We start from the raw sequence: 56,978 nt of genomic DNA on the forward strand, positions 1-56,978 counted from the left end.
AATGATGGCAGCCAGCGCTGGGCAACCCAGCTGAGTGGCGAGGTTGTTGCTACCCCCGCAGTGGGATCCGGCATGGTGGTGGTTCAGACCGTTGACGGGAAACTGCTGGGCCTGGATGCCAGCACTGGCGAACAGCGCTGGCGCCACAATACGGTACTGCCGGTACTGACTCTGCGCGGTACCGCCAGCCCGGTGATTTCTGCGGGTGTGGTTTTTGCGGGCCTGGATAACGGCAAGCTGATTGCCCTCAGTGCCGCCGACGGTATTACCCGCTGGGAGCAGCGTGTAGCGATTCCCCAGGGCTCTGCGGAACTGGACCGGGTAGTGGATATCGACGGCACGCCGCTGGTGCGTGGTGATCTGGTCTTCGCCGCCAGCTATCAGGGGCGCGCGGTGGCACTGTCGCGGGAAGATGGCCGCGGTCTCTGGGCGCGCGACGCCTCAACCAACCACGGAGTAGCCGTGGGTGCGGGCCAGGTTTTCCTGAGCGGCGCCGATGGCAGTGTCCACGCCTACAATGTGGGTAATGGGCAAATTCAGTGGACTAACAGCGAGCTGCTGCGTCGACAGCTGAGCGGCCCGGCGTATTTTGGTGACGTAGTGGTCGTGGGCGACCTCGACGGTTACCTGCATGCCCTGGATCCCTCCAGCGGTCGCTTCGTGGGTCGTACCCGTATCGACCGCGATCCGGTGCGCATCCCGCTGCTGGCCGATGCTGACCTGCTGTTTGCGCTGTCCGATGACGGCGAGCTGGTTGCACTGCGCCTGCAGCGCTGATCCACCGATATCTGGCGGGCCTTCGGGCCCGCTTTAGGCGCCTGCCTGGCAGGCGAACCTGAACCGCCCGCACTCCTGCGGGCGTTCGTATTTCTGGCAAAACTGTTTTGCCCTGAGTAGATCCGATTATGTTGCCTGTAATTGCCCTGGTAGGGCGCCCCAATGTGGGTAAATCCACCCTGTTCAACCGGCTTACCAAAAGCCGTGATGCCCTCGTGGCCAACTACGCCGGCCTCACCCGCGACCGCAAATACGGTGAAGCGGAGTTCGAGGGCCACAAGATGATCCTGGTGGATACCGGTGGTATCAGCGGTGACGAAGAAGGCATCGATGCCGCCATGGCCCAGCAATCCATGCAGGCCATCGAAGAGGCGGATTTCGTGCTGTTTCTGGTGGATTGTCGCGCCGGCCTGACCCCGGCGGACGACATGATCGCCGAGCGCCTGCGCACCCGCTCCAAACCCACACTGCTGGTGGCCAACAAGGTAGACGGGGTAAACCCGGATATCGCCCTGGCGCCGTTTTACGAACTCGGTATCGGCGAGCTGTTTCCCACCACCGCTACCCACGGCCGCGGTGTGCGCACACTGATGGAGCGCCTCGTGCAGGGGCTGCCCGAGCCGGAAGCGGAAGAAGAGCAGGAAGAAGCGACCGGTATCAAGATCGGTATCGTCGGCCGCCCCAACGTGGGCAAGTCCACCCTGGTCAACCGCCTGCTGGGGGAAGACCGCGTGGTAGTGTTCGACCAACCGGGAACCACCCGCGACAGCGTGTATATCAACTACACCCGCGACGAAAAGCCGTACACCATTATCGATACTGCGGGCATCCGTCGACGCAAGAACGTCAAGGAATCGGTGGAGAAGTTCTCCATCGTCAAAACCCTGCAGGCTGTGGAAGATGCCAACGTCGTCGTGCTGGTGATCGACGCCAGTGAAGGCCTTGTGGACCAGGACATGCACCTGATGGGCAGTGTCATCCAGGCCGGCCGCGCGCTGGTAGTGGCGCTGAACAAATGGGATGGCCTCGACCCGGACCACCGCGACTTCGTAAAAACCGAACTGGAGCGCCGCCTGCGCTTTGTGGACTTTGCAGATATTCACTTTATCTCCGCACTGCACGGCACCGGCGTCGGTAACCTGTACAAGTCCATCGAGGACGCCTACCAGTCCGCTACCGACAAGCTCTCCACCAACCACCTCACGCGCATCCTGCAGTGGGCGGTAAGTGAGCACCAGCCGCCGCTGGTCAACGGTCACCGCATTAAACTGCGCTACGCCCACGCCGGCGGCCAGAATCCGCCGGTAATCGTGATCCACGGTAACCAGACGGCACAGGTGCCGAATCACTACGTGCGCTACCTGGAAAAGACCTACCGCAAGGCGCTGGACCTGCACGGTACGCCGGTGAAGATCGAATTCCGTACTGGCGATAACCCCTATGCGGGCAAGAAGAACAAGCTCAGCGATCGCCAGAAAGCCAAGAAACGCCGCCTGATGAAGTTTGTGAAGAAGAAAAAGTAAAAGCGCGGTTAAACCTCTGGTTGAAATAGGCACGGGGCGCCGCAATACCCTTTAGGTAAAGGCGATAAATTCGGCGCAAAGCTAAACTTGCCGGTTAACTGAACTTCGAATTGAAGGCGCAGCTGGCTGGGGCAACCTTGCCCCAGCCAGCTGCGCTGCCACGGAGCTCGCCGGCAACTAAAAGGCAAGGACCCAAATAATGCTTAACCTTAAAAATCCCGACCTGCTGCGCAAACAGTCCTATATCAATGGCCAGTGGTCTGATGCGGATTCCGGCAATACCCTGGACGTTATTAATCCCGCAAATGGCGAAGTGGTCGCCACCATTGCCAGCTGCGGCGCCGACGAAACCCGTCGTGCAATCGAAGCCGCCAACGCCGCCTGGCCTGCCTGGCGAGATCTCACCGTCAAAGAGCGCGCCAAGATCCTGCGTGACTGGTACAACCTGATTATCGACAACGTCGACGACCTGGCCGCAATCCTCACTGCCGAGCAGGGCAAGCCGCTCTCCGAAGCGCGCACCGAAATCACCTACGGCGCCAACTACCTCGAATGGTTCAGCGAAGAAGCCAAGCGCGTATACGGCGATGTCATTGCGCCTCCGAGCAAAGACAAGCGCATTGTCGTCGTCAAACAGCCGGTGGGCGTCACCGCCTCCATCACTCCCTGGAATTTTCCCAGCGCCATGATCGCGCGCAAAGTGGCCCCCGCGCTGGCCACCGGCTGTACCTTTGTGTCCAAGCCCGCATCGGAAACCCCGCTGTCCGCCCTGGCCCTGGCTGTGCTGGCGGAGCAGGCCGGCGTGCCCAAAGGCGTATTCAACGTGGTGGTTGGCAAAAGCTCTCGGGAAATCGGTGCCGAGATGACCGGCAACCCGCTGGTGCGCAAATTCACCTTTACCGGCTCCACCGCCGTAGGTAAAAAATTGCAGGCCCAGTGCGCCGAAACCATTAAGAAAACCTCCATGGAGCTCGGCGGCAATGCGCCGTTTATCGTATTTGATGACGCCGATCTGGATGAAGCGGTGAAAGGCGCGATCATCTGCAAATACCGCAATGCCGGGCAGACCTGCGTGTGCGCCAACCGCATATTTGTCCAGGAAGGTGTCTACGATGCCTTCGCGAAAAAATTCACCGACGCGGTCAATGCGCTGCAAATGGGCAACGGCGCGGAAGAGGGCGTGGAAGTCGGCCCCATGATCAATGCCGGTGCCGTGGAAGACGTCAATGCGCTGGTGGAAGATGCAGTCAGCAAGGGGGCAAAGAACCTGAATGACGGTGGCCCCAGTGACATGGGTGAGTGCTTCTATACCCCCACCGTGCTGACCGGTGTGGACGACACCATGAAGCTCTTCAAGGAAGAGATATTCGGCCCGGTCGCCCCGCTGTACAAATTCTCCAGCGAGGAAGAAGTGATCCGCATGGCCAACGATACCGAGTTTGGCCTGGCATCATACTTTTACTCGCGCGATATCGGCCGTATCTGGCGGGTGTCGGAAGGCCTGGAATACGGCATGGTCGGCATCAATGAGGGGATCATCTCCAACGAAATGGCCCCCTTCGGCGGCATCAAGGAGTCCGGTACCGGCCGTGAAGGTTCCATGTACGGCATCGACGATTATCTCGAAATAAAATACCTGTGCATGGGTGGGATTTGAACGCACCGGCGAATACCGAAGTGGACGCGCAGTTGAATATTGTTCCGATTGCGACCACTCACTCCTGCTTTTCGGAAAAATTTGGCATCCCCCGGCAGCCGTTGCTGGCGGATGCCAGCCGGGCTGCCATCGAATTACTGGCACCGTTCAACGATCCCGATGCCGTAGCCGGCCTGGATCAGCACACCCACCTATGGCTTACCTGGCAGTTTCACCAGGTCGCTGGCCAGTGGTCCCCCAAGGTGCGTCCGCCGCGGTTGGGGGGCAATAAAAAGCTCGGTGTGTTCGCCACCCGCTCTCCTTTCAGGCCCAACAATATCGGCCTTTCCGTGGTGCGCCTGATCGAAGTGCGTACGCACCCGAAGGTTGAGCTCATCGTTGCCGGGGCAGACCTGCTGGACGGCACCCCGATCCTGGATATCAAACCCTATATCCCTTACGCAGACAGCGTCCCCTCAGCCAGCAGCCAGCTTGCAGAGCAGCCTCCGCAACAGGCAACCGTGCATATTCCCGAAACCATTTTGGAGCGCGCACAGGCATATCGGGATAACCTTGGTACGGATCTTGTGGTGCTTATCCGGCAAGTACTGGCACAGGACCCCAAGCCGGCCTATCAGCAGCCGGATCCCGAGCGTATTTACGGGATGGAACTGTGTGGTTTCAATCTGCAGTGGCGCTATGTGCGAGGGGAGATAGAAGTAGTGGCGCTGGAAAAGCTCGAATATGAGCGCACACGATGAATAGGCAAAGCGCGCACTCGATTAACCTGTGGGGGAAGCTGCGAAGCGCGGCTTGGTCGCTGACGAAGTTTTTGTTGCTCGCTGTCCTGGTCGTTAGTGCGGTCTCCTGGTATCACAGTCGCAATATGCCCAAGGGGCAGGCCCCGCAACTGTTGCAGCAGACGATCGATGGCCAGTCCATCGATTTGCAGGCCATGACGGAAGAGGGGCCGGTACTGATCTACTTCTGGGCAACCTGGTGTGGTTTCTGCCGGATGGTGTCGCCTGCGGTCTCGGATCTATCGGACGGGTACCAGGTGATCTCCGTTGCCCTGCAGTCGGGCAGTCCGGAGGAAGTGGCCGCTTACCAGCAAAAGCATGGACTCAATTTCCCCACAATCAACGATCCCAGCGGTGCGCTCAGCAATCACTGGGGCCTGCGGGTTACCCCGACCATTGCTATCGTCAATCGGCAGGGTGAGGTCAGTACCGTGACATCGGGCATGACGTCTCGCTGGGGGTTGACCGCGAGAATGTGGCTCGCGGACTAGCGTAGGGCCGGTACTGGATTAGTGTCGCGTCTTGGTGGGATCCAGGTCGTCACTCAGCACATCGTCATACACTGGCTGACCCGGGATCTTGTGGCCCTCGCTGGCCCACTCACCAAGATCAATCAGTTTGCAGCGCTCACAACAGAACGGCCGATGTGGATTCTCGGGGCTCCACTCGATGGGCTTCTTGCAGGTGGGGCAGGCAACGGATGGACGGTCAGACATGATAAATACAACTTTCAGGCTTGTGCGGCGAGCTTGATATACATCTGGTGCAGGGTGTCCACCTGCGCCTCCAGCTCCGCCAGGGAGCCACTATTATCCAGAATATCGTCCGCCTTTGCACACCGCTCCGCCCGGGGCAGCTGTGCGGCCATAATCTTGCGGATCTGATCGGGACTGTTGCCGTCCCGCGCACTGGCTCGCTCCAGCTGGAGTAGCTCCGGGAGGTCGACCACACAGACCCGCTGTACCAGGGCCGACTGGCCGGATTCCACCAGCAGGGGAGATTCCAGGATCGCATAGGGGGCTGCGTGGGTGTCGGGGCTCGCCGCCAGCGAGGAGATAATCTCCTCCCGGATTAGCGGGTGGGTCAGCTGCTCCAGCCAGCGCCGCTCCGCCGGATTGTCGAACACCAGTCTGCGCAAAGCCGCCCGGTCCAGAATCCCGTCTGCCTGTATCACACCATCGCCAAAATGCCGTGCGATCTCGGCGAGGGCAGGGCGCCCGGGCTCCACAACCACCCGCGCAGCGAGGTCTGCGTCCACCACATTGACCCCGTGAAACCGAAAGCGCGCCGCAGCGGCGGACTTGCCGCTGCCGATACCACCAGTGAGACCGACCGTAAACATGGCGTTAGCTGCTCATCCCGGAAACACGGAAATACCAGCCCATAATCTGCTCACCCCACAGCATGGCGATCCAGGCCGCGCCGGCCAGGTAGGGGCCAAAAGCGATCGGCAGGTTCTTGTCGCGCCCGGAAACCAGCGTCCACAGAATGCCCGCCAGTGCGCCGACCGCGGCTGACAGAAGTATCACCAGCGGCAGCACCTGCCAGCCAAACCAGGCCCCGATGGCCGCCAGAATCTTGAAATCACCGGCCCCCATTCCCTCCTTGCCGGTCACCAGCTTGAAAATATGGAACACACTCCACAGCGCTAAGTACCCGGCAATAGCGCCGATCACCGCATCCTGCAGCGGCGCAAACACACCCCAGATATTGATCAGTAGCCCCGCCCACAACAGCGGCAGGGTGATATTGTCCGGCAGCAGCTGCTTGTCGAAATCAATCCCGGTCAGTGCCACCAGCGCCCAGGTAAAAAACACCCCCGCCAGCGCCTGCCAGGTAAAGCCCAGCTGCCAAACCACCACCGCAGTAAGAATGCCCGTGGCCAGCTCTACCAACGGGTAGCGCTTGGAAATGGCAGTACCGCAATTACCACATTTACCGCGCAGCAGCAGGTAGCTGATTACCGGAATATTTTGCCAGGGCTTGATCTCCGTCTCGCACTTGGGGCAGTGGGAGTGGGGCAATACCAGGTTGTAGGTCTGCGCCAGTTGCTTCTGTTCTTCTTCTGAAGGTGTTTTTTCGAAGTAACTGTAGAAGTCCCGCTGGTATTCCCGCTCCATCATGATCGGGAGGCGGTGGATGACGACATTGAGGAAGCTGCCGATTAGCAGGCCTAAAATAAAAGCGCTGCTTATTAGCAGCGCCTGGTGGGTTGTAAAATAATCGAGCATTTTAATTCTTAAATCACGTTACCCAGGTTGAAGATCGGCAGGTACATGGCAACCAGCAGACCACCGACGAGTACCCCGAGGACGGAAATGATCAGTGGCTCCATCATAGTCGTCAAATTTTCGACCAGGTTGTCCACAGCCTCCTCGTAGAAATCGGCGGCTTTACCCAACATTTCGTCCAGCGCACCGGACTCCTCGCCAATGGCTGTCATCTGGACAAGCATATTAGGGTAAACGTGTGAATGTGCCATGGCGGTGTTTAGCTGAATACCGGTGGCCACAGAGTCCCGGATTTTCAATGTGGCTTCTTCATACACAACATTGCCGGTAGCTCCCGCCACCGATTTCAGGGCGTCAATAAGCGGCACACCTGCTGCGAAAGTGGTAGCGAGGGTGCGTGCAAATCGCGCGGCGATCGAGTTGTATGTAATGGTGCCAAGGACCGGTAGTTTCAGGGCGATTTTGTCGAGAGCCTCGCGTACTTTTTTGTTACGCTTTTTGATCTCCAGTGAACCGCCGATACCAACTGTCAGGCCAATAAATAGCATCAGCCAGTACTCTTGCATCCATTCCGAAATCCCGAGGACAAACAATGTAAATGCCGGGAGGTCGGCGCCGAAACCCGCAAAAGTAGCGGCAAACTGCGGCACTACCTTGATGAGCAATACCGCGGTCACAAGTACCGCAACCAGGATAACCATGATTGGATAGGTCATGGCTTTTTTAATTTTTTTCTTTAGAGATTCTGTCTTTTCTTTGTAAGTGGCAATCCGGTCCAGCATCGTTTCAAGTGCACCGGACTGTTCACCAGAAGAAACCAGGTTGCAAAACAACTCATCGAAATAGAGTGGATGCTTACGTAAAGAATCGGCAAAGGATGTGCCGGAAGCGACTTCATCTCTGATTTTTAGAATCAGCTCTTTAACTCCGGGGTTATCTGAGCCGTCGGCAACAATTTCAAAGCTTTGAACCAGTGGTACACCGGCTTTCATCATGGTCGCTAACTGGCGCGTGAATAGGGCGATATCACCGGGTTTGATCTTTTTCTTGCCGCCGAAGAGTGGCTTCGGTTTCTTTTGCACCCGGTTGGCGATAATACCCTGGCGGCGTAACTGAGCTTTGATCAGAGCCGGGTTAGTGCCGGTGATCTCCCCATCAACCTTGTTGCCTTTGGTATCCACACCTTTATAAATATAAGCGACAGCGGTGGCAGCTTTGGCCATGGCATTTTTCCCGTTGGTCTTAAAGCGAAGCCAAGCTGGCCTCGCATGTACTTTCGTTTATGCGTTTCTGTTTTTTCGGGCTGGGCCTTGAGTAGAGATTGCCAACTTCAACGCCGAAATACGTTCACGCTCAGGAGGAGTGCTCCGGAGTTAGTCTTTGGTAACCCTGTTGGCTTCTTCCAAGCTGGTAACCCCCATTACCACCTTACGAAGTGCAGAAGTACGAAGATTATTGAAGCCTTCTTTTCTCGCTTGATCGGCAATCTGAATAGAATTTCCGCCTTCCATTATAATGCGTGAAATTCCATCAGTGATGCGAACCACTTCATACACACCTACGCGCCCCTTGTAGCCCTTGGAGCAGTGCTCGCAGCCCACCGGCTGGAAAATTTGCCACTCGCTCTTGGGCACGGTAACCGTATCAAACCCTTCTTCTTTCAAGACTTCGTCCGGTAATTGTGCCGGTTTTTTGCACTCGCCGCACAATCGTCGCGCCAGGCGCTGGGCGATGATCACGCTCACAGAGGTTGCGATGTTGAATGTGGGAACCCCCATATTCATCAATCGAGTAAGTGTCTCCGGGGCCGAATTGGTATGCAGGGTTGAGAGCACCAAGTGACCGGTCTGGGCCGCTTTGATCGCAATTTCCGCAGTTTCCAGGTCCCGGATCTCCCCGACCATCACGATGTCCGGGTCCTGACGAAGGAAGGAGCGCAGGGCCTCGGCGAAGTTCAGGCCCACCTTGTTGGAGACGTTTACCTGATTGATGCCCTCCAGGTTAATCTCCACCGGGTCTTCTGCGGTAGAGATATTGCGTTCCGGTGTATTCAGGATATTCAAGCCGGTATATAGAGAAACTGTTTTACCGGAGCCTGTTGGGCCGGTGACCAGAATCATCCCCTGGGGCTGGGCCAGCGCGTCCATGTAGATTTTTTTCTGGTCTTCCTCGTAACCCAGTGCGTCGATACCCAGCTGCGCGGAAGATGGGTCCAGAATCCGCAGTACGATTTTCTCGCCCCACAGGGTGGGCAGGCTGTTTACCCGGAAGTCGATGGCCTTGGTTTTGGACAGCTTCATCTTGATACGGCCGTCCTGAGGAACCCGGCGCTCGGAGATGTCCATTTTCGACATTACCTTCAGACGGGCGGAGATGCGGGTGGCCAGCTGGATCGGCGGCCGGGCTACCTCGTGCAATACGCCATCAGTTCGCAAACGTACACGGTAGCTCTTCTCGTAGGGTTCAAAATGAATATCCGAAGCCCCGGTGCGGATTGCGTCCAGCAGCACCTTGTTTACAAATCGCACCACTGGCGCTTCATCGCCGCCGGGTTCGTCGTCGTCTTGTTTCGAGTCACCGTTTTCAACGTCCAGGCCGTCCAGGTCTTCGTCATCGAGGCCAGCAAGGCCGCCACCGATATCGTTGTTGGACAGGAAACTCTCGATAGCTTTGCCAAGCTTGTCGGCTTCTACGAGTACCGCGTCGGTACTAAGGCCTGTATTGAAGTTGATCTCATCCAGACCGGCGAGATTGGTCGGGTCTGCCACTGCCACGAACAGACGATTGCCTCGCTTATATAAAGGAAGGGCGAAGTGCTTGCTGATCAGTTTTTCGTCAACAATATCCTTGGGGAGCAGGTCGAAGTTGTAGCTGGACAGGTCAAACAGTGGGCTGCCAAAAGCCGTTGAGGCAATTTTAGCCATCTCCCGGCTTTTGATCAGTTTAGCTTCCACTGCGTGCTGTGCGAAGGTCTGCCCCTCACGCTTGGCCGCCTTGATGGCAGACTGGGCTGTCGCCTCATCGATGGCATTGTCAGAAACCAGCCGCTTGGCCAGACCGCTAAGTGGAGTGCTGCTCATTGGGGACCGATAAATTTGCGTGCGTTGAAGGTTTATACTTGTTTAAATTTTGTTCTTAAGTGCCCGCCAGTAAAGGGAATTCCTTTGCGCGCACGTCTCAATATAGCGAATAACCCCCCGCCAGCCAATGATCCCGACGAGCCATTCCTGCAAGCTGTGAACTGGATAGCTTCCCTGCGATCACGTCAGAACCCGAATTCTGGTTCGGTTTTTGAGGAGAAGCCCGTGACATCAATCTGGCAACCTATGGAGTTTCGGGAAAGTATCCCATTGAGCGCTTTCCTTTATCTCCGGGCCACCTGACAATTTTCGTCACCAAATACCATCAGCTGTACAAAACTTGAAAAAGCTGGCTAATTAATGCGCGGCACCAACATGACTTTCCTCTCAAACTGGTTTGCGAGGGCAATTTACACGCTTGCGCCTTTTGCCACATTACGGGTATCGTAACTGTCGATTTCCTCACGGGATTTCACTCAAAGAACAACAGTCTGTATGGAGACGGTTACAATGAAGAAGCAACAGGGCTTTACTCTGATTGAATTGATGATCGTGGTTGCGATCATCGGTATTCTGGCCGCGGTAGCAATTCCGCAGTACCAGAACTACGTAATTAAAACCCAGGTTAACCGCGTAATGAGCGAAGTGGGCTCCCTGCGTACCGCTATCGAAGCTTGCATGCTGGAAGGCCTGGACGAGTCTTTCGTTAACGCAGAATCTGCGACCGGCGATCCCGGTGAGTGCAACACTGGTTGGACCGGCAGTAACCTGCTGGGCGACGACCTGCAGGGCACCGCGCTGACCCTGACCATGGGTGATGCCGGCGACGTGCAGATCCTGGCCACCTTTGGTGGTAACGCGGCTACCGCGATCGATACCCAGCAGCTGGCTTGGGACCGCAGTGTAGATGGCGTATGGGGCTGCTCTACCGATGTAGAAGCCAAGTTCCGTCCGCAGGGCTGCTCCGCAGACCTGGGTGACGCGCCGACTGTTGAAGAGCAGACGCCGGCCTAAATTACAAACGGATTCGATCCTTTTGTAAATTTGAAAAGAGAGGGCGCAGCCCTCTCTTTTTCGTTTCCCCGTCTATTTAAAGTCGCTCAAGACTTTACTTACGCACTGAATAGAATGATAAAGCGTTTAGTTCTTTACCCAACCATTCTGGTTAGCCTGGTACTTTTCGTTCATTTCTGGCTTACACAGCCACTTTTCTGGAAATCCATCCCCTATCGCCTGCAAGCCTATAAGCTCGCCTTCACGCAAGTTGAATGTGATCCGGGAGCCCCCGACGGGCTGGCGGATTTGCTGAAGTATCAGGCACTCCCGAATTTTTCCCTGACCGGGCAGGTTGTCTATATCAATCGGAGTGGCAAGCGCTTTAGTTGTTCGGTGGTGGCGGAAGAAAATGGTGCGGTGGGGCGGTATCGCCTGGCGAGTATGACAAAGGCCATTACCGCGCACGCGATTCTCAGCCTTGCGAATACGGAGCAGTTAGACCTCGATAGCCAACTGCTCAGTTACTTTCCCGAAGTAGACCCCGGTAAGCTGCGTGATCCAAAGTTGAAAGCGGTTACCCTGGCGGAACTTCTCAATCACTCTTCCGGATTTGGTGGCCCCTACGGCTCCGACAACATGGTCAAGCAGGGTGAAACGCCCTGGTGTCCGCATGATTTTAGTCGCCTTGAATCCATACGCTTGGCGGGCGTTCCCGGTACCAATCACGTGTACAGTAATGTTGCGTATTGTCTTTTGGGGGAAGTCCTCGCCAGGGTCACCGGTGTACCCTATCGCGATTATATTCGCAGCCACTATCTAGACGGCACTTCGTTAGAGTTTGTTGATGGCGGCTATCTTCCCGATGAGCCTACTTACGATTTCAGAAACGAGCGCCGGTTTGAGGCGAGCTATGTAGACTGGTTGGACTTTCAGGCGCTTTCACCTGCTGCGGGCTTAATCGGCAGGCCTAGCGAGTTCGCAGATATGGTTTGGGAGCACTTACATGGCGATGCGGCGGAGATGTTGAGTGCGCCCCTGGTTCCCGGGTGCGGAAAAGATTTGATTGAGCGCTGCTATTCAATGAATTTTGAACTGGTCCGAGATGAAAGCAGTAAAGTCGCAACTGGAATTCAGCAGGGGTACCTACCCGGGGCGAGCTCATTACTTGCCATTACCGAGAAAGGTGAGGTATTGGTTTGGGTTTCTGCCGGAGCCCCTTTGCTTTTCGACTACAAACGTCAGCTAAATTTTGCAGTGCGAAGCTTTTTAGCTAGTTCTTCAAGCTAGCTCGTAATTTGGGCATATAGATTACCTTAAAAAAATTTTTAGTTTCTGCAACATTTTAAGGACTCCTCCAAATTGTTTGGTTTGGTTTGGGATGCTGCGCAGTATTGATCAATGCAATTGTGAGTGGTTCGGGATTCCTGTGTGAAAATCGGAGAAAAAATAAGTGAAAAAGCAGTCTGGTTTTACCTTGATCGAACTGATGATCGTGGTGGCGATTATTGGGGTTTTAGCAGCAACAGCGGTGCCACAGTATCAGGAGTATGTGGTAAAAACCCAGGTTGCTCGCGTGATGGGGGAGGTCTCAGTGCTACAAAGCTCCGTGGAACTTTGCATGCTCGAGGGTAGGGGGAACACCGATTGCTTCTTCGACTGGGGTAGCAGCAACCTGCTCGGTGCAGAAAGTATTGAGCTGCAGGATGGGCTCACAGTGAATATTGATCTGGCCAATAGCACGGCAGAGATCAACGCGGCTTTCGGAGCTAATGCCGCGACGGCAATTGCGGAGTCTGTATTGATTTGGCAGCGAAGCGAAAATGGTGTCTGGAGTTGTGCTACCGATGTTCGTGATCATTACAGGCCGGCAGGCTGTAACGGAGTGGTGTCTGAGGAAGGGTAGGCTGTAGCAGGTTAGGCGGCATCCTGCTCAGAAGTATAGCTGTCACCAGTTATTCGGCTCGTATTGCCATTCACGAATGCGAACCAAACTAAATAACTTGTTCGCGGTAATAAGTGCCCGATAGTTCTCTGCTGCTACCCTCCCGAAGACGGGCATATCCCGTGCAGTGGTTTTCAGTTTATATTCCGAAAATGGTACACATTGACCTATCAACCGGCAGGCTGGGTCCGTGCTGGCGCTGACACCACAATATATGTACCAATTTTTCAAGTTCTGATTTGTTCTGTATTCTGCTTTGCACAATGTGATTACGGATAGCAAAGTACGGAAAGGACAATTTCCCCGAAGAGGCGCTCTTCTTCGTTGCTGATGGTCATTACAACACCGATAAAATACTCGCGACTATTTATGGCCATTCGGCGGTTTCTGCCAAGCAACACTTCCTAAGCGTTAACTCTCACCATGTTGGTGGTGCCGTGCGTCCAGGGCAGGTGGTGATTATCACTCCACCAGATAGCGCAGCCTGCCAGAAGTGGGAGGTGGTGATACAGGAGGCTGTCCGGATACATGAATCCGAGCTGCGGGCTTTGAGTGAGCGTGAGAAGAAGGTTCTGGCGAGAAATTACGCGTTTCTCAGCGATGTTGCGGGCTATACATCACCAATGTAAGGGTGGCCGAATGGCTATTTTTCTCAGAAAACCAAGTTTGTCGAGAACTTGCTGGATCAGATGGATCGATTGTACCAGTCCAGCTACAGGACCCATGGTCACCTGAATTCCGCCCATTATTTTGCACGGCGGCGTGCTTTGGTGTGGTCTTTTGGTAGGTGCAGCGGGTAGCTATGCCGGATCCAAGTCGCTCGGCAAAGGTGGTGAGGTGCTGGGGGAATTTGCGTATGAGAGGGCCGCGAAATGACTTTGCTGCACGTGATGCTCGCGATGTTTTTACTCGGCGCTGTCCTTTTCGTGGCGGCGATAGTTAATGCCGTGGTTTTTTATCGTACATTCTACAGAACCCTTTCCGAAAAGATTGACGGAGAATACGTAGATGTTGGCTTTATCCTATCTGCGAGCCGTTTTATGCATTGGGGGCACTTTTGCTTAAGCGAGAAGCGGGCAAAGCGCTTTGGGGTTGAGACCTATTTTGCGGAGTTACCAAAATATGCACGCGCGCAATTAATATTCCATTGGTCAGTATTTATTTTTCTCGGAGTGCTAATGTTGCTGACCTGGGTGTGGCTGGAGTTTCGTGGGGATATATAGGATTTTTTTGTAACCAAGAGATTGCTTGTGACATCTCCAGATCGTAAGGGCAGCTCGTATACCATCAAGGGGCACATATTATGAAGTTTGCTTTATTTGCTGCTGTATTCACTATGTTTAGTTTTTCAGTCAACGCTCAGGACATTCGTCTCCCAGAAAAGCTTCCAGAATTAGCCGAAACCAAAAGTGCTGACCTGGGCAAAGCCGAAGTCGGTCTTAAGGTGGGTGATAACCCAACAGATTTCACTGTGCTCACCCACAAAGGCGAAAAGGTTTCGTTAAGCGAGTTGACCAAATCACACGCTCCTATCCTGGTGGTGTTCTACCGCGGCGGCTGGTGCCCCTACTGCAATGTGCAGATTCGCCAGTTGGCGGAGGCTTGGCCAGAGTTCGAAAAGCGCGGTATTACGCCGGTATTGATCAGTGTGGACAAGCCGGATGCCAGTGCCATGGCCAAGGCGACCTATGAGATTCCCTTCCCGGTACTGTCAGATCCTGAGCTCAAGGCCCATGAAGCGTTTGATGTGGTGGTGGAGATTGATGATGCCACGGCGGAGAAGTACAAAACTTACGGTATCGTGCTGGAGGACTGGTCTGGCAAAGATCATCACAAGATTGCGGCGCCGGGTATTTTCCTACTGGATGCCAGTGACACCGTACAGTGGGCGCATGTATCCAAGGATTACAAGACCCGCCCCAGCGTAACGCAGTTGCTTGAGATGCTGGATACGCGCGAATAAATGTTAATTTTCGGGCGGTGCTGGTCTCAGCCCGCCTCCCCAAATTTACCCACCGGCTCGATCTGCAGGGCCATGACTTCCGCCGTCTTCGCCGAGTTGTAATCCATGATTAACTGCGGCTCATCGGTAAAGACCCCATCTGCATTCATCGCTACCACCAGGCTCAGGTCGTGAGGATGGTTGACGGTGAACACGTAGCTTTTGAATCCCCGCCTGTGGCCGTCCGCGATGATTTCCGGGCAGACGAAATTTAGGCTGTGGTGGATGGAGTAGGCTTCCAGTGGTTCGCCACAGGCGGCAAGATCCAGCGGTACGCCGTCGATGAGCACCCCGCGGCGTACCTGGGGGATCAGTTTCAGGCATTCGTAGACCTGGCGATGATCAAACGAGGAGAGGAGGTACTGTTCGTAGGTGGCGCCGTTGTCGCGGATGTAGGACTCCAGCTCCTTTGCGGCCAGGGCCGCGCAGTTTGGCCCCTTGAGCTCGATATTGAGTTGTACGTTGTTGCCCACCAGCTCCAGCACTTCCCTGAGGGTGGGCACTTGCTCGCCGCCGGGTAGCAGCATCTGGCGCAGGGCGGCGGGGGCCATCTCGGTGAGAAGTTCCTGCCCCGCGAGTAGCCGGCCGAGACGACGGTCATGCTTGACGATCAACTCGCCACCCACATTCCACACGTCTATTTCCACGCCGTCGATATCAAATTCGAGGGCGTGGGTGATGGCCTGCAAGGTGTTCTCCGTGGCCCGCTTGGGATAGCCGCGGTGGGCAAAGCAGAAGAGGGTGTCGGTAGTGTGCATCTCGACGTCCACAGTTGCGGAGGCCTCTCAAGGGTGTCTGAAAAGTATGACTGGGAGGTGACAGCGACACAATTAATCAACGGGAAATCCGTCGAAATTTTTATATTGTTTGAGGCTGTAAGTGGGGATTTTTATAGCGACAGGTTTGTTGCCGGGGCAGAGCCACCTCGATAGTGGCTGACCCCGAGCGCATTACTCGCCGGCCAGGGCGCGGTAGCGGCCGCGATGGAAGACGAGGGGTTCGCCACCGCCGGCGCTGAATTCCAGCACTTCGCCCAGCAGGATGGTGTGGTCGCCACCCTCAATATTTTGTGTGCGGCGACAGTGGAACAGGGCGGCGCAGTCATCGAGCTGGGGAATACCTTCCGCACCGGCATGCCATTTCACCTGGCCGAACTTGTCGGCGCCGCGGCCGGCAAACAGGTTGGAGACGTGCTGCTGGTCGCCTTTCAGCACATGTACTACATAGCGTTCACACTGGGTGAAGGCGGCATAGCTGAGGGAGCTGCGGTCAATGCTCCACAGGATCAGCGCGGGATCGAGGGAGACGGAATTGAAACTGTTGACGGTCATTCCCACCGGTTGGCCATTGGCGTCCAGCGTGGTGACCACGGTGACACCGGTGGCGAATTCGCCCAGAGTATCGCGCAGGGCGCGGCTGCGCTCCTCTTTAGACTGGGTGGAGGCCTCGGCTGACTGTGTAGCGGACTCGACTGGGGCTGCGGGTTTACTGGATGCCGTCATACTTCGATCAAAATCTGTTCAATTTTTGTGCTGGCGGCCATTCTACGGGAAAAATGGCTGATTTGCGTGCTTTTCTTTGGGAAACCCCGGCTATCGCGGCGATAGCCGGGGTAATTGGGCCGTTTCAGTCGCGCATTAACGGCGCGCACTGGCGGCTCAGGGCGTCGCGCTCGGCAATGGCGCTGCCGGTGAGTGCGAAGCCGAGCAGGTTACCCTCCGAGTCCAGGAATTCGCCTTTTACGCCATCTGCACCGGTGGAGACTTTCCATTCACCGTCGCATCCGGGGCGCGGCGGGCAAACGACGGTGGGCCTCAGGGTGGTTTTCACTGCCACCGGCAGGCAGCCATACTGTACCGGCGTCGGGGTTCCGGTGAGGGTCTGGGCCAGGGCGCGGGCACTCTGGGTGAGCGGCGCCACGTAATACAGGCTGTGGCCATCGACTTCGGCACAGTCTCCCAGTGCGTAGATGTTCGCATCGCTGGTCTGCAGCTGCCGATCGGTGATGATGCCGCGGTTCACCGCAACGCCAGCGGTGTCGGCGAGTCCGGTATTGGGTTTCAGGCCGAGAGCGGCGAGGGCGATATCCGCTTCCACGGTGTCGCCGTTGGCAAGGGTTGCGCGAATGCCTGCGGGCGTCCTTTCCAGGCGCGTTACGCCTGCGCCCAGATGGAAGCGGGCTCCCGCCTGCACCAGGGACTGCTGGATATCGCGACCGGCAGCCTCGGGGAGCAAGTTGGCCAGGGGCCAGGGTTGCAGGTCGGTGATGTCTACCTGGTAGCCAGCCTGGATCAGGTCGTTGGCGAATTCGCAGCCAATCAATCCGGCGCCGATCAGCAGTACCCGTTTGCGGTTGGCCAGGGCGGTGCGGAAACGGTGGTAGTCGCCGAGGCTGTTGACCCGGAACAGGCGCGACAGGCCGTCGCCCTCAATAGCCGGCAGTGGTGCGCAATGGGCGCCGGTGGCAAATACCAGGTGGCCGTAGCGCAGTTCCGCCTGAATCCCGCCGCTGTCAGACACCGTGGTCAGCACGCGCGCCGAGCGGTCCACATCGGTGACATGGGTGTGCACCAGAATCTCCGCATTGAGTTCCCGGGCCATGGATTCAGCGCTGGCGGTGGCCAGTTGCTGCGGGGTTTTGCCGTGGGCAAGCGACGCGGACAGCAGCGGCTTGGAATAGAAGGTGCCATCGTCTGCGCTGATCAGTACCAGCGGGGTGCGCTGATCCAGCTTGCGGAATTCTTTGGCCAGATGGTAACCGGCGAGGCCGGTACCGATGATCACCAGCGGGTCGGTGTCGTCGAGTGGAGCGGGCTGCGGCGCAGCTGTGGCGTGCTCAGCTTCTGCCGATGCCGGTGCTTCCTGGACCAGCACCATGTCGAAGTCTTCTTTACCGACACCGCACTCCGGGCAGGTCCAGTCGTCCGGAATATCTTCCCAGCGGGTACCGGCGGGGATACCTTCCTCGGGCGCGCCCCTGGCCTCGTCGTAAACCCAGCCGCAAACCATGCACTCCCAGATTCGGCTGGCGGCAGCTTGCGGAGCGCTGTCAGCGGTGGCTGCTGGCGTGGTCGCAGAGGTTGTGGCGCTGGTTTCGGCCCGCGCAGTCTCTTTGCTGGCAACCGCGGCCAGCATCACAAACTCATCCTTGGTGGCGCCACACTCGGGGCAGGCCCAGTCGTCGGGGATATCCTCCCAGCGGGTACCGGGGGGTATGCCATCATCCGGAGACCCCTTGGCCTCGTCGTAAATCCAGCCACAAATCTGGCATTCCCAAACGCGAAAATCGGACATGAAGACCCCTGAATACTGCAAATTTCTGGTGTGCGGCCGGCCCGGCCCTTTGTTATTGAGGCTGTGGAGTGTAGGGAAAAATGGGGGAAAAGTTAACGGCGCAGATGCTGCGCCGTTCTATTTTATTGCCGCCAGGAGGTGGAGGGTTCAGCCTTCGGTGTGCTGGGCAATACTGGTGAGCGCGCGGTGATAGATCTCGCTGATCTGGTCGGTGTTATCCACAGTGATCTGCAGGTCGTTGACCAGCCCGTTGGACAGGCCGTAGACCCAGCCGTGTACCGACAGCTCCTGACCCTTTTCCCAGGCGTCCCGCACCGGCGTGGTCTGGCACACGTGAATGACCTGCTCCAGCACATTGAGCTCGCACAGCAGGTCCACACGCTGTTCTTGCGGAAAGAGTTCGATCAGTGTGTGGTGCTTGTCGCGTACATCCTTGATGTGGCGCAGCCAGCTCTCGATTAGCCCCAGGCGTGAATCCTCCAGCGCCGCCTTCACCCCACCGCAGCCGTAGTGGCCGACCACCATGATGTGCTTGACCTTGAGTACCTCCACGGCGAACTGGATGACGGACAGGCAGTTGAGGTCAGAGGGAACCACCACATTGGCCACGTTGCGGTGCACAAACAGTTCGCCGGGCAGCAGATCCACAATCTGGTTGGCGGGGACACGGCTGTCGGCGCAGCCGATCCACAGGTATTCCGGGGATTGCTGTTCAGAGAGTTTGAGGAAGAAGTCCGGCTTTTCCCGACGGGTGGATTCGGACCAGGCGCGGTTTTTCTGGATCAGGTCTTCGAGCTTTGACAAGGCATTCAATCCATTGGTGAGCGTTTGTGGTGCAGGATAGCCTGTTTGCCCTCGGGCGCCAATCTGAGCCGGCATCGATACTGCCCGTGGGACGGTGGTTGCCGACTGAAAATGCCACGGGCTTCTGCTAACCTGCGTCGATTCGTCCGCAAACAATTTCACCACACAGGGAATGGCGTTATGGGGCTTCGCAATTCGGTGATCCGGCGTCCACGCCGATTCAACAAGCAATCCGCGACCGCAGCGCGCCGGCGTAAAAAAGTCAGATGGTTATTGGCTCAGCGGGCCCGTGTGCGCAACTACCGGCGCTTTTTTCTCATTCAGAGTGAATTGACCGCGAGGGCCGAAATTGCACGCAGCGGCGAACAGCCGGAAAGCTCCGGGGATTAAGTGAAAAGAGGTTACCGATGATAGAAAAGCCTGAAAGCGCCACACTGACTACCGTTATAGCCGATTACCGGGATCGCAAACACGGCGCGGACCTGCTCGCAATGATGGATCACTACTCCCGCGACCCGTTTGGTGCCGGCGAGCCGCTGGCGGACGTGTGTCATCGCGAACTGCTGGGACGACTGGCGGAGTTTCCCGGGGCCTTCTCGGTGCTGGCGTATCGCGGCGACGAGGTGCTGGGGCTGACCAATTGCTTCATGGGTTTTTCCACCTTCCAGTGCAAGCCGCTGGTGAATATCCACGATGTGGTCGTACATGAAGCGGCGCGTGGCCTGGGTGTCTGTACCGCGATGATGGAGAAAGTGGCTGAAGTTGCCCGCGAGCGCGGCTGCGGCAAGATCACGCTGGAGGTGCTGGAGAAAAATTTGCCGGCGCAGGCGGCTTATCGGAAGTGTGGTTTCAAGCCCTATGCCCTGGATGAGGCATTCGGGCAGGCAGAATTCTGGCAGCGCTATTTATAGAGACGGATAGCGCTGCCAATTATTCGAGTTAGCGGTTCAGCAATCCTTTCACTGCATTGGGGAGATCCGCGGGCAGCAGGATGTTTTTGGCGTTGCTGGAGGTAGAAAGTTCTTCCAGCGCGTGGATATAGCGTTCACCCAGCAGGTACATGACCGGCATCTCTTTGTCGCCGATGGCCTGGGTTACCCGTTCGATCGCCTCGCGACTCGCGTCGGCCAGTACCACCTGGGCCTTGGCGTCGCGTTTGGAGGCTTCCAGGCGGCCGTCGGCCTCGAGAATCGCCGCCTGCTTTTCCCCCTCAGCGCGGGTGACCGTGGCGCGGCGCTGGCGCTCTGCGGCCGCCTGCTCTTCCATCGCTTTCTGCATGGTGGCGGAGGGATTGATGTCCTGGATTTCCACGGTTTTCAGGTTGATGCCCCAGTCCGCGATATCGTCAGAAATCCCTTCCTTGAGTTTCGCCTTGATCAGATCTCTGGAGGACAGGGCCGAGTCCAGCGACATTTCGCCGACAATGGAGCGCAGCGCGGTCTGCACCAGGTTCTGGATCGCTATTTCGTAGTCCTCCACCCCGTACACCGCTTTCTCCGGCGAGACGATGTTGATGTACGCCACAGCGTTGGCAATGATGGTGGCATTGTCCTGGGTGATGACTTCCTGAGACGGAATATCGAGCACGATATCTTTGGTGGTGACCTTGTAAGGGACCTGGTCCACGTAGGGGATGATGACGTTCATGCCCGGGTTCAGGGTGCTGTGGTATTTACCCAGGCGTTGCACTATGTGCTTGGAGCCCTGGGGTACGATGCGCACGCCCATGCCGATGGTGATGATCACCAGCACTACCAGTGCCAGTACTACGGATAATCCTTCCATGTTGTTTATTTCCCCTTGAAATCGAGTGTGAAGGTTGGATTTATTTTTTCTGTAATCAGAGTGGGTTGACCACGAGTGTGTTACCGGAAATGTTGATGACCTTTACCCGCTCGCCAATGGCGATTTCGCTGGTGCTCATGTACTGCCACTCGTCCTCGCCGAGAATGGGGGCGGGGAAGCGCATCCGGCCGCGGGGCTTGCCAATATTGGACTCGATCACCGAGCCCACCTGGCCGGCGAGGGCTTCCATCGCCATGCCGGAAGTGGTGCGGTCTTTCCAGTTGGGCTTGATAAATTTGAGCCACAGAAATACCAGTGCGATGGAGAGGCCCGCCCACAGCAACAGCTGAGCGGTAATGGGCATGCCCACGGCCAAAAGCAGGGCGCCCATAAACAGTGCCGAGACGCCGAACCAGAACAGGATAAAGCCGGAGACAAAAATCTCCGCGGTGATCAGAAGTAACCCCAGTACCAGCCAGTGCCAGTAGGCGATGTGTGTGTTGAGCCATTCGAGCATGCTGGCTTTCTCCCCGTAAAATTCCGTTGTAACAAACCCGTCGATTATGCCCTAAAGCGTGAGTGAACGGGCACTACAGAATTTTTCGCTCGCCGCTGCGCCCGAGCCACTTACCGCAGGGCTTGCCAAAGCGCTGGCGGGGCGCGGTAAGCCCTCATAAAAATTTCCCGCAAGCGTCACAAATCCGCAGCAAATTTGTACGCTTGTGCAATACTTTTTGCAGGCGAACGCGCTTCAGTTGTGCATCAATTTTGTGCGCGCGCACCAACAATTTCCTTCTCAGCATTAAGAGAAATCATGGACGAAGATCTTATGCGATTGACTGCTAACCTGGCCCAGGGGCGCTACCAGTACAGTTGCGATGGCAGAACCATGCCGGTGCAGGACGACTGGCAGCTAGGGCGTGATGAACAGGGCCGACAACTGCTGGTCAGCCGCCGAATGGTGGGCGAGCAGGGGCACGGTATTGAAGTGCGGGCACTGATGGCTGCGGGCCTGGTGACCGAATGCCGGGTAACCTGGAAAGACGAGGTGGATGAGGTTAACGCCCACTACCGCCTGACGTCGGCTTCCGGTCAGGCGCCGCATATGGGAGATGCAATCGAAGCGGAGTGGACCGGTCCCAACGGGCTGCAGCAGAGCGTGATCGAGGGCCACAACCGTCTGCTGTTTCCGCTGATGCGGGTCTTTATGGGGCCGCTACTGCTGCGCCTGTGTGATATGGAGTTCGGTTGTGAGGTAGTGTCCCCGGATATTGTCGATCCCTCCCAGCGCGGCAAGCTGCTGTCGCCCCGGGTCAGTCATCGCCGCGCGGCCATCATGCCGGGAGATGCCAATATCCAGGGCGTCCACGACCTGGGCCCGGATATCACCGCATTTTCCTATCAGGGAGACGAGGCGGAGCGCGACGCGCACTGTTTTGTGGATCCTCGGGGCTTGCTGGTGGGCTATGACTGGCCCAGCAGCACCGGGCGCCTGTGGCAGGTGCGCCTGCGTGATCTGGAGTGGGCGCCGGAGCTGAAGTCCCTTTGTTGAGCCGAGGCCAATACTCTGACCGACCCCACGCTATGAGTCTGTAAACCATGTAAACTGGCGCCCTGTATGTATTCAGGAGCGCCAGTCTTGCTTTTATCCCGTCGCTTTTTTGTTCAATTGTCGTCACCCGCTGTGGTTGTTGCAGCTCTCGCCTGCGTGCTTCCCATTGGGGCAGTTCAGGCGTCTGATGACACCGTAGAGACAGCCAGTGAGGCGCCGCCTACGACTTACGACGAGGTAGAGCTGTTGCAGATGGACGACTCCCTGCAAAGCGAGGAGAAGCGTCAGGAAAACTGCCTGCGGGAGCAGCTGGTAACCGCACCGGCCAATATCACCCTTGAGGAAATGCGGATCCGCTGTCGCTTGTCGGTCATTCGCGATGGCCGACAGATCGAGGAGTCGCCACTTTTTGCCTCGGTGCCGGAAGTGGAATCCCACGGCGAAGGCGAACCGCGTGCCAGCAAGCGCGCGCAGGCAATCCGGGAGGCCGCAGAAAACCCGTTTACCCTCGCTTCCCACAAGACCAATTACCTGCTCCCCGTAATTTATAACCCGTCTCCCAATAAAGCGGGGCTCGAGGGGGTGGAAGTGAATGGTGTCCCTATCGACCTCGACTCGATAGAGATCCAGTTCCAGCTCTCGGTTCAGGTGCCCGTGTGGCGCGGGTTTCTCGGCAGTGCCTCGTTTATGAGCTTTGCCTATACCAACCGGTCCTTCTGGCAAGGGTACAACTCCGACGACTCCGCTCCATTTCGCGAGACCAATCACGAACCGGAATTGATCATGACCTGGTTGAATGACTGGACCCTGTTCGGTTTCCAGAACGTCGCCAACCAGATTGCGTTCAACCATCAGTCCAATGGCCGCAGCGAACCACTATCGCGCAGCTGGAACCGGGTATACGCCAACTTTGTGTTCGAGAAAGACGAATACTTCCTTACATTCAAGCCCTGGTACCGGATTCCCGAGGACCGCGAAGACGATGACAATCCAGACCTGGAGTTCTATCTGGGGCACTTTGAGCTCACCGGCGGGATAGAGCGTGGCCGGCACAATATCTCCATGATGTTGCGCAACAATCTGCGCTCGGATAACAAGGGGGCGGTGGAGTTACGCTGGAGCTTCCCCATGGGGCGACGGGTGCGCGGCTTTGTTAAATATTTCAACGGTTACGGCGAGAGCCTGATCGACTACGATGAAACGGTGCAGACGCTCGGGATCGGTTTCGAGCTGGCTCGGGGCACCGGTAGCTGATTCAAACACAAGGTCCACGGATGGGTTTTGACGATACTTACAAACTGAGTGCACACGCGGTCATTTCCAACGACGATGGCGAGATCCTGCAGCTGCGCGCCACTTACGCGGATAAAACCTGGGGGTTGCCGGGCGGTGCACTGGATCTGGGGGAGACCATTCACGAGGCGCTGCTGCGGGAGTGTCAGGAAGAGCTGGGGCGGGACGTTGTGATCGACTATCTGAGTGGCGTGTATTACCACCGGGTCTATAATTCTCATGTGTTCATCTTCCGCGCCCACTTCAAGGGGAATGGCGACATCACCCTGTCTTCGGAGCATTCGGAATACGATTATTTCCCCGTCAATGAGCTTACCCCGGTGCAGCGTGTGCGGGTGCAGCAGTGTTTGCAGTTCAACGGAGAAGTTCAGAGCGCAAAGTTCTGAAGTGCCGGTATTTCCCGTACATTGATTTCGTATCCCCGTAGTTTTTCCGAAGTTATCGCCAATTTCTCCTGCCTACCCCACATCGTCTCCTGCCTCCTTTAGTATCCGCCTTCTATGCTGAAAGATAAGAAGAAACGTTATGGGTGTAGAACTGACGATGCCTGACCTGGGCAATCTGTGCGAACAGCATCAGCCACTGGAGTGCCGTGTGGCACTGGTCAGTAATGACCGCGATCTCAGCAGTAGCTGGGTCGGTGCCCTGAATGCGACCGCCGCACAGCACGAGAACCCTTTCGGGTTGCGCTTCGAGTCCGTTGCTACCAGTGCGCTGGAGAAGTGCCTGCGGGAAGAGGACCGGCTGCAAGCGCTGATCATCGACGGTGGCTGTAGCCCCGATGAGCTGAAAGACGCCGAACTACTCGCGGATCGTATGCACAACCTGCGTGCCCAGCTGAATGTATTTTTGGTGGCGCAGGATTCATTCCTGAATGACCAGGGCGGCGCTCCTGCGTCCGTGCGCAAGCGCTTCGACGAGCTGTTCGACCGGCGCGAATGCAATTTCAATCATATGTTCCGACTGGTGCAGGCATTTATCGCCCGCCGCGCATCCACTCCCTTTGCCGATACCCTCAAGGAATACGTGTTCTCCGCACGTGACGCGTGGCATACCCCCGGTCACTCCGGTGGCGACAGCCTGCGCAACAGTCCGTGGGTGGGGGATTTTTACCGGTTTATGGGAGAGCACGTTTTCAATACCGATCTCTCGGTATCGGTACAGGTACTGGACAGCCTGCTGGAGCCCCATTCGGTGATTCAGGAGGCCCAGGACCTGGCGGCGCAGGCTTTTGGCGCCCAGCAGACCTTCTTCCTCACCAACGGGACATCCACTGCGAACAAGGTCGTGATCCAGCAAATCCTTGGGGGTGGCGGAAAAATTATCGTGGACCAGGCCTGTCACAAATCGGTACATCACGCCATCGTGATGAACCGTGTGGAGCCGGTGTATCTCAAATCCACCCTGCATCCCCAGTTCGGGATCTACGGCCCGGTGTGTCGCAGCGATATTGAAGTGGCCCTCGACGAGCACCCGGACGCGGGCCTGCTGGTGATTACATCCTGCACGTACGATGGCCTGCGCTACGATCTCAAACCGATCATCGACTACGCCCACGAACGCGGGGTGAAGGTGTTGATTGATGAGGCGTGGTACGCCCATGGCTATTTTCACACCGAGCTGCGGCCCACGGCACTGGAATGTGGCGCCGACTATGTGACCCAGAGTACCCACAAGATGCTGTCGGCCTTTTCCCAGGCCAGCATGATCCATGTACAGGACCCGGACTTTGACGAATTCCGCTTCCGCGAAAATCTGAACATGTACGCCTCCACCAGCCCGCAGTACTCCATGATTGCGAGTCTGGATGTGGCTCGCAAACAGATGGTGATGGAAGGCTATGGTCGCCTGCGGCACTGCGGGCAGATGGTGGCAACCCTGAGAAGAGAGGTGGATGCCACTGGTGTATTCCGCGCGTTGACACTGGAAGACCTGGTGCCCGCGCCACTGGCCAATGACAATATTCGTCTCGATCCCACCAAGGTCACCATTGATGTTACCGCCAGTGGTTACTCCGGCAAGGAAATCCAGGTCAAGCTCTTCGACCAGTTCGGTATCCAGGTGGAAAAAACCACTTACAACACGATTACCGTGCTGGTCACCTTGGGCAGCACTGAGAGCAAATTGCTACGTCTTGTGCATGCCCTTAAACAGTTGGCACGTCACCCGCGCAAACGCAGCCACGTGGGTACTGCCCGTCAGTTGCCGGAGTTTACCCATCTCAACTGCCTGCCCGCAGATGCCTATTTTGCGGATACCGAAGAGCTGCCACTGATGGACAATGGCATCGCGGCGGAGAAAAAGCTGGTGGGCCGCACTTGTGCTGACGAAATTGTGCCTTATCCGCCGGGTATTCCCGTGCTGGTGCCGGGGCAGGAAATTTCCGCGCAGATCGTCCAGTTCCTTCAGCAACTGTTGCAAGGGCAATCATCCACAGAAATTCACGGGCTGATTTTCCGTTCAGATGAGCCCATGTTGCGGGTGATGAAGAAAGTCGAAAAACCTTCGGCGGCGACCAAGGGCGGTAAGTCAAAGCAATAACGGTAAACAAATGTGCAGGCGAGTAGGCAGGGAAGCCAATGCAGCAGGCAGAAAACACACCGCCGGAAGTAATTCTTGTCGCCGGGGCCGGCGGTGGTCTCGGTATAGCCCTGGTCGAGGAGTTATCGCGGCGGTTTCCACAAGCCAAACTGCTTACCATCAGTCGCGCACACAGCGCATCTTCTGGCGGACAACACAGCCACTATTCGGCGGACCTCAGTGATCCCGATACTACGGTCGACGTTGCCGACTGGCTGCGTTCTGAGCCACTGCCGAACTGGGTGATTCACTGCAGTGGTATTCTCCACTGGCCGGATCACCTTCCGGAAAAAAACTTGCAGCAGTGCACGGATGAGGCCCTGTTGCACAGTATTTCCGTCAATGTACTGAGTCATATGCATTTGGCTCAGGTGCTGGCGCCGCTGTTACAGAAACGTTCCCCCCTGACCTGGGCCTCGCTGTCTGCAAAGGTGGGCAGTATCGAAGACAATCACCTGGGTGGCTGGTACAGCTATCGCATGAGCAAGGCCGCATTGAATATGCTGGTGCGCAACCTGTCCATAGAGTGGGGCAGAAAGCTCGACAGTTGTCGAGTGGTTGCGATTCACCCGGGTACCACTGATACCGCACTTTCCAAGCCTTTCCAGCAAAATATTTCCGCGGATAAACTCTACACTCCGGCACTGAGCGCCGATAGAATCGTGTCCGTTCTCGAAAAGCTAAGTGATGCTGATACCGGCAAGCTGCTGTTCTGGGACGGGTCACAAATACCCTGGTAATTGATTGACGGGATGGAGAGACGTGCAGGTGGATTGGGAAACGTATCGCGCAGCAATCTGGCGACCGAAGACAGCGACACTGAAGCCGGTGCGTCGCATGGACCCGGTATCCGCTGACCTGTTAGTGGGAATTGATACCCAAAAGCAGGCGCTGTTTGATAATACGCGCCGCTTTCTACAGGGGAAGCCTGCGAATCACGCATTACTTTGGGGCAGTCGCGGTACCGGAAAGTCCAGCCTGATCAAAGCGCTGCTGAATACCTTTGCCGATGATGGATTGCGTTGTGTCGAGGTGAACTTCCACGACCTCGATGATATCCCCGAAATTATCGATCTACTGGATAGCGAGGAGGCACGTGAATACCGGTTTATCCTGTTCTGCGATGACCTCGCTTTCGAGCGCGGGGATGCGCGCTACAAAGCCCTGAAAAGTATTCTCGAAGGTTCCCTGGAACTGCCGCCGGAAAACGTATTGCTGTACGCAACGTCCAACCGCCGTCATCTGTTACCGGAAGATATGGCGGCAAATCGGGATACCCGAATTGTCGAGGGCGAGTTGCATCACGGAGACCAGGTCGAAGAAACCCTTTCCCTCGCCGACCGCTTCGGCCTGTGGTTGAGCTTTTATCCCGCCGACTGGGATACCTACCTGCGGATGGTCGACCAGCTCTTTACCGACTACGTTGGTGATCGCGCAGAACTGCATACAGCGGCCAAACAGTTTGCCATGCTGCGCGCAAGTCACAGTGGCCGTACCGCACAGCAGTTTCACCAGAGTTTCTCTGTTTAGTTTTTCAGGAGCCAGCGCCGATTAATTTCTGTCTGCGGTCAATATCTCGCGTGGACTAAAGCCGAACATTTTGCGAAATGCCGTGGCAAAGTTGGCGGGGCTGCGAAATCCTGCCAGCGCGCTCGCCTGCTGGACATTCATGCTTCTCGAGCGCAGCGCGTCCAGCGCCCGATTCATGCGCAGTCGACGGGCATATTCCATCACACTCATCCCTTCCAGTTTGCGAAAAAGTCGCTGTAGGCCGGTAGCACTGGTTCCCGCTGCGCGCGCGATTTCTGCAACGCTTAGCGGTTCACTGGCATTCTGCAGGATCATTTCTCTGGCGCGCAGGAAGCACTGTCGCTCCCTTGTGGTCGTCCCCACGACCAGTGATCGTGCTGGATCGGATAACTCTTCGGTGGCCGCTGTACTGGCCAAAAGCGCAATTACCTTAGACTCCAGCAGCAGCGGGTTGGTTTGGGGGACTCTGCTCAGCTGCTGAATGATTTCCCATACAAGCAGTTGTTTCTGCTGCGAAAGACTCTCGCTAAAGAAGCGTGGCGGCACGAATTTATTGTCGCTGACAGAGTATTGGCCGTTGCTAAATCGGCTTTTCAACCAGCGTTCGGAAGCGGCGATAGAAAGATAGCGTACCTGTTGGGGGCCCCTGGAGATGCGGTGCATTGTCTGCGGAGATCCCGAGTACATGGTGAGCAGCTTTTTCACGCCGTTCTCCATGCGGGTTTCGTCAAACCGGTGATGAAAATCCGCAATGCGAATTTCAATGTCTCCGCGTAGAAAAATGACACAACACAGGCCGGCATCCAGTTCGGCAGTGGCTGTATAGGCACATTCTTCACGACTGTCACCAAAGCGTAAGACCAATCCTTCACCAAGAGCTCGTTGATGGAAATGCCCCTGCATCAAAACACTTTGTGGAGAGATGCTGGCATCGGCCAGCTGCAATTCGACACCCGGCCGCCGCCTGAAGTCGTCCACTTTTATCACCTGGTGGGGAAGGGTAGTGCTAGGGGCAGGAGCTCCTTTGAGCTCTTGTTGGGGGATGATTGCCATAGGAGTGACGTCACATGCCGCTGAAAAAGGTGAATAACTGCGCAATTCGTAAAGATTGGGCGCCAGGAAAAGTAATCCGGTTGTCTGGCAAAGGTGTCGCCGTTGCCAGGGGACTGCCACCTCATTAAGATCCGCCACCAATTTAAACGCGAATGATAATGTGTATCAACTGCGTTTTTGGTGTGGGCTGCTTTTCATACAGTTCATCTGTATGACTAGTGGTTCAGGCTAAATTTTAATCAATGGGGGATTTATGAACGTACGCAGATCAGCGCATACCTGCCTGTTGGCAGCGTCTTCACTGTTGGCAATCGCGGTAGCCCAGGCAAATGCGCAAGCTCAGGACAAGACAGGGGCGGACCTTGAGGAAGTCGTTGTGACCGCAACCGGTCTCTCTTCGGCCGCTTCTACTGCCAAAACGGGCATTCCCATTATGGAATCACCGCAGACCATCTCGGTGATCAGTCGCGAAGAGATCGATCTGCGAGCCGCGTCCACCATTGCCGACGCGCTGTCGTATACCGCGGGCGTACAACCCGAACCATCCGGTATCGACAGCCGCACCGACGAAATTTCTGTGCGCGGCTTCGGTGCAGGTGGTTTCTCCTCCAACAACAACTTTGTCGATGGCTTGCGCCTGCCCGCTGGCGGTCAGTGGACCCGTTTTGGGTTCGACACTTTCGGCCTGCAGCAGGTGGAAGTACTGAAAGGCCCGTCGAGCGTGCTCTACGGCCAGGCGGCGCCGGGCGGTATGGTGAATATGGTCACCAAACGTGCCGGTGCGGAGAGTCAACAGGAGTTGCTGGTGCAGGGGCAGGGCTACACCGATCTGGACAACTTTTCCGGCCGTATCGCCGGTGATTTCAGCGCTACCCTGAATGAAGCAGGCACCTTGCACGGACGTCTTGTCACCGTTGCCGAAGACGGCGACACCCAGGTGAATGAGGTTACCAAGAGCCGCTATTACCTATCGCCGAGTGCGACCTGGAGCCCCAGCGAGGATACCACCTGGACCTTCCTCACCCAGTACCAGCGCGATGAGGGCGGCGCTACCTTCCAGTTCCTGCCGTCACTGGGGACCCTCGAAGCATTCAATGGCCAGTACATCGACAACGACGCCAATATCGGAGAGGTTGACTGGAATACCTTTGATCGTGACCAGCTGCTGGTGGGATCTTTCTTCGAGCACAACATTAACGACAACCTCACTCTGCGAAACAACGCGCGCTACACCCACATCGACACCCTGTACCGGGTGACCGTGCTGTCCGGTGATACGGTTACCGATTGTGCCGCTTCCCCTTACGGCGAACAGTGTATCGACGGCCAGACCATCGGCCGTCGCGCGGTGCAGGGCGATGGTGAATCCGACGGCTACGCCATCGACACCCAGCTGGAAGGGCGCTTCGAATCTGGCAGTGTGAGCCACACCCTGCTGGGTGGACTGGACTATTTCCACACCGATTGGGAGCACTACCGCGATCTGGTAAGCCTGCCGGACGCGCCCCGCGGCCAGGTCGATCCCCTTTGGGATATCTTCAACCCTGAATACCGCGGTGCCGAGGATTATGTCGAATACATGGGCCCGCAGATCTACGGCGCTTCTACCAGCAAGCAGACCGGCCTGTACCTGCAGGACCAGATCAGTGCGGGCAAGCTGCGGGTGAATGTCGGTGGCCGTTACGATTGGGCCGATGACGACAGTGAGGACCTGCAGACCGGCGAAACCTTCTCCACTAAAGCGGACGAGTTCACCTGGCGTACCGGTGCGGTTTACCTGTTCGACAGTGGCGTGGCGCCCTATGTCAGTTACTCCGAATCCTTCCTGCCGCAGGTTGTGGACCCTTCGCAGACCCTGGGTGGTGTGCTATTTGAGCCGACCACCGGTGAGCAGGTGGAAGCGGGTATCCGCTACCAGAGCGGCAACAACGTTTACGTGAGCTTCGGTGGCTTTGAAATTACCCAGGAAAATGTTGCCACTTCCGACCCCAATGGTGAGCTGTGTGGTCGCCGGGTGTGCCAGGTACAGGCGGGTGAAGCGCAGGTACGCGGTATTGAACTGGAAGGTCGCGCCTCTCTGGCTGGAGGCACCACACTGATCGCTTCCGCCTCCCGTCTGGATGCGGAGATCACCAAGTCCAATGATCCGATCGTCGGCAATAGCATGTCGCAGGTACCGGATGTGCTGGCCTCTCTGTTTGTCGATCATCGCATTGAGCAGGGCTCTCTGGCGGGACTCGGCTTCGGTGCTGGTATGCGCTACACAGGCGCGAGCTATGGCAACACCACCAACACCATCAAAATCGACGATTACACCCTGTTCGACTTGCTGATGCGCTACGACCTGGGCGTTGCCCGTCCCGCACTGGACGGCGTATCCGTATCCCTCAATGCGCGTAATCTCAATGACGAACGGTACCTGGTGACCTGTACTACCAGCCAGTCCTGCTTCTATGGCCAGGGCCGGGTTGTCACAGCGCGACTGCAGTACCAGTGGTAAGGATCTAATTTTTCCAGCGAAGTATTGAGGCCCGCTTGGCGGGCCTCCTCTTGTCTGGGGTCTGGCGAACAACGGAGAAATTTCTGTGACCGCGCTTTTTCTAATTTCCGCCGCAGCACTGTTGGTGCTCGGTTCCATCCTTTTGTACCTGGCGAGTGCCAATCAGCGGCTGTTCTCAACAGTGCCGTCCGCGCGAACGCTCGTATTTACCGGACTGCTACTGCTGGTGTTTGCTTTGGTCTTGCTCCTGCAATATTCCGGTACTGGCAGTGCTGTATTTATTCTGGTGACCGGAGTGATGTTTATGTGGACGGTACCACCCATGGCGATCGCTTATCTGAGGCATAAAGGGGAGGCGCAGCGGTGACACAACGGCTACCCAAAGCGCAACAACTCTCCAGTACAAACTGGTTTGGCAAGGCCAGCGCCGGTGTGATTGCAGGCTACCTGCTCACTATTGCCATCTGCGGTATTTTTTCCCGTTTTGGTCCGTTGGAAGTGGGGTTTTTCTCCGCGCAGGCACAGATCACCATGTGGTTGGTGGCACCCGTGTGGGCGCTGATTTTGAGTTTCTGTTTTCTTTTCCAAAACGGCCGACGCGCCTGGGCCTGGCTCGGTGGGGCCAGTGTGGTTTTGTGGGGCATTCTTTTGCTTTCCAGATTTTTCGTCGGTTAAGGCTGGGGCTGGGCAACAATTATGAAAATACGTAGTGACATTATTCGCATGTACCGCGATATCCACAGCTGGGTGGGTATTGTTTGCGGTCTTGCACTTTTCATCGCCTTCTATGCCGGTGCCATCACCATGTTCGAGGCACCGCTGAATCGCTGGGCATCCCAACCGGCTGTGTTCAGTGAGCACACCCCGTTGGAGAAAACCCAGGAACTTATTGAAAAAGTACTGGCGGATTACCCGCAAGCCGCGGGCCGCTATGAGGTTACCCTGGATGCCGGATTGCAAGACCGTCCGGCACGAGTGATGTGGAGTACCGGCCCCCGTGGTAGAGGCACCACTTACTACGCAGAGTTGGCGGAAGACGGTTCGCTTCAGGTGCATACACAAGGGCCCTCTGCCGTGGGGCAGCTGGTGGATGACTTGCACCAGCAGGTGGGGATTCTGCTGGACCATGAGTTGGTTATGCCGCTGGTGGGTGCTATTTCCCTGATGTACTTTATCGCGCTGGTATCCGGTGTAATCGTACTTTTGCCGACGCTGGTCAAAGACCTGTTTATTCTGCGCATTGGAAAAAACCTGAAGCGCATGTGGCTGGATTTACACAACGCGCTCGGCCTGTTCAGCTTGCCATTTCATATCATCATGGCGTTAACGGCGGTGGTGTTTGCGTTTCACGATCTGTTCTATGCCACCCAGTGGACATTGCTGGAAAAGAACGGCCGGCCGGAAGCACACGAAGTATCGGCTGGTCACCGTGAACCATTGGCGCCGCATCAGATTGTTGCCCGCCTGCGGGAACAGACACCGAACTTCAAACCGCTGTATATGCAGTTCCATGCTGAGGAAGATCACGGTCTGGAACTTCGTGTGTCCGGGAGTAATCCCCGCCATGGGTCTCGGGCTCCGGGTTACGGCATTGCCGGGGTAGATCCCTATACCGGTGACCTCACCTCCATGGATTACATGCCCGGCGAGCAGGATGCCTGGTACGCGACACTGACCAGCTTTTTCTCTCTGCATTTCGGTAACTTTGGCGGTAACCCGATCCGCTGGACCTACTTCCTGCTGGGACTTGCCGGCGCCGTGCTGTTCTATACTGGAAACCTGCTGTGGATTGAGTCCCACCGCAAGAAACGCCGCAAGGGCTACGAGCATCTAGATGTACAGCAGACAAAGCCTTCCATCATTCTGGGCGCGCTGACCGTAGGGATTTCCCTCGGCTGTATTGCGGGAATTTCCACAACCATCGCCGCGGCCAAGCTGTTGCCACTGTGGACGGATGCACTGGCTGCGTGGCACATGGGGATCTATTACACGGTGTTTTTCCTTTCGGTGGTATGGGCCTTTTATCGCGGTGCAGCAAGGGGCGCTGTGGAGTTGCTATTTACCTCTGCTGTGGCCACATTGCTCATCCCCGCTGTAAGTCTGCTTTCTGCTCTGTTTCCCAGCGTTGGCTGGAATCACGGGGGGAATACCTATTTGATCGATGTGATGGCAATTATCGGTGCAGGGTGCTTCGCATTCCTTGCGGGCAAGACCGTGCAGCGGATTCACAACGCGCCGGAATACAGTATCTGGTATGTGGGGGAAGAGGTATCGCCAACGCAGATCCGCTCATTACCATCTTCTGGCCTGACGTGACGACGTATTCAGCTGGGAAGAATGATACCTCCAACGGTGAGTTGCGCATTGCCGGTTGGTAATGCCACAGAACGCGTTTCAAATGTGTTGTCGGTGATCGATATCCGAATGAGCACCTCATTTGCAGTAATGATGCGCAGCATTGAGGTACTCTCGCGTTTTCTTTCGCCACTTTTCTGGCTCGCTAATGTCGCTATCCAGCAAGTGTGCAGCCGAGAGCTGGGCGCGAAGCAGGGCGCGTTCGGCGCGATAGAAATTTGACAGGATCTGCGCTGGCCGGTCGCCGCTCGATCGATAGTAAAATTCAACACACGCCTCTCCCAGTTCCGCGTGTCCCAGTAATTCGCACTCGAGCGCGAGATAGCTCAGTTCATCCACCGGGTCGACGCAACGCAGGTTGGGGTCAAATTCCAGGCAGTCGATAATTTGCGGCGGCTGGGTCAGGAAGCAGTGTTCCGGTCTCAGATCACCGTGGCCCTCGACGATTTTCCCCTTCGCCGCGCGTTCGCCGAGCAGTTCCGCTTCGCGCAGGATAAAGTCCAACAGGGTGTTTACCAGCTGATCGATTTCCTTGGCATCCAGAGACATTTCGGGGGCTTTCAGCTGATTGCGCAATTCCCTGCAACGATGGCGCAGTCTTGCCAGATACTGCTCGGGCTGTATGGGAACTGGTTCTGCGGTCCGATAAAAGTCACACAGTCGCTGGAGCAGTGGTGCCAGTTGTTGTGGTGTGGCGCTGTCTATCCGATATGGAAGCGAGGCGTCTTCCCGTAGACGGCGCATTTTGACCAGCCATTCCACTGGCAAGCCCCGCTCATCGAGGTTCAGCTGCCCGAGCTCATCGACTCGCAGCGCTACCACATCCAGGTAGGTTCCATCGGTCATACGCCGGTTCAGGCGCAGTTCTTCGCGGCAGATGACATAGCGCTTTTCCAGACTGCTGAAATCGAGATAACTGGAGCGCACCGGCTTTTTCATTTTGTAGACGTAGTGGTCCGTGAGAAACACTCGGGCCATATGGGTCTCTATGAGCCGCACTGTTTCCGTGCCCTCGGGGTAGCTACTTGGAGATAGCAGGAAGCGGGTCTTCTCTTCAAGTCCAGGGTTTGTGACGTTGGAGTCGGTCATGGCGCGCTTTGTCGTTGGGCCTGTTTGCTAGTCTAGTTTTATTAGACATGTATTGAGCGCATTCCGGTTTGAGATCTGTATTTTGTCAGTCATCGAGGTGTGAGTCGTGATGACGCCGTTTTATGATCGCGTGGAAGCGGGGCGTCTACTAGCGGAGGCGCTGCGCTCCTCTTTGCCAGATGACGCAAAATATCGGGGTGCCATCGCGCTGGCGTTGCCGCGTGGCGGTGTGCCTCTCGGTCTGGAAGTGGCGCGTGCGCTGCATATTCCTCTCGATTTGATGCTGGTGCGCAAGCTGGGAGTGCCGGGGCACAGAGAGCTGGCGATGGGCGCGATTACCAGTGGCGCGCGGGTAGTGAATGAAAGCGTAATCGCGAACTGTGGTATTAGTGATGAAACGCTGGACGCCGTGACGAGCGAGGAGCACTTAGAGCTCGAGCGGCGCGCCAGACGGTACCGCGGGGACCGACCCTGGCCCGACCTGAAAGGTCGCTGCGTGATTCTGGTGGACGACGGTATTGCCACCGGTGCCACTATGGAGGCCGCTGCGCGCGCAGTTCGTCTGCAACAACCGGCTTCCATTGTTCTCGCCGTGCCGGTTGCGCCGCCAGATGCCCTCGCGCGCTTTAGCCCACTGGTGGACGAGATTGTGTGCCTGGCCACCCCGGAAGCTTTCTGGGCCATTGGCGCCTGGTATCGGGATTTCTCTCAACTGACGGATGAGGAAGTTATCGCGATGATGCGCGAGGCTGACTCGCTGGCGAGGGGGGAAGATGAATAGGCAGGAGGTGTTGATTGATGCCGCCGGAGAGCAGCTGGAGGGCTTTTTGACCCTGCCGGCTACGACCTGCTCGCTGGTGCTCTTCGCACACGGCAGTGGCAGTAGCCGCTTCAGCCCGCGGAACAATGCGGTCGCGGCGGAGCTGAATCGAGCTGGAATCGGTACTCTGCTGTTCGATCTGCTGACCGCTGATGAGCACCGGGTCGACGAGATTACCCGGGAATACCGCTTCGATATCGAGTTGTTGGCTCGGCGGCTGATTGCCGCACTAGATTGGGCGGTGGTTTATAAGGAATCTGCGCCATTGAACATCGGGCTGTTCGGTTCAAGTACAGGAGCCGCCGCCGCTCTCATCGCCGCCGCGGCGCGGCCACACGCGGTAAAAGCGGTTGTGTCACGCGGCGGCCGCCCGGATCTGGCGGATACTGCCTTGCCCCTGGTACGGGCGCCCACGCTGCTGGTGGTTGGCGGTGAGGATTATCAGGTGATCGAGTTAAATCGGCGTGCGGCAGCGAAAATGGACTGGCTGTCTTGCAACGCGGAGGGGCCCAAACTGGAAATAGTCCCCGGTGCTACCCATTTGTTTGAGGAACCCGGCACTTTGGAGGAGGTGGTGCGCCTTGCCATTGGCTGGTTCCAGCGGTACCTGATTGATGACCGGTCTGAAACTGTTTAGCCTCGAAGCCGGTGCTGAATTCGCTCAGCGTGTATCTGCCGCGCTCGGTGTACCGCTTTCTGCCCACGAGGAGCGCGACTTCGTCGATGGCGAACACAAGATCCGTCCTTTGGAAGAAGTGGAGGGCGATGATGTCTATGTGGTGCAATCCCTGTATGGCGACGCGAGTATTGGCCTCAACGACAAACTGATACGTCTTCTTTTCTTTATCGGCGCGCTAAAAGATGCGGGGGCTGCCAGGGTTACCGCCGTTATTCCCTACCTCTGTTACGGTCGTAAGGATCGCCGCACCAAACTCCACGACCCGCTTTCCAGCCGCTATCTGGCGAGTTTGTTTGAATCCCTCGGCACTGACGCGGTCGTGACGCTAGACGCCCACAATCAGTCCGCATTTGAGAATGCTTTCCGATGCCGAACCCTGCATCTGCCGGCGCAGCGGTTGTTTGTGGATTTCGCAGTACAGCAGCTGCAGGGGGATCGCCATCCTCTGGTGGTGGCTTCGCCGGATGTCGGCGGAGTGAAACGCGCTGAAGCCATGCGTCAGGCGCTTCGTGAGCGGTTGGGGCGGGAAATTGGCCGCGCATTTGTTGAGAAATACCGCAGTGCAGATCAGCTTTCCGGTGGTACGTTGATTGGCGACGTCGACGATGCCTGTGTGCTGATCGTTGACGACCTGATTGCCGGTGGCGGTACCATCACCCGCGCGGTTGCCGCGATTCAGGGCGGTGGTGCCGCCCGCATCTGGGCGCTGGCCAGTCACGGGCAATTCTGTGGAAATGCGCTGGCGGGGCTGGGCCAGTTGCCACTGGAAGCCATCGCCGTGACCAACTCGCTGCCACAGGCGGTAGCGCCGTCACTCCAGGTCGTGGACTGTGCGCCTTTGATTGCAGAGGCGATACACAAATTACATCACGGTGGCCCGGCAACCCAGCTTGGCTTTGATTAGCGCGCCCTGGTGAATTCTTTTGGTGTCGCCTGTGCTGGCGTTGGCTTGGAAATTTGCACGCAGGTCATATAGCCAGTGGGTTGCCGCGCTCGATAATCGTCTTTATATCCACTCCCGTCGGTAAAGTCCCAGTATTTCCTGTGCCGCGAGTTTCTAAACGCGAGGCGATAAATCCCTCGGCGACGGCACTATTGCCCGCTTGCATCAGCAGGTGACTCTGCATCGTAAGTGCCAGCTGGTCGACGATGTGTCGTGCGCGGTATTCGATATTGTCCATCTCCGAGAGCTGGCTTTTCAGGTGTGCCACTGCTCGATCAAAGCGCAGGTCGTTGCCTTTGCTTTTTTCCAGTTCGTCATACCAGTTGGTGAGTACCTCTGGTGTCTTCGTCAGGGCCCGCAGCACATCCAGTGCCTGAATATTGCCGGATCCTTCCCAGATGGCGTTGATCGGCGCATCCCGGTAAAGACGGGCGGTAATAAAGTTTTCAATCACACCGTTGCCACCCAGGCATTCCATCGCTTCATAAGCGTGGTGCGGGGTGCGCTTGCAGATCCAGTATTTACCCACCGCGGTACCGAGACGCATCAACAGTTTCTGTTGTTCTTCGTCCAGATGATCCATTGCCTGCGCCATACGCATGGTCATGGCGATGGAACCTTCCACCTCCAGCTGCAGGTCCGCCAGCACATTCTGCATCAGCGGTTGATCGATCAATGTCTTGCCGAAGGCGCTGCGCTGACTCGCGTGGTAGATCGCCTGCAGGGTTGCCTGCCGCTGACCGCCGGAGGAACCGATCATGCAGTCAAAGCGGGTGGCGGAGACCATTTCTATGATTGCCGGTACACCGCGGCCTTCCTCTCCGACCAGCCAGCCGATAGCGCCGCGCAGTTCGATTTCTGAGGAGGCGTTGGAGACATTGCCGGCCTTGTCCTTGAGCCGCTGTACCTGTATCGGGTTTTTGCTGCCGTCCGGGTGCCAGCGCGGCACCAGAAAGCAGCTCAGCCCCGCCTCGGTCTGGGCCAGCATCAGGAAGGCATCGCACATGGGGGCCGAGGTAAACCACTTGTGGCCGACCAGTTCGTAGCTGCCGTCGCCCAGCGGTGCCGCTGTCGTGGTATTGGCGCGCACATCGGAACCTCCCTGCTTTTCGGTCATTCCCATACCAATGGTCAGGGCGGATTTTTCCGTATGCGGGCGGTTGCTGGGATCGTAACCGCGGTCGCAAATTTTTGGCAGCCACTCCTTTGCCAGCGCCAGACTGAGCCGAATTGACGGCACCGAGGCAAACGTCATGGTGACGGGGCAGCCGTGTCCCGCTTCTACCTGGCAGTGCAGGTAATACTTGGCGGCTCGCACCACATGTGCCCCGGGTTTCGGATCGGTCCAGGGCGCCGAGTGCAATCCCTCAGACAGGGCAAGTTGCATCAGCTGGTGGTAGGCCGGGTGGTAGTTGACCTGATCCACCCGGTTGCCAATGCGGTCGTGGGATTCAAACTCAGGTTTGTAGTGATTGGCCTGAAAGCCGCGCTCAATCCATTCAGGGCGGCCGCAAATCTCGCCGTAGCGCTGCAGATCGTCTTCTCCCCAGTGGCCGCCGTTGCGCTGTATCGCTTCGCACAGTGCAGTGTCATTGGCGTACAGGTTGTGGCCCTGCAGGGGGGCGGGCTGGTTTAACACCGTGTGTGTGTTGGCCAGAACGGATGGGCCTTGGTCTTTGCTCATGGATTATCTCTCTGTAGACCTGCAGACGGATGCCATGGGGGTGGCACAGGCTTTAGGGTAGTCAGCCGCGCATTCTTTTGCTGTTTATCCTACCGGCTTATCGCCAAAATCAATTGCCTTTTGCGGTCGGCGGTCTTGTCGACTTGCGCCAATCTCCTGCGCGTCTCGTGCGGTGCACAAATCCTATCCTGGGCTGTTAAGAGAAGTTGTGACAGCGTTGTCATTCCTGGGCGTTCAGCGATAGTATGCGAAATCCGATTCGATCAATAAGGGAAAGGGGAAAGTTATGGCGCGTTGTTCTGTGGGGTTTCTGCGGTTGTGTGTGAGCGCGTGTCTCGGTGCATGGTTGGTATTGGCGCTGTCGATCGGGTCAGTCGTCGCGAAGGAATCTGATGGTGTGGCTGCACCTGTCAGCCCGGATCAGCTGGCGGTAATGGGGTATTACACCGGTGATGGGCGCGACCTGGATCGCTACGATTTCAATAAGTTGACGCACCTGATCTACAGCTTTGTCTACCTGGATGGAAATAAAGTCAGTTTCCGCGATGCCGCAGCCATCAATGACTACCGTCGTTTACTGGCGCTGAAGAAAACGTATCCACACCTGAAGGTGATGCTGGCGCTTGGTGGCTGGGGAGGTTGTGAACCCTGCTCGGATGTTTTCTCCTCCGCGGAAAACCGGCAGGTGTTTGCGCGCTCCGTAAAGTCGGTGCTGACTGATATTGGTGGAGATGGCCTGGATCTGGACTGGGAATACCCGGCCATCGAGGGACACCCCGGACACCCATACAAGCCGCAGGACCGGCAGAATTTCACCGCACTGGTGCGAGCACTGCGTTCCACCCTGGGGGATGAATCTCTGATTACCGTGGCCGCCGGCGGGTTTGACGAGTTCTTGCAGAAGTCTATGGAGTGGCAGGAGATTGCGCCTCTCATCAATAGCGTCAATCTGATGAGTTATGACCTGGTGAATGGCTTCAGCACGGTGACCGGCCACCACACGCCTTTGTATTCCACTGCGGACCAGAAGCAGTCCACAGACAATGCGGTGCGCTTTTTACTGAATGCCGGATTCCCCGCACAGAAGATCGTGATCGGTGCCGCGTTCTATTCTCGGGTTTGGGAAGGTGTAGCGGAGGAGGATAACGGACGCTATCAGTCCGGGCGTCATGTACCTGGGTTGCGTTATTCACAATTGGCTGCGGAATATCGCTCCGAAAACGGCTATCGGCTGTTCTGGGATGAAGACGCTGTGGCAGCCTATGCCTACGACGCGGAAAACCAGCGCTATGCGACCTTTGATACACCGCACTCCCTGACGCTGAAAACCCGCTATGCAAAAGAGCTGGGCCTCGGCGGCATCATGTTCTGGGAGTTGCCCGGGGACACCGACGAGGGCGCTATGGTCAAGGCAATTTATGCAGAAAAAACCGCAGATTAAATTCCGCGATCAGATACTGCGTTTGCCAGACAGGTTGAGCGTCAGCTCCAGCAGCCCCGCCCAGGGATCCATTTCTTTGCCGCCCTTGATGGCATTGTCTACGGCGCGGGCACGCAGCAGGAAATTTTCCAGGTGTCTGGGGTGCAGGCGTCGGCAGGCGGCCTGTACCGCGGGCTGACGTTTCTGGATGCGCACCAGCCGGTTGATGGGCTGGCCTTCGTCGAGTTTTTTCTGGATGTCGATCAGGCTGCGGATTTCGCGGGCGATGGCCCAGAGCACCACCGGTGCTTCCACGCCTTCGGCGCGGAGTCCCTGCAGGGTTCTGACAGCGCCGGCGGCATCGGCGGCGAGGGCTTTGTCGATCAGGCCGAAGACATCGTAGCGCGCGGAGCTGGCGACGGCGTTGTTCATGGTGTCGGCGGTGATCACGCTGTCGCTGGCGAGCAGTTTCAGCTTTTCAATTTCCTGGCTGGCGGCGAGCAGGTTTCCTTCCACGCGTTCTGCAAGAATTTGTATCGCTTCCGGTTCCGCTTCGAGTTCGGCACTGCGTAAACGCTGGTGTATCCAGCGGGGCATTTCTGCGGCATCTACAGGCCAGATCTGAACCAACACGCCTTTGGCTTCCAGCGCCTTGACCCATTTGCTGTTGAGCTGGGAGCGGTCGAGCCGCGGCAGCACCAGTAGCAGCAGGGTGTCGTCGTTGGCCATGCTGGCGAACTCTTGCAGGGCTTTGCTGCCTTTATCGCCGGGTTTACCGCCAGGGAGACGCAGTTCGATGACTTTTTTGTCGGCGAACAGCGACATGCTGCCAGCGGCGGATAGCAGTTGCCCCCAGTCGAAGTTGTGCTCGCCGTGTAGCAGGTCGCGCTCGTTAAAACCGTGCTTGCGCGCGGTTTCGCGGATGCTGTCGCAACACTCCTGCACCAGCAGCGGTTCGTCACCGGTGACGACGTAGATGGGGGCGAGGCCCTGACGCAGGTTCTGGGGCAGTTGCCGCGGGTTGATTCTTGCCATGATTGCCGCGGTTCCTTACGGGGAGGCGGGGTCGTCGGTGACCGGGCTGCTGATTTCTATGCGACGCAGGCGGTCGATGATGCGGCTGATGAGTTCACGGCGCATTTCTTCCCGCTGCAGGCGCTCTTCTTCCCCTTTACTCACGACTTCGTTGTCGTCCCATTCGAGGGTGCGGTACACGTCTGCCTTGGCCATGGTGAGCAGGTCGCGGCCGGTTTTGTCGCGCACGCTGTATTCGGCGCTGGTGATCAGTTCGTATTCGGAGGCGCGGCCCTTGGAGTCGACGGAGACGGTGCGTTTGGTTTCGGTCTCTTTGTGAATCGTGAGGGTGAAGTCGGCCTCGGTGGGGGCTTCGGCCAGGGGCAGGCCACTGGTCTGCAGCAGACGGGTGATACTTTCGGCCAGTTCGCTTCTCGGATCTTCGGTGGTGATGTAGAGCTTGCTGCCGGGCGGGAAGTTCTTCGGTGCGCCGCGGAGGTGCCAGCCGCAGGCTGCGATGGTGACGGCCAGGATTACTGTCAGGGTGCGCAACATTGTAGTTTTCATCGAGGTCCGTTGAGTTCTTTTTTATAGGAAGTGGCGGCCGGGTGCCGGAGCCGGGTTTTCAGGACCGCTGTAAATACGTCCCTGTACGCTGCGTCGGCGACGTCCATGTCGCCGACGCTCCTGAAAACCCGGCCCCGGCACCCGGCCTTAGCATCGTGTTTTGATGCTTCGTAAGCCGGGAGCGCAATACTCTAGCTTTGTGTTTTAGTTGGCGACGATATTGACCAACTTACCCGGTACCACGATGACCTTGCGTACGGTTTTACCATCGGTAAATTTGAGTACGTTCTCATCGGTCAGCGCCATTTTTTCCAGGGTTTCCTTGTCCGCATCTGCCGGTACTTCCAGCTTCGCACGCAGCTTGCCGTTCACCTGAACGACCAGGGTGATACTGGAACGCACCAGGGCTTTTTCGTCGACCTGCGGCCACTGGGCATCGACCAGTTCGCCGCTGTTGCCCAGCGCATTCCACAGTTCGTGGCTGATATGCGGGGTAACCGGAGCCAGCAGCATGACGGCGGCCTGCAGGGCTTCGCGTTCTACGGCAAGGCCGTTGGCGGAATCTCGTTCTGCGATCTTGGCGACTTCGTTCAGCAGTTCCATCACCGCGGCGACGGCGGTGTTGAAGGTCTGGCGGCGGCCGTAGTCGTCGCTGACTTTCTGGATGGTTTCGTGGGTTTTGCGGCGCAGCTGCTCCTGTTTTTCAGTCAGGGCTGAGGTGTCGATCGCAGCGCTGCCGTCGCCGGCTTCGATATGGCCGTGGACGGTTTTCCACAGTTTGCGCAGGAAGCGGCTGGCGCCTTCCACGCCGGAGTCGTGCCACTCGAGGGTCTGTTCGGGGGGCGCGGCGAACATGGTGAACAGGCGCACGGTGTCGGCTCCGTATTCCTGTACCGCGGCGTGGGGATCGATGCCGTTGTTCTTGGACTTGGACATTTTGACCACGCCGCCGGCAACCACTTCTTCACCAGTGGCGCGCTCGATGGCTTTGATCGGCTTGCCCTTGTCATCGCGCTCTACGTCTACCGCGGTGGGGGCGATCCAGGTTTTGTGGCCGTTTTCTTCTTTGTAGAAGGATTCGGCGAGCACCATGCCCTGACACAGCAGGCGCTTGAAGGGCTCGTCGCTCTTCACCAGACCTTCGTCGCGCATCAGTTTGTGGAAGAAGCGCGCGTACAGCAGGTGCAGGATGGCGTGTTCGATACCGCCTACATACTGGTCGACCGGCAGCCAGTAGTTGGCGCGGTCCGGGTCGAGCATGCCTTCTTCGAAATCGGGGCAGGTGTAGCGGGCGTAATACCAGCTGGATTCCATGAAGGTGTCGAAGGTGTCGGTTTCGCGCTCGACCGCTTCGCCGTTGTATTCGTCTTTGCACCACTCCGGATCGGCTTTGATCGGGGAGGTGACGCCGTCCAGCTCCACGTCTTCCGGCAGCAGGATCGGCAGTTTTTCTGCCGGTACCGGGATTTCGCTGCCGTCGGCCAGGTTGAACATGGGAATCGGTGCGCCCCAGTAACGTTGACGGGACACGCCCCAGTCGCGCAGGCGGTAGTTGGTGGTGACGCGACCCTTGCCGGCAGCTTCCAGGCCATCGGCGATAGCATTGAAGGCGGCGTCGAAGTCGAGGCCGTCGAAGCCACCGGAATTCACCAGTACACCTTTTTCGGTGAAGGCCTCTTTTTCCAGATCGATGGCTTCGTCGCCCGCGGGTGCCACCACCTGCTGGATCGGCAGGTCGTATTTCTTGGCAAATTCCCAGTCGCGCTGGTCGTGGGCGGGCACTGCCATCACCGCGCCGCTGCCGTAATCCATCAGCACGTAGTTGGCGACCCACACCGGGACTTCTTCGCCGGTGAGCGGGTGGATGGCCTTGAGGCCGGTGTCCATGCCTTTCTTGTCCATGGTGGCCATATCGGCCTCGGACATGGATTGCTTCTTGCACTCGGCAATGAAGGTCTTCAGCTCTGGATTGGATTCGGCCAGTTCCAGGGCAATCGGGTGCTCTGCGGCGAGGGACACGTAGGTGACGCCCATCAGGGTGTCCGGACGGGTGGTGTAGACATCGAAGTGGTCGACGCCGGCAATGGTCTTCGGCAGGGCGAAGGCCAGCTCGACGCCCTTGGATTTGCCGATCCAGTTGCGCTGCATGGTGCGCACCTGCTCCGGCCAGTCGGGAAGCTGGTCCAGGTCCTTGAGCAGTTCTTCGGCGTAATCGGTGATCTTGATAAACCACTGTGCCAGCTCGCGGCGCTCCACGGTGGTGCCGCAGCGCCAGCATGCACCGTCTTCCACCTGCTCGTTGGCCAGTACGGTGGCATCGTGGGGACACCAGTTCACGGCGGAGTTCTTCTTGTACACCAGGCCTTTCTTGTACAGGCGGGTGAAGAACCACTGTTCCCAGCGGTAGTAGGACGGCTGGCAGGTGGCCAGCTCGCGGGACCAGTCAAAACCGAAGCCGAGAGCTTTCAGCTGGCCCTTCATGTAGTCGATATTGGAGTAGGTCCACTTGGCCGGTGCGGTCTTGTTCTGGATCGCGGCGTTTTCCGCCGGCAGGCCGAAGGCGTCCCAGCCCATGGGGTGCAGGACGTTTTTGCCCTGCATGCGCTGGTAGCGGGAGATCACATCGGTGATGGTGTAGTTGCGCACGTGCCCCATGTGCAGCTTGCCGCTGGGGTAGGGGAACATGGATAGGCAGTAGAACTTGTCCTTGGCGGGGTCTTCCTTTACCTCGAAGCTTTTCTGCTCGGCCCAATGGCCCTGGGCGGCGGCTTCGACTGCTGAGGGGTTGTACTGCTCTTCCATCTGTGGGGAACCTATACTCTGTGACTCGATCTATTGGGAAATTCTGACCAGAAGACGCGCTTGCGGTTCGGTCGGAAAACGGCGAATTATAGGAGGGATGGGGTGAGTAAGAAACCTAAAGCGGGGTCGAAAGCCGATCCAAAAGCCGCACAACCGGTGGATAACCCCGATCTGCTGCTCGAAGACGAAAAAGTTACCGCCGGGGTGCGCCAGGATCTGGAAAGATTGGTCGAGGATGAATTGGCGGTGGAAAAGCTCACCGCCAGCAAGGCGGCCTTCCTGCGCGCCTGGCTCAAGGACGATGTGCACCGGGCAGAGGAGTATCTGGAGGATCTGGGCGGCGAGCTGAAAACCCTCGAGGAGCGCACCGGCGACTGGCTGCTGGATGCCGCGGACCCGACCAAGTCAGCCTGGCCTGCATTGATGTACTGTATCCGTCACGGCGAGCCCTGGGCGCTTGCCGGGGAAGATGTGGGTGAGGGGGAGGAGTTGCAGTGTCTGGGCTGTGGCTACCGTGCATTGCCCGATGCAGGCGCTCAAATTACGCCCTGTCACCGCTGTGGGTTTGGATGTTTCCGGCAGATCAGCGGCGGCCTCGAAGAAAATTGAGTGATCGCTGCTCAGGCAGCGCCCTTGATCCTCGCGCACCATATTGGTGCGAGCGTGTGTTTCCCCAATAATAATATTTCATTCTGCAAACAGGACCGCTGCCACAAGATGGAACTGCAAGCCGCTCTGGCAACCCTCATCATGCCGCCTTTCGCCCCGCTGGTCGGGCTGCTGTTGGCCTTCGTATTCTGGTTTTTCCCTGCGTCTACCCCCGTAGCCAAATTGTCACTGCCGCTAGCTATCCTGTGCTTCATCACTCTGTGGATTTGCGCGACACCGGCGTTCTCCGGCTGGCTGGGACAACGCCTGGTCCATTCTCTTCCAGACACGCCGGATATGGAGCCGACGGCGGTTGTGGTGCTCGGCGGTGGGCGCTACCGGGATGCGGATACCGGGGCTGAGCGGCTTTCTGCCGCCAGCCTCGAGCGCGTTGCCTGGGCGGCGGGAGAGGCGCCGGAGAAGCTGCCGATCCTGGTCTCGGGAGGGCGGGTTTTCAGTGAGGAGAAGGCGCCAGAGGCAGACCTGATGGCCGATGCGCTGGAAAACCTGTTCCGGCGCCCGGTGACTTGGCGTGAGAATTGCAGTCGTACGACGGCGGAGAACGCGACCAACTCCGCGGCACTTCTGCACGATTCGGGAGTCGAAGGTGTGCTTCTGGTGACGCACTGGTGGCACATGCCCAGGGCTGCGGAAAGTTTTGCCCGCGCCGGAATTCAGGTGCGGCCTCTCCCGGTCGGGAGTGCTGGAGAGCTAGTGCCGCGGGCCGAGAGCGGCCTGCTGCGCTGGCTTCCCAGTGCGGCGGCGCTGTTGCGCAGTCAGATGTACTGGCGTGAGCTGGTGGCGGACCAGTGGTATCGCTGGCGTCCACTGCCCTCCCGGCGGGTTTGCTGAACACTCTGTAGGCGCTTTCGCCGGGCGGCAAGTTGACCGACGGGCCGGTTTGATTCCGGATATGCGCTTGATGCCCCCGGTGTGAATAACTAGTATGGGCGCCTTACAAGACGGTTACTCCTGAAACCATCGGGCGCCCGGTTGCATCGTCAAACAGCGATCAACCTGGCTACGTGGATCGACGCGGAAGTCCCAAATAATAGGTAGTGGAGTAAGTTTCGGATGATGGAGCATCTACGCGGCGGCTTCGGCCATATCGCGCACAATAACAAGATAAAAATCGAGGTAACCTCCAGATGACGGGTATCCCAGCATCCTTTTCCCCCATTCAGTTGCACAATCGCCTGAACCGTCCGGTATGGATCGGTCTAAAAATGGCCCGCCGCGGCACACGCCAGCTGGTGATGTTGTCTGCGGGTGAGGAAAGTGCCGCCAGGCTGAGCAAAAACTTCGAAACCTTCGTCGGGCAGATCGTCCGCGAGTTCAAACTGGACCCGGAGCAGACCGATTTTGTGGAGCTGCGCCAGGAATCCAGTGATAGCTGCGAGAGCGATACCGAAGCTCACAACTGGTATCGCTGGCACGCACACTGGGTCGGATCGGCTCCGGTGGAGTGCAAAGCCGAACCCGTGACCTCCGACGGCGCGCGCAGCTATCTGGAGACGATATTGACCCGCAACACCGCGGCGGCCTGAACACCAGTCTGTCTAACCGACTTCGGCAATACCCATTCCTCGAGCCCGCCCAGTGCGGGCTCGTTTGCATATTGTGTTTGTGTTTTTTGGGGGGTGGGCGCGTGTACAGCGGCTAGCGAGATCGGGATGAAGCGTGGGCCTCGCCGTTTTGAGGTGTGCTGCCCAGCAGGTCGGCGAGGGCTTTCTCTAACGTCGGATACTGAAAGCTGTAGCCACTGTCCAACGCCACACGCGGTTCCATTCTCTGGCTGGCGAGGAGTAGCTCCTCCGCCATTTCGCCGAACATCAGTCGCAGTGCCCATGCCGGCGTCCGCATCAGACAGGGACGATGCAGCTGTCTTGCCAGCAGTCGGGAGAAGCTGTTGTTGGTGACCGGTTCCGGGGCGCTTGCGTTGAAGGGGGTGCAGATGCGCCGGTCGATGGTATGTAACATCAGGCCGACGATATCTTCTTCGTGAATCCAACTCATCCAGTGTTCACCGCTACTCATGGGACCACCGACGCCAAGTCGGAAGGCGGGCAGCATCTGCGGCAGGGCACCGCCGCGAGTGGATAGTACGATGGCGGTACGCATGGTGCCGACGCACAGCCCCGCCTGCTGCAGGGGTTGGGTCGCAGCTTCCCAGTCCCGGCACAGTTCCGCGGCGAATCCGCCGCCGGGCCCGCTGGTTTCCCTGAGCAGATCACCGCCGCGGTCACCGTAATAACCCACCGCGGAGCCGGAAAGGATGTATTCGGGGCGCTGCTCCCTGGACAGGATCCACTGCACCAGCTGGCTGGTGGTCTCCAGCCGCGAGCGGCGGATTTCCTGTTTGCGCGCGCTGGTCCAGCGCTTGGAAATGGTCTCTCCCGCCAGATTGACGACCACATCTACCGGGCCTTCGACCTGTTGCAGTTCGCGTACGCCCTGGGCGGATTCGCCACAGAGTTTGTGCACCTTCTCGGGAGAGCGGCTGAGTACCGTGAGGCTGTGGCCTCGCGCCAACCATTGCGCACAAAATAGACGGCCTATCAATCCAGTGCCGCCAGTAATTAAGCAATGCATAAATCTGGCATCCGTGCCGCACATTGTCTGGTCTGTGCATGAAAAACGATTGCCCGGTCTATTTGGCGCATCTTCAGCGCGGGAACCGGGAGCAGGCTCGACTGCCTGCCGGGCGAAATGACCGGATCAATACTGCGCGGGGGGCTTTTTCGCCGGGTGAATATCTCACGATAATAGCAGGCTGCGGGCGGCTTGCAGGAAATGCCGGGCAAGAAATCCCGGGGATTGTGAAAGGCGTGTGAAAGCAGGCGGCAAACCGGGGCAATCACCGCCCCGGCCTGCCTGCTCCATCAGTCTGCGGCTTCGCCGCCAAGTACCGCGGTATTTTCCGGGGCTGGGCGACGTTGTAACAGGGCTGCAAATACCAGCATCAGCGCGGCCAGCGCTACCAGCCCCCACACACCGATCAGCATGAACGGCGTGTAGCCGCTGCGGCCCTGCACTTGGCCGGTCAGGGTTGCCTGTTCGAATTGTGGTAATTGCTCGGTGATGCTGCCGTCGGGCGCAACAATGGCAGTTACCCCGGTATTGGTGGCGCGCACCAGATAGCGACGGGTTTCCAGGGCGCGCATCTGTGCCATCTGCATATGCTGTAACGGGCCAATGGAGCGCCCAAACCAGGCGTCATTGCTCAGGGTCAGCAGAACCTGCGCATCACCGCTGCTCTGCGATACCAGTTGCGGATAGACGATTTCGTAACAGATCAGCGGTGCCCAGCTTACGCCCCCAGCCTGGAGCGGCTGCTGGCCCTCCGGTCCCGGGCGGATGACGGAGGTGGGCAGGTTGAAGAATTCGATGGTGCCGCGAATCCAGTCCTCCAGTGGCACATACTCGCCAAAAGGTACCAGGTGGCGCTTGTGGTACAGCTGGGATTCAGTGCCGAAGACCACCGCGGAATTGTGCACCACGCGGCGGTAATCTTCCTCGGTGTCGTAGAGGATGCCGGTGATCAGGTCGGTGCCGGTTTCCTGCGCGCTGTTTTGCAGCGCATCCATCAGGTTGGGCGCGTGGTGGTAAAGCAGCGGCAGCGCTGCCTCTGGCCAGATCACCAGATCCACTTTTTCGCGGTGGAGTGCCTCGGTGGCACTCTGGTAGCGCCTGATCGTCTCGCCGCGGAATTCCGGCTGCCACTTTTTGTCCTGAGGAATATTGGCCTGTACCAGGCCAACGGTCAGCTCCTTGCCCGTATTTTCCGTCCAATCCACTTTCGACAGTAGCAGCCCGGCCGGCCAGGTCAGCAGGGCGGCAGCCACTAGCGACAGCGCGCTGGCGGACTTCCAGGAGGCGAAGGTGCGGCGCATAAACAGTGCCAGCACAGCAGCGGAAAACGCCAGTAACAGGCCGATACCGTAAACACTGGCGATGGGTGCCCAGCCGGAAAGCCAGGTGTGAATGTGGCCATAGCCGGCAAACAACCAGGGGAAGCCGGTAAACAGCCAGGTGCGAACCCACTCGCTGACAAACCAGAGCGCGGCGAATCCCAGGGCAAACGACACGGGGTTTGCACGCAGGCGTGCTAGTAGCGGGAAGGGCAGGGCAAATGCCAGTGCCAGCACGCCCACAAAGGCGCCGGTGAGGATGACCCCCAGCACAGGGGAGGAATTGCCGAAGTCGGTGATCGAAACGTATACCCAGGAGCCACCGGTGGCAAACAGGCCGATACCGTAGCAGAGGGCGATCTGAAAGATTCCCTTCCCACTGCTGGCCTTTTCCAGTTGATGGCGACCGGGTGCCAGCAGCCAGGCAAACAGCGCGAGGGACAGCAGCCCTAGCGGCCAAAGGTTATAGGGAGCAAAAGAAAGAGTCAGCAGGCCGCCCGAGAACAGGGCGGCCCAAAAAGGCACGAATTTACGCATCAGCCATCTTCTGTAGCGGGCCTGTCAAATCGACTTACACGCAGCAGGTGAATCTGCCGGTTGTCGGCGTAGAGGACGCGAAATTTGAAATCTCCGAGCTTGGTCATCTCGTCGCGCCCCGGCAAGTGGCCAAAGGACTGCATGATCAGACCGCCGATGGTGTCGAACTCTTCATCGCTGAATTCACACTCAAAGTACTCGTTGAAGTCCTCGATGGGGGTGAGCGCTTTCACCACAAAATCGTTGTCGCTCACCTTGCGGATAAAGCTATCCGCTTCTTCCTCGTCGGTCTCGTCTTCGATCTCGCCGACGATCTCCTCAAGGATATCTTCAATCGTCACCACGCCCGAGACACCACCATACTCGTCGATCACGACAGCCATGTGATAGCGGTTCTCGCGGAATTCCCGCAGCAGGATATTCAGGCGTTTGCTCTCGGGAATGATATTGGCGGGCCGGATATGGTCCTCGAGGCGGAATTCGTCCACGCCTTTCAGCACCAGCGGCAGCAGATCCTTGGCGAGGAGTATGCCGCGGATATCGTCGATGCTCTCGCCCACCACCGGGAAACGGGAGTGGCCGGATTCGATGATCTTGGGCAGGAATTCTTTGGGATGGTCTTCAATGCTGACCACCACCATCTGCGAGCGCGGAATCATGATTTCCCGCACCTGCTGGCTGGATACATCCAGCGCTCCCTCGATGATGGATAGCGCTTCGGCGTCTACCACCTTGTTTTCTGCGGCATCTTTGATGATGTCCAGCAGCTCATCGCGGGACTTGGGTTCTTGTGAGAAGGCACCCAGTATTTTCTCCAACCAGTTCTTTTCACCCGATCGCGGGCGGTTGGAGGAGGAGCTACTTGGGGGTTCGTCGGTGGTCATGGATGTGGCCATACTCCGCGTTACTCGTCGGTTCCGTCTGAAATTTTTTCGGCCGGCGCACCTTGCGCCGGCTCATCTATGGGGCGGTAGGGATCGTCGATTCCCAGACCTGCCAGTATTTGGGTTTCGAGATTTTCCATAATCTCGGCCTCATCGTCCTCGATATGGTCGTAACCCAAAAGATGCAGTGTGCCATGGACCACCATGTGTGCCCAGTGTGAGGAAAGGGCTTTGTGCTGCTGTTCCGCTTCCCTGGCCACTACCTGGGCGCAGATCACCAGGTCACCAAGCAGGGGCAAACCCAGTTCTTCGGGGATATCGGCGGGGAATGAGAGCACATTGGTGGGCTTTTGCTTGCCGCGGTACTGGCTGTTGAGCGCCTCGCTTTCGTCTTCATCGACGATGCGCAGGGAAATCTCGGCTTCTGCCCGATGCCCGCCCACGGCGGCTGCCGCCCAACGGGCGAGTTCGTCGTCGCTGGGGAGTTCGGGAAAGGAGGTAGCCCGCTGAACATCGAGGGCGATGTCAGCGGGTTCGAGCGGCCCGGATTGGGCCCCGCTCTCGGATTGGCTGGTGTTCATGGGCGCGGCATCAGGCCGCATTTTCTCCAGCGGCTTTGCCGGCGGCGGCTTCCAGCGCTGCGGCCTTGCGCGCTTCGCGCTCGGCTTCCACTTCCGCTTCGTGAATGTCGTAGGCCTCCACAATGCGCTGGACCAGCGGGTGGCGGACCACGTCCTTGGCGCCAAAGTGCGTAAAGCTGATGCCGTTGACGTTATCCAGTACCTCGATGGCGTGGCGCAGGCCAGAGGCCTGTCCGCGGGGCAGGTCGATCTGGCTGGGGTCGCCGGTGATCACCGCGGTGGAGCCGAACCCGATACGGGTCAGGAACATCTTCATCTGTTCGCGGGTGGTGTTCTGGCTCTCGTCCAGAATCACGAAGGCGTTGTTCAGGGTACGGCCGCGCATGTAGGCCAGCGGCGCTACCTCAATCACGTTGCGCTCGATGAGCTTGCCCACGGTTTCAAAACCGAGCATTTCAAAGAGGGCGTCGTACAGGGGGCGCAGGTAGGGGTCTACCTTCTGGCTGAGGTCGCCGGGCAGGAAGCCCAGTTTCTCACCTGCTTCTACCGCCGGGCGCACCAGCAGGATACGTTCCACGGAGTCCTTGAGCAGGGCTTCCACGGCGCAGGCCACGGCGAGGTAGGTTTTACCGGTACCGGCTGGGCCGATGCCGAAGTTGATATCGTTGCTCTGTACCGCGCGAACATATTTGCGCTGGTTGATTCCCCGGGGCCTTACGGAACACTTCTTGGTGCGGATCAGCACTACCTGGTCGCCTTCACCTTCCTCGATCTTTTGCCCGCCTTTGACCAGTTCGACGTCCGACTGTTGCAGGGCGAGGTGGATTTCGTCCGGGGTCAGGTCGTTGTTGGATCCGGTTTCCTTGTACAGGTTACTCAGGATCTCACCAGCGGCGCGGGCCGAATTGGCATCGCCGTAGAAGGCGAACTGATTGCCGCGATTGCGGATCTCAATTTCCAGTCGCTGTTCTATCTGGCGCAGGTGTTGATCAAATTGGCCACAGAGGTTGGCCAGGCGGCGGGCGTCATTTGGCTCAAGGGTGATGCTGTGAGCGAGGGCTTGTGTTTCCAAATTGGTTTCCATGCACCTTTAGTCTGGGGGTTCAGTCTGTAGGTTATACCCATTTACCTGATAGGGGAAAGGTCGGTTTGTGACGAATGGGTTCTAAACAGTCTCGGGGCTTATAACAGAGGAGTATGACGGTTTGTTGTTGGAGGCACCGTCGCGAGTTCTCGAGCTTCGTAGCTTGTTGTGAGGCGGCGCTGCTACCGATAGCCCTTTGTGAGACACGAGCTAGGCGCCCCCCCGATAACCCATCCATGGGGGCTCTTCCGCGAGGTCCCTCTCGCGGAAGGTCTCACAAAGGGCTATCGGTATCAGCGCCTTAGCCCAGAATTACCAGCAATTTCGGCCCGATGTTGGGCGGGAATGAACTTAACTTGGAGGCTAAGGCGCTGATGTCGGGATTCGTTTCCGGGACCGTACGCGGCCATGGATGGCCGTGTCCGAGCGCACAGGGATGTGCTTGTAGCGTGTCCCGGAAACGAATCCCGACAGCAGTGCCGCCACGGAACCACCTAATTGGCTGCCCCGATAGTCGAATCAGCTCAGCGGCCCATCCAGCTCGGAAGCCACCAGCGTGCCCCGCAGCGAGTTAGGAAGTGCTTCCTCAATCAATACATCGGCAAATTTACCGATCAGTTCCATTTGGTCGCAACGGAAATTGACCACCCGGTTGTTTTCGGTCCGTCCCTGCAGCTGGCCCGGGTCTTTTTTGGATACACCACTGACCAGAACCCGCTCCACGTTACCCACCATGCGGCGCGCGATCTCCGCCGCCTGCTGGTTGATGCGGTGCTGAAGCAGCTGCAGACGCTTCTTCTTCACCTCTTCCGGGGTATCGTCCGGCAGGTCAGCCGCCGGGGTACCCGGGCGCGCGGAATAGATGAAACTGAAAGAGATATCAAAGCCCACGTCCTGAATCAGCTTCATGGTCGCTTCGAAATCCTGCTCGGTCTCCCCCGGGAAGCCGATGATAAAGTCAGAAGACAGGCAGATATCCGGGCGGATCGCCTTCAGGCGGCGGATCTTGGACTTGTATTCCAGCGCTGTATGGCCGCGTTTCATCGCCATCAGGATGCGGTCGGAGCCGCTCTGCACCGGCAGGTGAAGATGGTTCACCAGTTCCGGCACTTCGGCGTAAACATCGATCAGTGCATCGGAAAACTCTACCGGGTGCGACGTGGTGTAGCGGATTCGGTCGATACCGTCGATGGCCGCTACATAGGTGATCAGCTCGGCGAAGTCCACGATCTGGCCGTCTTCGCCCGGTGCGCGGTAGGCGTTCACATTCTGGCCCAGCAGGTTCACCTCGCGCACGCCCTGGCCAGCCAGGTGTGCCACTTCTTCAAGTACATCCGCTACCGGGCGGCTGACTTCTTCACCGCGGGTGTAAGGCACCACACAGAAGGTGCAGTATTTGGAGCAGCCTTCCATGATGGATACAAACGCGCTCACGCCGTCCGCTTCCGGTTGCGGCAGGCGGTCGAACTTCTCGATCTCCGGGAAGGACACGTCCACCACGATGGCGCCGCTCTGCTGTTTCCTGGTTTCCATCATTTCCGGCAGGCGGTGCAGGGTCTGCGGGCCGAATACCAGGTCCACGTAGGGCGCGCGCTTGGCGATCGCTTCGCCCTCCTGGCTCGCCACGCAGCCGCCAACGCCGATGACCAGTTCGGGATTCTTTTCCTTCAGGTGCTTCCAGCGACCCAGCTGGTGGAACAATTTTTCCTGCGCCTTCTCACGGATAGAACAGGTGTTCACCAGCAGTACATCCGCTTCTTCCGGGTCATCAGTGGGAACCATCTGATGGGATTCGCCCAGCAGATCCCGCATACGGGCGGAATCGTACTCGTTCATCTGGCACCCGTGGGTCTTGATAAAGAGCTTTTTCACCGGTTTTTCGGACAGTTCAGAAGACATAATGCGCCTGGTTAAAATTTGGTCAATCTGCAAAGGTGGGGCATTATACCGGCCGCTCCAAGAGCTGCATAGACGCCGACCTACTTGAATGCTACTCTTCCGCGCTTTTCGCGGCAGGGCCCGCGAATTTACTGATTCGACACTAGAATTCACGGGGTATTCCTGTTCCGCCCCGGCCGATTCTTTCCCATTCCAGAGAGATCTATGTCTAACCCGATCTACAAAGTGATTTTCCACAACCAGAACCAGGTGTACGAGCTCTATGCCCGTGCCATCTACCAGAGTGAAATGTACGGTTTCATCGAGGTGGAGGAGTTCGTGTTCGGTGAGAAGTCGCAGCTGGTTGTGGACCCGAGTGAAGAGAAACTGAAGACCGAGTTTGCCTCGGTGAAGCGCTCCTATATCCCCATGCACAGCATTGTGCGGATCGACGAGGTGGAGAAAGAGGGCACCGGCAAGATTGTCGAGGTAAAAGGTGACAAGATCGCCCAGTTCCCCTTCCCGGCACCCATGCGCCATCCGGGCGATAGCGAGTGACTGCTTGCTAAATCATCCATAAGAAAAGGGCCCCGCGGGGCCCTTTTCTGTTTGTGCCTGAGTATCCGGTTACTTCTCTTTACCGCCGCTGCGTCTCTTCTCCTCGGCCATGGAATGCTTCTGCAGCATCTGCTCTTTTTTACTGTCCTTCTGCTTTCCGCTCGCCCCGCTGTTGATCAGTCCGTTCAACCAGTTCTGGTACTCCGCTTCATAGTTGCTTTCCCAGCTGTTGAGGTAAGCGGTATAGCTGCCGAAATCGTTGTTCTTGAGTGTATTGGTCATCGCGATCACTTCATCGTAGTGACGCTCGAACAGGAAGCGGATGGCAAGGTAGCTCCAGCGATATACCTGATCGGTTTTGTCGCGGTAGGTGGTCGCGAACACAGACGCCAGGCTGGGTTTGCGGTGGCGCGGTTTGTGGTCCCGGGCGACCTGTACCGCCTCCGGATTATTATTGCCCAGGGATAGATACTCAGCGAGCCCTTCGGACCACCAGACCATATTGCCCGGGTAGTGATTGAAGCCGCCATAGGCAACGAAGCGCCCGTCCAGATAGTGCACATATTCGTGCTCCAGGTTCCAGATTGAAAACTCGGGGCGCAGCCATGAGGCTTCGTGGGCGTAGAAGCTGGCCTGGTTACCCGGGTTGGAGGGCGTGCCTTCGATATACATACCACCATTGTTGGTGTTGATGCCAAACAGGTCATAGCCGTAGGTGTCGTACTGGTTGTAATCGTCAAACACCACTACCCGCAGGTCGGTGTTGTAGTCATCGGGCACGGGGACCTGGTTGGTTTGCAGGCGCTGGTGAAAGAGCGCTTCCTCCGCAGACAGGTCCGCACAGGTGGCGTTTAACTGACTGCCGGTCATATCCTGGGCGCGAATTTTGAGGGTGCTGCTACAGCTGTGCTGGATCGGCAATACCTGGTCGATATCGGCAGCGGAGACATGTACGGCGGCAGAGACCGTCAGTGCGCATAGTGAAGTCAGGGCGATCAGTCGAGAGTGGAGCATGGTGGTTTTCCCGTTGTTATCGTTTATTCGCAGGAGGCGCCAGTTGCGGCGCGAGTGCAGGCCTTGATTGTTATTGCATGCCAAAGCATTTAAATCTTAGGGTTAATTTTACTTTGGGCGCAATATCTTTTTCTGGGTTGGCGCGAATTGCCACGAGGCTGGGTGGGCAGGTCGGGTGGAAAGGAGGTTATGACAGGAATGGGTGAAATTGTGGCGCCTCTTTGAGCGAATGGATAACGCTTCGTCGCATCGACAACAAACGGGCAAGTGGAGAGCTATTCTCAAGTAAGGGTTTCTCCAACACTGGACTGAACTCTGTCTGGTGCCTTTCGTGCCAGGGAGTAGGGGAAACGCCAAACCTAAAATGTAGTGGAAGTTTTTAGGTGACAGCATGACTTCAATACCGGCCACCAAAGCCGCCATCTCGGCCCTCAAAATTGAGCAGCGCGTAGAGCGCGATGTGAAAGCGGGCATCCCGGAACACGACCGCCGCAACCATACGGAGAGCGAAGAAGGCCTGCGCTCGTACGTGGTGCGCGAAATCATCGGCCGGGTCCATGAAAACCGTCAGAATGAACTGGATAAAGAACTCGCCGACCGGAGCGAAGTGGAAATTCGTCAGTTGTTCCAGGACCTGAAAAATACCGATGCCCTGGTGGACAAAAAGATCAGTAGCCGCATGGCGAACTTGGTGAGTGGGCTCAAGCGCAGCGCGCAGGACTACTCGGCGGTGCGCATGGACCTGGAGATCTTCCGTCATCGCAATGGCCTCACCCGCGAGGCGGTATATCGGGAATCTCGGATCCTGCATCACTCGGTAATTTTCTTTATCGTTATTCTGGAAACGGTGCTCAACGCCTTTTTTCTTTCCAAAGGCAGCGATCTGGGGCTGGTAGGCGGGTTCTTCCAGGCCTTTATCATCTCGCTGATCAATCTCGGCTTCGCTGCGTTTATGGCGTTTTCCCTGCGTAACTGTTTCCACCAGAACCTGGCGAGGAAAGCGGGAGCGATGCTGTTGTGTACGGCTGTGCTGGCCACAGCCGTGACCTTTGTGCTGGGCGTTGGGCACTACCGCGAGGCGCTCGAGCAAAATCCGTTTACCGCATCGCAGCTGGCAATGACCAGCCTCTGG

The 56,978-nt window shown here is 57.6% G+C and carries 55 protein-coding genes (2 of these 55 cut by a window edge); 31 read left to right on the forward strand and 24 right to left on the reverse strand.

The window, feature by feature from the left end; all coding sequences use genetic code 11:
- The 5 genes from bamB to ACONT6_RS04495 all read left to right on the forward strand — a co-directional run.
- A protein-coding gene (gene bamB, locus ACONT6_RS04475; RefSeq protein WP_428820599.1) for an outer membrane protein assembly factor BamB crosses the window boundary here: on the forward strand, nt 1-777 show its 3' portion. Its footprint begins 408 nt before the window's first position; only the last 777 of its 1,185 coding nucleotides appear in the window; its start codon lies off the left edge, out of view; it ends in the stop codon at nt 775-777.
- A 128-nt stretch (nt 778-905) separates the two neighbouring features.
- The gene (der, locus tag ACONT6_RS04480) at nt 906-2,300 is read left to right on the forward strand and encodes a ribosome biogenesis GTPase Der (RefSeq protein WP_181253851.1); all 1,395 of its coding nucleotides are present in this window, start codon (nt 906-908) and stop codon (nt 2,298-2,300) included.
- 199 nt (nt 2,301-2,499) lie between these two features.
- Nucleotides 2,500-3,957, forward strand: coding sequence for an NAD-dependent succinate-semialdehyde dehydrogenase (locus ACONT6_RS04485; RefSeq protein ID WP_428820600.1), 1,458 nt, complete (start codon nt 2,500-2,502; stop codon nt 3,955-3,957).
- Complete coding sequence (tsaA, locus tag ACONT6_RS04490) at nt 3,954-4,697, forward strand: tRNA (N6-threonylcarbamoyladenosine(37)-N6)-methyltransferase TrmO (protein WP_428820601.1); 744 nt, start codon at nt 3,954-3,956, stop codon at nt 4,695-4,697. Before ACONT6_RS04485 ends, tsaA begins: the two co-directional genes overlap by 4 nt.
- A 74-nt stretch (nt 4,698-4,771) precedes the next feature.
- Complete coding sequence (locus ACONT6_RS04495) at nt 4,772-5,227, forward strand: protein disulfide oxidoreductase (RefSeq protein WP_428820602.1); 456 nt, start codon at nt 4,772-4,774, stop codon at nt 5,225-5,227.
- Nucleotides 5,228-5,245: 18 nt separating this feature from the next.
- On the opposite strand, the gene yacG is transcribed toward ACONT6_RS04495, so the two are convergent.
- The 5 genes from yacG to pilB form a co-directional block, all read right to left on the reverse strand.
- The gene (gene yacG, locus ACONT6_RS04500) at nt 5,246-5,452 is read right to left on the reverse strand and encodes a DNA gyrase inhibitor YacG (RefSeq protein ID WP_428820603.1); all 207 of its coding nucleotides are present in this window, start codon (nt 5,450-5,452) and stop codon (nt 5,246-5,248) included.
- A gap of 14 nt (nt 5,453-5,466) precedes the next feature.
- Nucleotides 5,467-6,078 carry a dephospho-CoA kinase gene (gene coaE, locus ACONT6_RS04505; protein WP_428820604.1) on the reverse strand — a complete coding sequence of 204 codons (612 nt, stop codon included), beginning with the start codon at nt 6,076-6,078 and terminating at the stop codon, nt 5,467-5,469.
- Between the two features lie 4 nt (nt 6,079-6,082).
- The gene (locus ACONT6_RS04510; RefSeq protein WP_428820605.1) at nt 6,083-6,967 is read right to left on the reverse strand and encodes a prepilin peptidase; all 885 of its coding nucleotides are present in this window, start codon (nt 6,965-6,967) and stop codon (nt 6,083-6,085) included.
- Between the two features lie 8 nt (nt 6,968-6,975).
- A complete protein-coding gene (locus ACONT6_RS04515) occupies nt 6,976-8,190 on the reverse strand; it encodes a type II secretion system F family protein (RefSeq protein ID WP_428820606.1) in 1,215 nt (404 codons plus the stop codon).
- Nucleotides 8,191-8,340: 150 nt separating this feature from the next.
- The gene (gene pilB, locus ACONT6_RS04520) at nt 8,341-10,047 is read right to left on the reverse strand and encodes a type IV-A pilus assembly ATPase PilB (protein ID WP_428820607.1); all 1,707 of its coding nucleotides are present in this window, start codon (nt 10,045-10,047) and stop codon (nt 8,341-8,343) included.
- 510 nt (nt 10,048-10,557) lie between these two features.
- Here pilB and ACONT6_RS04525 point away from each other — a divergent pair.
- The 5 genes from ACONT6_RS04525 (at nt 10,558) to ACONT6_RS04545 (ending at nt 14,948) form a co-directional block, all read left to right on the forward strand.
- Nucleotides 10,558-11,061 (forward strand): pilin, encoded by a 504-nt coding sequence (locus tag ACONT6_RS04525; protein ID WP_428820608.1) that lies wholly within the window; start codon nt 10,558-10,560, stop codon nt 11,059-11,061.
- 30 nt (nt 11,062-11,091) lie between these two features.
- Nucleotides 11,092-12,330 (forward strand): serine hydrolase domain-containing protein, encoded by a 1,239-nt coding sequence (locus tag ACONT6_RS04530; RefSeq protein WP_428820609.1) that lies wholly within the window; start codon nt 11,092-11,094, stop codon nt 12,328-12,330.
- A gap of 163 nt (nt 12,331-12,493) precedes the next feature.
- The gene (locus ACONT6_RS04535) at nt 12,494-12,946 is read left to right on the forward strand and encodes a pilin (RefSeq protein ID WP_428820610.1); all 453 of its coding nucleotides are present in this window, start codon (nt 12,494-12,496) and stop codon (nt 12,944-12,946) included.
- 911 nt (nt 12,947-13,857) lie between these two features.
- The gene (locus tag ACONT6_RS04540; RefSeq protein WP_428820611.1) at nt 13,858-14,208 is read left to right on the forward strand and encodes a hypothetical protein; all 351 of its coding nucleotides are present in this window, start codon (nt 13,858-13,860) and stop codon (nt 14,206-14,208) included.
- A gap of 80 nt (nt 14,209-14,288) precedes the next feature.
- Entirely contained in the window at nt 14,289-14,948 is a 660-nt protein-coding gene (locus ACONT6_RS04545; RefSeq protein ID WP_428820612.1) for a peroxiredoxin-like family protein, read from the forward strand.
- Nucleotides 14,949-14,974: 26 nt separating this feature from the next.
- Here the strand turns inward: ACONT6_RS04545 and ACONT6_RS04550 are convergent, their stop codons facing one another.
- The 4 genes from ACONT6_RS04550 to can all read right to left on the reverse strand — a co-directional run bounded on the left by ACONT6_RS04550 (nt 14,975) and on the right by can (nt 19,085).
- A complete protein-coding gene (locus ACONT6_RS04550) occupies nt 14,975-15,745 on the reverse strand; it encodes a glycerophosphodiester phosphodiesterase (RefSeq protein ID WP_428820613.1) in 771 nt (256 codons plus the stop codon).
- A gap of 192 nt (nt 15,746-15,937) precedes the next feature.
- On the reverse strand, nt 15,938-16,489 hold the full coding sequence (locus ACONT6_RS04555; protein WP_428820614.1) for a flavin reductase family protein: 552 nt from the start codon (nt 16,487-16,489) through the stop codon (nt 15,938-15,940).
- Between the two features lie 124 nt (nt 16,490-16,613).
- On the reverse strand, nt 16,614-18,281 hold the full coding sequence (locus tag ACONT6_RS04560; RefSeq protein ID WP_428820615.1) for an FAD-dependent oxidoreductase: 1,668 nt from the start codon (nt 18,279-18,281) through the stop codon (nt 16,614-16,616).
- Between the two features lie 147 nt (nt 18,282-18,428).
- On the reverse strand, nt 18,429-19,085 hold the full coding sequence (can, locus tag ACONT6_RS04565) for a carbonate dehydratase (RefSeq protein WP_181253830.1): 657 nt from the start codon (nt 19,083-19,085) through the stop codon (nt 18,429-18,431).
- 180 nt (nt 19,086-19,265) lie between these two features.
- Here can and ACONT6_RS04570 point away from each other — a divergent pair, with 180 nt between their 5' ends.
- Entirely contained in the window at nt 19,266-19,475 is a 210-nt protein-coding gene (locus ACONT6_RS04570; RefSeq protein WP_428820616.1) for a hypothetical protein, read from the forward strand.
- 17 nt (nt 19,476-19,492) lie between these two features.
- Nucleotides 19,493-19,996, forward strand: a complete 504-nt coding sequence (locus ACONT6_RS04575) for a GNAT family N-acetyltransferase (protein WP_428820617.1) — start codon at nt 19,493-19,495, stop codon at nt 19,994-19,996.
- A gap of 28 nt (nt 19,997-20,024) precedes the next feature.
- On the opposite strand, the gene ACONT6_RS04580 is transcribed toward ACONT6_RS04575, so the two are convergent.
- Together ACONT6_RS04580 and ACONT6_RS04585 are read right to left on the reverse strand one after the other, a co-directional pair.
- Nucleotides 20,025-20,870, reverse strand: coding sequence for an SPFH domain-containing protein (locus ACONT6_RS04580; protein WP_428820618.1), 846 nt, complete (start codon nt 20,868-20,870; stop codon nt 20,025-20,027).
- A gap of 55 nt (nt 20,871-20,925) precedes the next feature.
- A complete protein-coding gene (locus ACONT6_RS04585) occupies nt 20,926-21,387 on the reverse strand; it encodes an NfeD family protein (RefSeq protein ID WP_428820619.1) in 462 nt (153 codons plus the stop codon).
- Between the two features lie 297 nt (nt 21,388-21,684).
- Here ACONT6_RS04585 and ACONT6_RS04590 point away from each other — a divergent pair, with 297 nt between their 5' ends.
- The 6 genes from ACONT6_RS04590 (at nt 21,685) to ACONT6_RS04615 (ending at nt 27,825) form a co-directional block, all read left to right on the forward strand.
- On the forward strand, nt 21,685-22,422 hold the full coding sequence (locus ACONT6_RS04590; protein ID WP_428820620.1) for a hypothetical protein: 738 nt from the start codon (nt 21,685-21,687) through the stop codon (nt 22,420-22,422).
- Between the two features lie 87 nt (nt 22,423-22,509).
- Complete coding sequence (locus ACONT6_RS04595; protein ID WP_428820621.1) at nt 22,510-23,676, forward strand: phospholipase A; 1,167 nt, start codon at nt 22,510-22,512, stop codon at nt 23,674-23,676.
- A gap of 20 nt (nt 23,677-23,696) precedes the next feature.
- Nucleotides 23,697-24,101, forward strand: a complete 405-nt coding sequence (locus ACONT6_RS04600; RefSeq protein ID WP_181253825.1) for an NUDIX hydrolase — start codon at nt 23,697-23,699, stop codon at nt 24,099-24,101.
- Between the two features lie 139 nt (nt 24,102-24,240).
- Nucleotides 24,241-26,256, forward strand: coding sequence for an aminotransferase class I/II-fold pyridoxal phosphate-dependent enzyme (locus tag ACONT6_RS04605; RefSeq protein ID WP_428820622.1), 2,016 nt, complete (start codon nt 24,241-24,243; stop codon nt 26,254-26,256).
- Between the two features lie 38 nt (nt 26,257-26,294).
- Nucleotides 26,295-27,035, forward strand: a complete 741-nt coding sequence (locus ACONT6_RS04610) for an SDR family NAD(P)-dependent oxidoreductase (protein ID WP_428820623.1) — start codon at nt 26,295-26,297, stop codon at nt 27,033-27,035.
- 28 nt (nt 27,036-27,063) lie between these two features.
- Complete coding sequence (locus ACONT6_RS04615; protein WP_428820624.1) at nt 27,064-27,825, forward strand: ATP-binding protein; 762 nt, start codon at nt 27,064-27,066, stop codon at nt 27,823-27,825.
- 21 nt (nt 27,826-27,846) lie between these two features.
- Here the strand turns inward: ACONT6_RS04615 and ACONT6_RS04620 are convergent, their stop codons facing one another.
- Entirely contained in the window at nt 27,847-28,803 is a 957-nt protein-coding gene (locus tag ACONT6_RS04620; protein ID WP_428820625.1) for a helix-turn-helix transcriptional regulator, read from the reverse strand.
- Nucleotides 28,804-29,131: 328 nt separating this feature from the next.
- On the opposite strand from ACONT6_RS04620, the gene ACONT6_RS04625 reads away from it, so the two are divergent.
- From ACONT6_RS04625 to ACONT6_RS04640, 4 genes are all read left to right on the forward strand, one after another.
- Nucleotides 29,132-31,378 carry a TonB-dependent siderophore receptor gene (locus ACONT6_RS04625; protein ID WP_428820626.1) on the forward strand — a complete coding sequence of 749 codons (2,247 nt, stop codon included), beginning with the start codon at nt 29,132-29,134 and terminating at the stop codon, nt 31,376-31,378.
- 85 nt (nt 31,379-31,463) lie between these two features.
- Nucleotides 31,464-31,745, forward strand: a complete 282-nt coding sequence (locus tag ACONT6_RS04630; RefSeq protein WP_428820627.1) for a hypothetical protein — start codon at nt 31,464-31,466, stop codon at nt 31,743-31,745.
- Nucleotides 31,742-32,053, forward strand: a complete 312-nt coding sequence (locus ACONT6_RS04635) for a hypothetical protein (RefSeq protein WP_428820628.1) — start codon at nt 31,742-31,744, stop codon at nt 32,051-32,053. Before ACONT6_RS04630 ends, ACONT6_RS04635 begins: the two co-directional genes overlap by 4 nt.
- Before the next feature lie 21 nt (nt 32,054-32,074).
- Nucleotides 32,075-33,694 carry a PepSY-associated TM helix domain-containing protein gene (locus ACONT6_RS04640; protein WP_428820629.1) on the forward strand — a complete coding sequence of 540 codons (1,620 nt, stop codon included), beginning with the start codon at nt 32,075-32,077 and terminating at the stop codon, nt 33,692-33,694.
- Nucleotides 33,695-33,811: 117 nt separating this feature from the next.
- Here ACONT6_RS04640 and ACONT6_RS04645 read toward each other — a convergent pair whose 3' ends face one another.
- Nucleotides 33,812-34,711, reverse strand: a complete 900-nt coding sequence (locus ACONT6_RS04645; protein WP_428820630.1) for a hypothetical protein — start codon at nt 34,709-34,711, stop codon at nt 33,812-33,814.
- Between the two features lie 220 nt (nt 34,712-34,931).
- Between ACONT6_RS04645 and ACONT6_RS04650 the strand changes: the two genes are divergently transcribed.
- From ACONT6_RS04650 to ACONT6_RS04660, 3 genes are read left to right on the forward strand one after another with little or no spacing between them, the layout of a single operon-like run.
- Complete coding sequence (locus ACONT6_RS04650) at nt 34,932-35,603, forward strand: phosphoribosyltransferase (protein WP_428820631.1); 672 nt, start codon at nt 34,932-34,934, stop codon at nt 35,601-35,603.
- Nucleotides 35,596-36,279, forward strand: a complete 684-nt coding sequence (locus ACONT6_RS04655) for a dienelactone hydrolase family protein (protein ID WP_428820632.1) — start codon at nt 35,596-35,598, stop codon at nt 36,277-36,279. Before ACONT6_RS04650 ends, ACONT6_RS04655 begins: the two co-directional genes overlap by 8 nt.
- Nucleotides 36,257-37,225: a ribose-phosphate diphosphokinase gene (locus ACONT6_RS04660; RefSeq protein WP_428820633.1), complete on the forward strand. Its 969-nt coding sequence runs from the start codon at nt 36,257-36,259 to the stop codon at nt 37,223-37,225. Before ACONT6_RS04655 ends, ACONT6_RS04660 begins: the two co-directional genes overlap by 23 nt.
- Nucleotides 37,226-37,289: 64 nt before the next feature.
- Here ACONT6_RS04660 and ACONT6_RS04665 read toward each other — a convergent pair whose 3' ends face one another.
- Nucleotides 37,290-38,948 (reverse strand): isovaleryl-CoA dehydrogenase, encoded by a 1,659-nt coding sequence (locus tag ACONT6_RS04665; RefSeq protein ID WP_428820634.1) that lies wholly within the window; start codon nt 38,946-38,948, stop codon nt 37,290-37,292.
- A 397-nt stretch (nt 38,949-39,345) separates the two neighbouring features.
- Here ACONT6_RS04665 and ACONT6_RS04670 point away from each other — a divergent pair, with 397 nt between their 5' ends.
- Nucleotides 39,346-40,389: a glycoside hydrolase family 18 protein gene (locus ACONT6_RS04670; RefSeq protein WP_428820635.1), complete on the forward strand. Its 1,044-nt coding sequence runs from the start codon at nt 39,346-39,348 to the stop codon at nt 40,387-40,389.
- Nucleotides 40,390-40,398: 9 nt separating this feature from the next.
- On the opposite strand, the gene holA is transcribed toward ACONT6_RS04670, so the two are convergent.
- From holA to leuS, 3 genes are all read right to left on the reverse strand, one after another.
- Nucleotides 40,399-41,403, reverse strand: coding sequence for a DNA polymerase III subunit delta (holA, locus tag ACONT6_RS04675; protein WP_428820636.1), 1,005 nt, complete (start codon nt 41,401-41,403; stop codon nt 40,399-40,401).
- 15 nt (nt 41,404-41,418) lie between these two features.
- On the reverse strand, nt 41,419-41,937 hold the full coding sequence (gene lptE / locus ACONT6_RS04680) for an LPS assembly lipoprotein LptE (RefSeq protein ID WP_255463396.1): 519 nt from the start codon (nt 41,935-41,937) through the stop codon (nt 41,419-41,421).
- A gap of 216 nt (nt 41,938-42,153) precedes the next feature.
- Nucleotides 42,154-44,751 (reverse strand): leucine--tRNA ligase, encoded by a 2,598-nt coding sequence (gene leuS / locus ACONT6_RS04685; RefSeq protein WP_428820637.1) that lies wholly within the window; start codon nt 44,749-44,751, stop codon nt 42,154-42,156.
- Nucleotides 44,752-44,853: 102 nt separating this feature from the next.
- Here leuS and ACONT6_RS04690 point away from each other — a divergent pair, with 102 nt between their 5' ends.
- From ACONT6_RS04690 to ACONT6_RS04700, 3 genes are all read left to right on the forward strand, one after another.
- Nucleotides 44,854-45,360, forward strand: a complete 507-nt coding sequence (locus tag ACONT6_RS04690) for a zinc ribbon-containing protein (protein ID WP_428820638.1) — start codon at nt 44,854-44,856, stop codon at nt 45,358-45,360.
- Between the two features lie 108 nt (nt 45,361-45,468).
- Nucleotides 45,469-46,251, forward strand: coding sequence for a YdcF family protein (locus ACONT6_RS04695; protein WP_428820639.1), 783 nt, complete (start codon nt 45,469-45,471; stop codon nt 46,249-46,251).
- A gap of 296 nt (nt 46,252-46,547) precedes the next feature.
- Entirely contained in the window at nt 46,548-46,946 is a 399-nt protein-coding gene (locus tag ACONT6_RS04700; protein ID WP_428820640.1) for a hypothetical protein, read from the forward strand.
- A 112-nt stretch (nt 46,947-47,058) separates the two neighbouring features.
- Here ACONT6_RS04700 and ACONT6_RS04705 read toward each other — a convergent pair whose 3' ends face one another.
- From ACONT6_RS04705 to miaB, 6 genes are all read right to left on the reverse strand, one after another.
- Complete coding sequence (locus tag ACONT6_RS04705; protein WP_428820641.1) at nt 47,059-48,015, reverse strand: TIGR01777 family oxidoreductase; 957 nt, start codon at nt 48,013-48,015, stop codon at nt 47,059-47,061.
- Between the two features lie 266 nt (nt 48,016-48,281).
- Nucleotides 48,282-49,847, reverse strand: coding sequence for an apolipoprotein N-acyltransferase (gene lnt / locus ACONT6_RS04710; RefSeq protein ID WP_428820642.1), 1,566 nt, complete (start codon nt 49,845-49,847; stop codon nt 48,282-48,284).
- The gene (locus ACONT6_RS04715) at nt 49,847-50,743 is read right to left on the reverse strand and encodes an HlyC/CorC family transporter (protein WP_428820643.1); all 897 of its coding nucleotides are present in this window, start codon (nt 50,741-50,743) and stop codon (nt 49,847-49,849) included. Before ACONT6_RS04715 ends, lnt begins: the two co-directional genes overlap by 1 nt.
- 8 nt (nt 50,744-50,751) lie before the next feature.
- Nucleotides 50,752-51,312, reverse strand: a complete 561-nt coding sequence (ybeY, locus tag ACONT6_RS04720) for an rRNA maturation RNase YbeY (RefSeq protein ID WP_428820644.1) — start codon at nt 51,310-51,312, stop codon at nt 50,752-50,754.
- A gap of 10 nt (nt 51,313-51,322) precedes the next feature.
- The gene (locus tag ACONT6_RS04725; protein ID WP_428820645.1) at nt 51,323-52,396 is read right to left on the reverse strand and encodes a PhoH family protein; all 1,074 of its coding nucleotides are present in this window, start codon (nt 52,394-52,396) and stop codon (nt 51,323-51,325) included.
- Nucleotides 52,397-52,915: 519 nt separating this feature from the next.
- Nucleotides 52,916-54,295, reverse strand: coding sequence for a tRNA (N6-isopentenyl adenosine(37)-C2)-methylthiotransferase MiaB (gene miaB, locus ACONT6_RS04730; protein WP_181253807.1), 1,380 nt, complete (start codon nt 54,293-54,295; stop codon nt 52,916-52,918).
- 204 nt (nt 54,296-54,499) lie between these two features.
- Between miaB and ACONT6_RS04735 the strand changes: the two genes are divergently transcribed.
- Nucleotides 54,500-54,832, forward strand: a complete 333-nt coding sequence (locus ACONT6_RS04735; protein ID WP_181253806.1) for a DUF1820 family protein — start codon at nt 54,500-54,502, stop codon at nt 54,830-54,832.
- 69 nt (nt 54,833-54,901) lie between these two features.
- Here the strand turns inward: ACONT6_RS04735 and ACONT6_RS04740 are convergent, their stop codons facing one another.
- Nucleotides 54,902-55,846, reverse strand: coding sequence for a collagenase (locus ACONT6_RS04740; protein WP_428820646.1), 945 nt, complete (start codon nt 55,844-55,846; stop codon nt 54,902-54,904).
- A 391-nt stretch (nt 55,847-56,237) separates the two neighbouring features.
- Here ACONT6_RS04740 and ACONT6_RS04745 point away from each other — a divergent pair, with 391 nt between their 5' ends.
- Nucleotides 56,238-56,978 carry the 5' portion of a hypothetical protein gene (locus ACONT6_RS04745; protein ID WP_428820647.1) on the forward strand. It continues 633 nt past the right edge of the window, so 741 of the gene's 1,374 nt are visible here — the first part of the coding sequence; its start codon is at nt 56,238-56,240; the stop codon falls past the right edge of the window.

Source organism: Microbulbifer sp. MCCC 1A16149, assembly GCF_050368945.1.
In the GTDB taxonomy this organism is placed as follows: Bacteria; Pseudomonadota; Gammaproteobacteria; order Pseudomonadales; family Cellvibrionaceae; genus Microbulbifer.

Coding starts and splice junctions, on each gene's coding strand:
- pilB (WP_428820607.1), bottom strand. CDS start 10,047: ATGAGCAGCACTCCACTTAGCGGTCTGGCCAAGCGGCTGGTTTCTGAC.
- ACONT6_RS04590 (WP_428820620.1), top strand. CDS start 21,685: ATGGACGAAGATCTTATGCGATTGACTGCTAACCTGGCCCAGGGGCGC.
- ACONT6_RS04510 (WP_428820605.1), bottom strand. CDS start 6,967: ATGCTCGATTATTTTACAACCCACCAGGCGCTGCTAATAAGCAGCGCT.
- der (WP_181253851.1), top strand. CDS start 906: ATGTTGCCTGTAATTGCCCTGGTAGGGCGCCCCAATGTGGGTAAATCC.
- ACONT6_RS04665 (WP_428820634.1), bottom strand. CDS start 38,948: ATGAGCAAAGACCAAGGCCCATCCGTTCTGGCCAACACACACACGGTG.
- ACONT6_RS04715 (WP_428820643.1), bottom strand. CDS start 50,743: ATGGCCACATCCATGACCACCGACGAACCCCCAAGTAGCTCCTCCTCC.
- ACONT6_RS04525 (WP_428820608.1), top strand. CDS start 10,558: ATGAAGAAGCAACAGGGCTTTACTCTGATTGAATTGATGATCGTGGTT.
- lptE (WP_255463396.1), bottom strand. CDS start 41,937: ATGTTGCGCACCCTGACAGTAATCCTGGCCGTCACCATCGCAGCCTGC.
- ACONT6_RS04575 (WP_428820617.1), top strand. CDS start 19,493: ATGATAGAAAAGCCTGAAAGCGCCACACTGACTACCGTTATAGCCGAT.
- holA (WP_428820636.1), bottom strand. CDS start 41,403: ATGGCAAGAATCAACCCGCGGCAACTGCCCCAGAACCTGCGTCAGGGC.
- ACONT6_RS04625 (WP_428820626.1), top strand. CDS start 29,132: ATGAACGTACGCAGATCAGCGCATACCTGCCTGTTGGCAGCGTCTTCA.
- ACONT6_RS04580 (WP_428820618.1), bottom strand. CDS start 20,870: ATGGAAGGATTATCCGTAGTACTGGCACTGGTAGTGCTGGTGATCATC.
- ACONT6_RS04705 (WP_428820641.1), bottom strand. CDS start 48,015: ATGTGCGGCACGGATGCCAGATTTATGCATTGCTTAATTACTGGCGGC.
- yacG (WP_428820603.1), bottom strand. CDS start 5,452: ATGTCTGACCGTCCATCCGTTGCCTGCCCCACCTGCAAGAAGCCCATC.
- ACONT6_RS04605 (WP_428820622.1), top strand. CDS start 24,241: ATGGGTGTAGAACTGACGATGCCTGACCTGGGCAATCTGTGCGAACAG.
- ACONT6_RS04600 (WP_181253825.1), top strand. CDS start 23,697: ATGGGTTTTGACGATACTTACAAACTGAGTGCACACGCGGTCATTTCC.
- ACONT6_RS04560 (WP_428820615.1), bottom strand. CDS start 18,281: ATGTCCGATTTTCGCGTTTGGGAATGCCAGATTTGTGGCTGGATTTAC.
- ACONT6_RS04610 (WP_428820623.1), top strand. CDS start 26,295: ATGCAGCAGGCAGAAAACACACCGCCGGAAGTAATTCTTGTCGCCGGG.
- ACONT6_RS04545 (WP_428820612.1), top strand. CDS start 14,289: ATGAAGTTTGCTTTATTTGCTGCTGTATTCACTATGTTTAGTTTTTCA.
- ACONT6_RS04740 (WP_428820646.1), bottom strand. CDS start 55,846: ATGCTCCACTCTCGACTGATCGCCCTGACTTCACTATGCGCACTGACG.
- ACONT6_RS04550 (WP_428820613.1), bottom strand. CDS start 15,745: ATGCACACTACCGACACCCTCTTCTGCTTTGCCCACCGCGGCTATCCC.
- ACONT6_RS04540 (WP_428820611.1), top strand. CDS start 13,858: ATGACTTTGCTGCACGTGATGCTCGCGATGTTTTTACTCGGCGCTGTC.
- coaE (WP_428820604.1), bottom strand. CDS start 6,078: ATGTTTACGGTCGGTCTCACTGGTGGTATCGGCAGCGGCAAGTCCGCC.
- ACONT6_RS04585 (WP_428820619.1), bottom strand. CDS start 21,387: ATGCTCGAATGGCTCAACACACACATCGCCTACTGGCACTGGCTGGTA.
- ACONT6_RS04555 (WP_428820614.1), bottom strand. CDS start 16,489: ATGACGGCATCCAGTAAACCCGCAGCCCCAGTCGAGTCCGCTACACAG.
- ACONT6_RS04570 (WP_428820616.1), top strand. CDS start 19,266: ATGGGGCTTCGCAATTCGGTGATCCGGCGTCCACGCCGATTCAACAAG.
- ACONT6_RS04645 (WP_428820630.1), bottom strand. CDS start 34,711: ATGGCCCGAGTGTTTCTCACGGACCACTACGTCTACAAAATGAAAAAG.
- ACONT6_RS04700 (WP_428820640.1), top strand. CDS start 46,548: ATGACGGGTATCCCAGCATCCTTTTCCCCCATTCAGTTGCACAATCGC.
- ACONT6_RS04725 (WP_428820645.1), bottom strand. CDS start 52,396: ATGGAAACCAATTTGGAAACACAAGCCCTCGCTCACAGCATCACCCTT.
- ACONT6_RS04695 (WP_428820639.1), top strand. CDS start 45,469: ATGGAACTGCAAGCCGCTCTGGCAACCCTCATCATGCCGCCTTTCGCC.
- ACONT6_RS04735 (WP_181253806.1), top strand. CDS start 54,500: ATGTCTAACCCGATCTACAAAGTGATTTTCCACAACCAGAACCAGGTG.
- miaB (WP_181253807.1), bottom strand. CDS start 54,295: ATGTCTTCTGAACTGTCCGAAAAACCGGTGAAAAAGCTCTTTATCAAG.
- ACONT6_RS04485 (WP_428820600.1), top strand. CDS start 2,500: ATGCTTAACCTTAAAAATCCCGACCTGCTGCGCAAACAGTCCTATATC.
- leuS (WP_428820637.1), bottom strand. CDS start 44,751: ATGGAAGAGCAGTACAACCCCTCAGCAGTCGAAGCCGCCGCCCAGGGC.
- ACONT6_RS04640 (WP_428820629.1), top strand. CDS start 32,075: ATGAAAATACGTAGTGACATTATTCGCATGTACCGCGATATCCACAGC.
- ACONT6_RS04660 (WP_428820633.1), top strand. CDS start 36,257: ATGACCGGTCTGAAACTGTTTAGCCTCGAAGCCGGTGCTGAATTCGCT.
- ybeY (WP_428820644.1), bottom strand. CDS start 51,312: ATGAACACCAGCCAATCCGAGAGCGGGGCCCAATCCGGGCCGCTCGAA.
- ACONT6_RS04650 (WP_428820631.1), top strand. CDS start 34,932: ATGACGCCGTTTTATGATCGCGTGGAAGCGGGGCGTCTACTAGCGGAG.
- ACONT6_RS04515 (WP_428820606.1), bottom strand. CDS start 8,190: ATGGCCAAAGCTGCCACCGCTGTCGCTTATATTTATAAAGGTGTGGAT.
- ACONT6_RS04655 (WP_428820632.1), top strand. CDS start 35,596: ATGAATAGGCAGGAGGTGTTGATTGATGCCGCCGGAGAGCAGCTGGAG.
- lnt (WP_428820642.1), bottom strand. CDS start 49,847: ATGCGTAAATTCGTGCCTTTTTGGGCCGCCCTGTTCTCGGGCGGCCTG.